The sequence below is a fragment of the Gelidibacter sp. genome, assembly GCF_053579655.1.
Map to the genome: position 1 here is coordinate 1 of NZ_JBMDWE010000029.1, position 53,722 is coordinate 53,722.

Here is a 53,722-nt window from a genome sequence, read left to right on the forward strand (position 1 = left end):
ATGATCCTGCGATTGATTTAGCGGTGGTGGCGTCGGTGTTGTCCTCCAATGAAGATGTAGCCATTCCTAAAGATTATTGTTTTGCCGCCGAGGTTGGTCTTTCTGGAGAAATCCGTCCTGTGCAACGGGTGGAACAACGTATTTTAGAAGCTGAAAAACTAGGCTTTTCAAACATTTTCGTATCCAAATACAATAAAATAGCACTCAAAAACACCATTATCAAAATCCAATTGATTTCTAAAATTGAGGATTTGGTCAGTTTTTTGGTTTAGCATGTTGTAGTTAATCGTTATCTTTAATATTAAAATTTAACAACTATGGATATTCAATTGGAAAAATATAAACTCTTGGAATGGTTAATCGGACTCAAAGATGAACGAATTATTTCTAAGATTATAGAAGTCAAAAATGAAAATGATGATTCCTGGTCTGATGAAATTTCAGAGGATGAAAAAATCTTTATAAAAGCGGGTTTGAAAGACTTAGAAAACGGTAATACATTTTCTCATGAGCAAGTCATGGAAGAAGTAAGTAGAACTTACGGTTTGTAGTTCTATGGAAATTGTTTGGACAAAATTTGCTAAGATAACATATTTCGAAACCATAGAAAATCTGAAATCGAAATGGACTTTTAAGGAAGTCAAAGAGTTTCATGATTTAACAAATGCTTTTTTGAATAAAATAAAGCGTAATCAAGTCGAATTTCCTACTATAAATGCTGAGTTGGAAATTAGAAAAGCAATTATTCATAAAAACGATTCACTTTACTTTAAAATGAATCCTCATAGCCAAAAAATCTTTTTAGTTTCTTCAATAATCGCATGAACCCAAAAACTTTAAAAAAAATTACTCAATAATCCATAAATGAAAACAAAAGTCCTTCAAATCATAGTTGTCCTAAGTCTATTCGTTTCCTGCGGTCCAAAACCTAGTAAATCCATCGCGATTATTACTAAAGAAACGAATACCTATATTTCCCTAGTGGATAAGAATTCCAATTTAAAAGAAGAAATGGTCGAAGGCGCCCTAACCGACGCCGAAGGTTTTAAAGATATCGGAAAATTCAAGTACAGTGTTTATTTTGATGAGAAAACCAACGAGCTCATTAAGATAAAAAATGTGGAAATGACCGATAAAACCATTTCAGAGACCTATTATTTCAAAGATGGTAATTTGGTGTTGATCGACACCAATTTAAGTGAAACGCCCAACAAAATGTATATTCAGAAAAGCAAAGTCATTTCTGAATCCAAGATGGATGATGCCACACAAAAAGTGCTATTGGAAAAAGCAAAACGTTTCCAAAAGGCCTTTCAAAAGGACCATTAGCTTTTAGCTTTGTCGGTGTTTTCCACCAACAAATCATCCGTCGGTATTTGAGTTTTTAACATAGCTCTCACAAGCCCTCATTTTACTTAATTTTGGCCTTCTAATTTACTAAAAATCATTAATTTCGCACTTCGATTAGAATTAAGGAAATAATGAGCAGTAAATTCACTGAATATAAAGGACTTGACTTACCGAAAGTTGCAGAAGAAATCCGCAATTATTGGAAGGAAAATGACATTTTTGATAAAAGCGTAACAACAAGAGAAGGCAGCACGCCGTTTGTGTTTTTTGAAGGGCCACCTTCTGCAAACGGATTACCAGGAGTGCACCACGTTTTAGCGCGTGCCATAAAAGATATTTTCCCACGTTACAAAACCATGAAAGGCTTTCAGGTAAAACGCAAAGCTGGTTGGGATACCCACGGGTTGCCAATTGAATTGGGTGTAGAAAAGGAACTTGGTATTACCAAAGAGGATATCGGGAAAACCATTTCAGTGGAAGATTATAACGCGGCCTGCCGAAAAGCAGTCATGCGCTACACTGATGCCTGGAATGAGCTGACTCAAAAAATGGGTTATTGGGTAGATATGGACGATCCATATATTACCTATGAGCCAAAATATATGGAGAGTGTTTGGTGGTTGTTAAAGGAAATCTATAACAAGAAGTTGCTTTATAAAGGTTATACCATTCAGCCCTATTCTCCAAAAGCCGGTACAGGATTAAGTTCTCATGAGCTTAACCAGCCTGGCACTTATCAGGATGTGACGGATACGACGGTGGTTGCGCAATTTAAAGCCAATGCAGATTCGCTTCCTGATTTTTTACAAAATGAAGGCGATATTTACTTTTTGGCTTGGACGACAACTCCATGGACTTTGCCGAGTAACACCGCGCTGACCGTTGGTCCAAAAATCGATTATGTATTGGTAGAAACCTATAATCAGTACACGTTTGAACCTCTCAATGTTATTCTAGCAAAACCCTTGGTTAACAATCAATTTGATGGAAAATTCAAAAGGGTTGAAACCAAACCAGAATTATTAGAATATACTGCTGGGGATAAGAAGATTCCTTATTTCATTGTCAAAGAATTCAAAGGCATCAATTTAGTTGGGATTACTTATGAGCAATTATTGCCGTATGCACTTCCAAACGACCATCCCGAAAACGCCTTTAGAGTTATTTCTGGCGATTTCGTAACCACTGAAGATGGAACCGGAATTGTCCATACAGCGCCAACTTTTGGAGCGGATGATGCCTTGGTAGCTAAACAAGCTGTTCCAGAAGTGCCACCGCTATTGGTCAAAGACGAAAACGGAAATTTGGTGCCATTGGTCAATTTGCAAGGACGTTTTAGAAAAGAGGTCAAAGATGATTTTTATGGTTTTGCAGGCGAATATGTAAAATCGGAATATTTAGCAGATGACGAGCTCGTTGCAGAATACGAAAAGCAAAAGGAGAGTTTGAAATCTGTGATTGCCAATCTTAAAGAATATTTAAGCGTTGACGAACGTTTGGCCCTCAAATTAAAGAATGAAAACAAGGCCTTTAAGGTCGAAAAATATAAGCACAGCTATCCAAATTGCTGGCGTACGGATAAACCTATCTTGTATTATCCTTTGGATTCATGGTTTATCAAAGTTACGGATGTCAAAGACAGAATGTTCGAATTGAATGAAACCATCAATTGGAAACCAAAATCAACAGGTACAGGACGTTTTGGAAATTGGTTGGCGAATGCGAACGATTGGAATTTATCGCGTTCCCGTTATTGGGGAATTCCATTGCCAATTTGGAGAACTGAAGATGGTAAGGAAGAAATCTGTATTGGATCTGTTGAGGAGTTAAAAGCGGAAATGCAGAAATCCGTAGCACAAGGATTTATGCCTGCTGATATTTTCGCAGCGTTTGAAATCGGTAACAATTCCGAAGAAAATTATGCTAAAATAGATTTACACAAGAATATTGTGGATGAGATTGTATTGGTATCTCCATCAGGAAAACCAATGGCACGTGAAACGGATTTGATCGACGTTTGGTTCGATTCTGGAGCGATGCCTTATGCACAATGGCATTATCCTTTTGAAAACAAGGAATTAATTGATGAGCACAAAGCTTTCCCGGCTGATTTCATCGCTGAAGGTGTGGATCAAACGCGTGGATGGTTTTATACCTTGCATGCTATTGCCACTATGGTTTTTGATTCGGTAGCTTATAAAAATGTCGTTTCAAATGGCTTAGTTCTCGATAAAAACGGACAGAAAATGTCCAAACGTTGGGGGAATGCTGTGGATCCGTTTACAACATTGGACACTTATGGCGCTGATGCAACGCGTTGGTATATGATTTCTAACGCTAATCCTTGGGATAACCTAAAGTTTGACTTGGAAGGCGTTGAAGAAGTGAAACGGAAGTTTTTCGGAACGCTTTACAATACCTATTCGTTCTTTACTTTATACACCAATTTAGATAACTTCAATTATTCTGAAGCTGAAATACCTTTGGAAAATCGTCCAGAAATCGACCGTTGGATTTTATCTGAATTGCATACCTTGATTCAAAAGGTAGATGAGTATTATGCCGATTATGAGCCAACCAAAGCGGCGCGTGCCATATCTGATTTCACCCAGGATCATTTAAGTAACTGGTATGTGCGTTTGAGTAGAAGACGTTTCTGGAAAGGCGATTATCAGCAAGATAAAATTTCGGCCTATCAAACCTTGTACACCTGTATGTTGACCATTGCCAAATTGGGCGCGCCAATTGCCCCTTTCTATATGGATAAACTCTATTTGGATTTGAATGCCGTTACCAAGAAGGAACCTTTTGAAAGTGTGCATTTATCTAATTTCCCTGTTTTTGACGAAAGCATTATTGATAAGGAATTGGAGCGCAAAATGGAAGCTGCTCAAACCATCTCATCTTTAGTGTTGTCGTTAAGAGCAAAAGAGAAAATTAAAGTGCGTCAGCCTCTACAAAAAATCATGATTCCTGTTTTTAGTGAAGAGCAAAAAAACGAGATCATGGCGGTGGCAGATTTAATAAAATCTGAGGTTAACGTCAAGCAAATAGAGGTATTGGAAGATGCTTCCGATATTTTGGTAAAACAAATAAAACCTAACTTTAAAGTGCTTGGACCACGCTTTGGTCAAGACATGAAAGCAGTGGCGCAGTTGATTGGTAACTTTGAAGCAAAAGATATCAAGCAAATTGAACAAAACGGCACTTTAGATGTGGAAGTTAATGGAAAAAGTATTACTTTGGAACTTTCAGATGTTGAGATTACCTCTCAAGACATTGAAGGCTGGCTCGTGGCAAGTTCAGGAGCGCTAACGGTAGCTTTGGACGTGACGATTACTGAAGAATTGAAAAGTGAAGGGATTGCAAGAGAATTGGTAAACCGCATTCAAAATTTAAGAAAGGATTCCGGTTATGAGCTTACTGATAGGATTGTGGTTCACTTCCAAAAAGATGAACAAATTATTAACGCAATAAACAAGAACTTAGATTACATAAAAACCGAGACCTTAACCGAAGAGTTGAAGATTTTAGAACACTTAAATGATGGTATAGAGATTGCATTCGACGATGTAAATACCAAGCTGTTTATTCAAAAATTTTAAAATTATGAACCAAGACACAAACATTCGATATCCAGACAAAGATTTAGCCGAGTTTAAAGAAATCATTCAGGAAAAAATTAGAAAAGCAATTCATGATTTAGACCTTATCAAAAGTGCTTATATGAATGACCTTAATAACGGTACTGATGATACATCTCCTACTTTTAAGGCTTTTGAAGAAGGCAGTGAAACGATGAGTAAAGAAGCGAACTCGCAATTGGCCATCCGTCAGGAAAAATTTATTCGAGATCTTAAAAACGCGTTGATACGCATTGAAAACAAAACTTTTGGGGTTTGTAGAGTGACCGGTAAATTGATTGGCAAAGAGCGCTTAAAACTCGTGCCTCATGCGACTTTGAGTATTGAAGCTAAAAACATGCAACAATAAAATAAATCGAAGATTCAGCGTAGCTGATCTCGTGAATATAATTTTATATTGCAATTACATAAAAAACACTTCAACTTTAGAAGTGTTTTTTTGTTTATCGCATGTCAAGATAGAAGCTAGGTTTTCTATCGTAATCTTATTTTTACTTAAAATTAGATTGTCATTATTAGATTGAATACGAATTTCAGTTATAATCGTCATTAAAAAAGATTCCCACTTTCGTGGGAAATGTTATGTCCCTAAAAAAAGCAATCCTAGTAATCATCATCATTTTGTTGATTGACCAAATCAGTAAATTTTATATTAAAACCCAGTTTTCTTTACACCACAGAATTGAAGTTTTTGATTGGTTTCACATCTTATTTGTAGAAAATGATGGCATGGCTTGGGGCACCAAACTCAGTGATTTCATAACGGGCATTTCCGATAGGACGGCAAAATTAGCACTCACTATTTTCCGTATTGTCGCCGTCATTGGTATTGGCTATTGGTTGGTAAATGCGGTCAAAAAGAAGGGGTCTAAAATTCTTATTGTGGCCATTGCACTGATCTTTTCTGGTGCTTTGGGAAATATTATAGACTCTGTATTTTATGGCATCATATTTACGGACAGCTATAGTCAAGTTGCAACGTTTTTACCTGAAATAGGCTATGATACTGTATTTCATGGGAGGGTGGTGGATATGTTACATTTCCCAATCTGGAAAGGTGTCTTGCCAAGTTGGATTCCGTTTTTTGGAGGGGATTATTTTACTTTTTTTGAACCCGTTTTTAATGTGGCCGACATGGCAATTAGTACCGGAATCGGGATGTTGATTGTCTTCAATAAAAAAGCTTTTCATGAGCATGAGGAAGAGACTATTGCCCAAGCTACTACTAAAGAAAACGAATAGCTTTTAGGTAATTTGCGCATTAATCTAAAGGGACATGCGATATTTCTCTTCAGTTCCAAAGAATATCAGGTGAATTTAAATTATGCAGTTTGTCTGAAAATATTTTCCAGCTCTTTGATATGTGTCGGTTTAATCAAGTAATCTTTTATGTTTGACAAGGATTTGGCGCGTTTGATATCGGCAGGATCAATCGAAGAACTTACAATATAAAGGGTAATGACCTTCTTGAATAGTTTTTCAATTTTTGTAAAGCGCTCAATAAATTCCCATCCATCCATTATCGGCATATTGAGATCAATAAAAATAATATCTGGAATTTTATCTTCGTTTAAATTTTGCAACAAGGTTTCAAAATAATCGATGCTTTCTCTGCCATCGTTAAACACCAGTAGGTTTTCGCACAATTTTCGGGTTAAAATAATTTTTTTGAGAAGTCTGACATAAAGATTATCGTCATCAATAATACAAGCGAGGGAGGTCGTATTTTTCATGTTTAAAATTGTATTTTGAATGTCGTTCCATGGTCCAAAATGCTTTCGACAAAGATTTCGCCATTCAAGGACTCTATTTGGTTTTTTGTGATGAACAAGCCAATACCAACAGCATCTTCATTGCGATGAAACGTTTTATACATTCCAAAAAGGTTTTTGCCATATTTTTCAAGGTCAATTCCCATGCCGTTATCACTGATCTCCAGAATGGTTTTACCGTCTTCCATATAAGTTCGTATCGCTATAATGGCGGTTCGGTCTTGTTGACTGTATTTTATAGCATTGGTGATCAAATTCAAAAATATACTTTCCAGATAAGCTGGGATGTAATTGATGCTTTTGACTTGCTTAAAATCTGAGTGAATCGTAACGTCTTTCTTAATAATGAGGCTGATAATCGATTTTAGCACCAGATCCAAAGCATCCTGAAAATTGACTTTGACCTTATTTTGATCGGTTCGCGTTTGAATGGTTACCACGTCGTTGAGATGTTCTATGGTTGAATTTAAACTCTCAGAAACGTCTTTGATACTCGCAAGGAGTTCCTCTTTTTCAGTTTCGTCAGTTGTTTCTTCAATTAATTCCATAATGAGTGAAAGATTGCTCGTATGCGATCTCAAATTATGAGATACGATATGGGCGAAATTGAAAAGTCGTTTATTCTGTGATGAAATGATTTCTGCGGTTTTTTGAAGGCTGAGTTCTTTGAGTTTGTTATCATCAATATCCTGAAAAACACCGCGTAGTCCGACAATTTCATTTTGGTCATTATAGACGGGTTTGCCAATGGCCTTTACCCAAAATTCACGCTGATGGGCGGTGAGCGTTTTTATTTCAGTAGTGAAAGATTTGCCATGTGCTGCACATTGCTGAAACAATTGGTGAGCAAGCTCTAAATGGTCCTTGGCAATATAACTCGCAGCATGTTTAAAGGATGGAATGTAATCTTCGGGATATTCGAAAATACGTCTGGTTTCTTGGTCCCAATAAGTACGCTTTTTTATAAAATCAACATACCAACTTCCAGTGGAGTTCATTTCAGCAGTTTCTCGGTAAAAAAAGTTATCATCTTTTACGTGAGCGTCAGGTTTTATCTTGACAGGAATAAACGAAATAATCTTTGAATTGGAATAGCCGTTTTTTTGCGACAATTTGAGCGCTGACTTGCATTTGAATTCCTTCAAGATCCCATTTTTGCATCTGAGTGTTAGGGACTGTTCAAAATCTTCGCCATCCTTTAATAACCGGAAATAGTTGTACCTGAAAATGTCCCGCTGTCCTGCTTCTAATACCGTATAGAGAAAATAGTTTAAATCGATATGCACATCCTGGGCAGAGCATCCAATGATATCAAGAAAGGAAGCGGACCAGCTTATTTGATTGTCATTTATTTTCCAATAGCCGACATTAGGGTCGAGGATGACGTCTGGGAATATTTGCTCTTTTTGCATGGTAAATGGGATAGGTGGGGAAATCCAAAGCTCAAAAGTAGTGCTTTTTCACAAATTAACGTATAAAGGTGCGTTTAATCGGTTTTTTTAAAAGCGATAATGCTTATTTGGAGTCACACAAAAATCCAATGCGATATCGCCTGAGTGAACCTCTTTAAATTCATCTTCAGCTTCAAAAAAAGAGAGTCCTATTTTCAAGGTTTCTGGTCGGCATTCGGATAAGAATTTATCATAAAAGCCTTTTCCGTAACCAATGCGATGTCCTTTTTGGTCGAAGGCTAAAAGCGGCACAAAAACCACATCAATTTTATCAGTAGTGACTTCAATCCCGTCAACAGGTTCTGGAATGTTCCAGCTATTTTTCTTGATGACGGTGGTGTCCAATAACAGATAGTGAATCATTTTTAAACTTTCAAAATCAGTTTTCGAAATGACGATGTTCTTATCTTTTCCAGATAAAATATTAAGGATATAGTCCGTATTGACCTCTTTATGTTCTGTAATACTTAAAAATATATGGTAAAAGGAAGCGTTCCAAATGGGGAGTTGCAGCAATTGATTAGAAATGTCCAAACTATAGGTTTCAATCGCCTCAGGGGAAAGTTCCTGTCGTTTTTGTTTATAGAGTCGTCTTAATTCTGATTTAGTCATATCGTAAAAATACTATTTTTTAGGTATTAATAATCATATCATAATCTTTTGTAAATTTGATGTAAAACCATTAGTTATGGAAATAATTAAGCTTAAAATCAGTAAGGAATTTTATGATGCTTTTTTGGAGATAATTCAAAAATGTAATCCTGAAGATGTACAAATTGTCGATGAGGGATATCATTCTACTAAAGTTTATCTTGACGAGCAGTTGAAGGATTTAGATTCCGAGTCGGCGGATTTTTTGTCTATTGATGAACTTGACATGCTGTTAGAAAAGGTTTTATCTAAACATGCAAGTTAAAATTCTAAAAAGTTTCTCTTTAAAACTTGCAAGACAAAATGCATATATTACTGCAGATAAACCCCAGGCGGCCAGAAAATTTAAGAACGATCTTCTTGCAAATCTTGAAATGCTGTCTTATATGCCTTATAAGAATAAGAAATCTATTTACTTTAATGACGCAAATATTAGAGATCTCATTTTTAAAGGTTATACAATTGTTTACAGGATTAAGCCTGAACAGAAAGTGGTAGAAGTATTCGGTTTAATTAAATATGAAGAAAAGATTTAAGCTCTAACCTGCTTCGTAATATGAAATAATGCATCGCCTTGATACACCAATGAGGCCTCATTCACATTAATGATATAGCCTTCAATGGTCGATTTTACTTCGTGAAAAATTTTACCATAAGGATCGGTGATTTGTCCCAAAACATCATCAATGTTGACCTTGGTATTTACAGTTACTGTGGATTTAAACATCCCTGATTGTCGAGCCCGTATCCACTTGCTGTCTTCAATAAATACCGTAGGTCTTTTGGGTGCTGAACAGGCAATCCGGTGGTGTAACATGCCATAATGCGCCAAAATTCGTTTGACACCTTCCACGCCAACTTTTGAAATGGTATTATCTACATAAAACGATTTTCCGCCTTCATAAAGTAAAATAGGTTTCCCTAATTGATAACAGGCATTTCTAAACGATTTTGCAATATGATTCGAATAAAGCACAAACGGAGCGCCAAAAATTCGTGCCAATTCATCCAACTCCGGATGGTCTTTAATAATCCTTATCTGCGCCGCATTAAACCGGCTGGCGCCTCCTGTATGGAAATCGATAATCAAGTCCACATCTGGGATAATCTCATGCATGAGCCTGTGCGCCACTCTGCTCGCCAAAGACCCATTGGACGATCCTGGAAACATCCGATTCAGGTCACGACCATCAGGGAAGGCGCGGGTACTGTTTAAAAATCCAAAAATATTCAAAATCGGCATGCAAATAATAGTGCCGCGTTTTGGACGGTTAATTTTTCTTGTGATAAGTTGCCGTACGATATCCACACCATTGATTTCATCGCCATGAATACCTGCCGTAAACAAAATAGTTGGCCCAGGGATTTTAGCACGTTCAATAATAATGGGGATCTCTATTTTTGTACCGGTGTGGAGCTTTGCAATATTAAAATTGATTTCCCGCGAGGCGCCTAATGGAATCTCTTCACCTAAAATAGTGATCGTGTTTTTATTGAATTGAGGCATAAATAGGGTTAAACGTTACGTTCAATATATCTGATGATGCTTTTTGCAATGTCTTTTTTAGTCGCAGCTTCAATGCCTTCAAGGCCTGGCGAAGAATTAACTTCTAAAATTAAAGGGCCACGTGACGATTGCAACATGTCCACACCACAAACACCTAAGCCTAATACTTTTGCAGCTTTTAAAGCAGCATTTTCCTCTTCATCTGTAAGTTGGATGATTTCTGCAGTACCGCCTCTGTGAAGGTTAGAACGAAATTCACCTTCTTTTCCTTGACGTTTCATGGCACCTACAATATTTCCATCCACAATAAACGCTCGGATATCTGCACCTTTGGCTTCCTTGATAAACTCTTGAATAATTACACGAGCTTGCAACCCGTGAAAAGCCTCAATGACCGATTCTGCGGCATTGTTGGTTTCTGCTAAAACAACCCCTAAACCTTGCGTGCCCTCTAAAAGTTTGATGACCAATGGCGCACCACCTACAGAAGCAATGACTTCAGAAGCGTCTTTTGTATAATTTGAAAAAACAGTTTTTGGCATTCCCAAACCAGCGCGCGAAAGGACTTGAAGACTTCTCAGTTTGTCTCGAGATCTTACCAAAGCCTGAGATTCCACCACTGAAAACACCTTCATCATTTCAAACTGACGTACTACTGCAGTTCCATAAAAGGTAACCGAAGCACCAATGCGCGGAATTATAGCATCGATGTTTTCTATAAGACGGCCTTTATATAAAATGGCAGGATTCTTTTTTTCAATAATAATGTCACATTTCAAAGGGTCGATCACTTCACAGTGATGCTTGCGTTGTCTGGCAGCTTCTACTAAGCGTTGGGTAGAATATAGATGAGGGTTTCGGGATAATATAATAATGTTCATTGAGCTCGTTTTGCTTTAAAGTTTGGGTGTATGAAAAATTAGTGTGATTGGGTAAAAGTGTTCGCCCAATGCTTATTTATTTTTGTTGTTATAAGATAAGTCTTTTTGAGTAACATCTACTATGAATTTTTTGGATATAAACTTTCGACCTATCAAAACGGGGAATCTCATATCTTCCCGTGTACTCAACGTCAGTGAAATATTATATTTTTTATCGAATAAAATAATTTGTGTCTTAATCTTGTATCGTTTTTCGACCAGTCCATTACTGCTTTTAACTTTTGCAAATGTATAGTCTTTAAATCTAAATTCCTTGCCATTATAACGTGGATGATCTTTATCGTAAAACAAACAGACCAACTCGTCATTCTCTACCAAAACTTTATGACAATGCATGGATGAGGTATAAGCGCCAGTATCTATTTTGATGTCAATATCAAAAAGGTCAAGCAATGGGAAATCAGCCTTATCAATTCTGCCGATAATTTTTTTGGGCATTTTTATAAATTCTAAATTGCTTCGCAAGGTAATAAAAAATCAGACTTTTATTGAAAGACTTAAATTGCTTTCCATTGAAAAGTTTTGAAGATATAGTATCTTTGATCTATGAGTAAGCCTAGCTTAGAAATTCAACTACAAACATTGCCTAATCAGCCTGGAGTTTATCAGTATTTTGATGCTGATGATAAGATTTTATATGTAGGTAAAGCAAAAGATCTAAAAAAACGCGTCAGCTCTTATTTTACTAAAAAACATGAGCATGGCAAAACCCGAGTTTTGGTCAGAAAGATCGTCACTATAAAGCATATTGTGGTTGAAACTGAAACCGATGCCTTGCTTTTGGAAAACAATCTGATAAAAACCTATCAACCACGTTACAATATCTTATTAAAGGATGACAAATCTTATCCATGGATTTGTATCAAGAACGAAAGATTCCCAAAAGTGTTTTCTACACGTCGTGTCATTAAAGACGGATCTGAATATTTTGGACCTTATACGAGTATGAAAACGGTACACACGCTTTTAGATTTGATTCGTGGGTTGTATCCCATGCGTACCTGTTCATTGGATTTGTCGCCAGAGAAAATTAATGCGGGAAAATACAGAGTATGTTTGGAATACCATTTGGGAAATTGCAAAGGTCCATGCGAAGGCTTGCAAAGCGAGGCTTCCTATGATTTACAAGTAGAAGCCATTCGGGCGATTTTAAAAGGAAATTTTAAAGCTTCCTTGCAACAATTTAGGGAGCAAATGAAAGTCCATGCGCAGGTTATGGAGTTTGAAGATGCACAACGCATCAAGGAGAAGATTGATATTCTTGAGAATTATCAGGCAAAATCTACTGTAGTCAATCCGAAAATCAGCAATGTCGATGTGTTTTCAATCATTTCTGATGAAGGTTATGGTTATGTCAATTTTTTGCAATTGTCTTACGGATCCATCATCCGCAGTCATACTTTGGAGATCAAAAAGAAATTGGATGAAACGGATGAAGAGCTCTTGTCTTTAGCGATTACGGAAATTCGACAGCGCTTTCATTCTCTGTCCAAAGAGATTTATGTCCCTTTCCATTTAGAGATGGGCGAAAACATTAAAGTTACGGTGCCTAAGCTTGGCGATAAAAAAAGCATTCTCGATCTGTCAGAACGCAATGCCAAATACTATCGTATGGAACGGTTCAAACAAGCAAAAATAGTGGATCCTGACCGGCATGCGAATAGGATCATGGCACAAATGAAAGTCGATTTGCGACTCAGTGAAGAACCGCGTCATATTGAATGTTTTGATAACTCGAACATTCAAGGTACGAATCCTGTTGCTGCTTGTGTGGTATTTAAAAACGGAAAACCGAGTAAAAAGGATTACCGTCATTTTAATATCAAAACCGTTGAAGGGCCAGATGATTTCGCTTCCATGGAAGAAGTCGTATACAGGCGCTATAAGCGGTTGTTGCAAGAAGAACAACCATTGCCACAGCTCATTATTATTGATGGAGGCAAAGGTCAATTGTCTTCCGCTTTAAAAAGTTTGGAAGCTTTGAATTTAAGAGGGAAAATTGCCATTATCAGTATTGCTGAACGTTTGGAAGAATTATTTTATCCAGATGATCCGATTCCGTTATATTTAGATAAAAAAAGCGAAACTCTAAAAGTCATTCAGCAACTGCGTAACGAAGCGCACCGTTTTGGACTTGAGCACCACCGCAACCGACGCAGCAAGAGTGCCTTGACCACTGAGCTGGATTTAATACGGGGCATTGGCGAGCAATCCATTGTCGAGTTGATGACCAAATTTAAAACGGTCAAACGGATCAGTAAAGCAAGTTTTGAAGAGTTGGAACCGGTTATTGGCGCATCGCGGGCCAATAAGATTCTCGATTTTTATAAAAAATAAAATAGCACGAACATTAAATAGTTGATCTAAGTCATCAAGGCTTGGAAGTTGAAAACACCACGATTTGAAGAATAAAATCTACATCACGCTTCTTTTTTTATGCGCTTTCTCTATGATGAAAGGCCAGGATAGTATGTCCCAAAAACAGCCTAAAAATCCTAAAGTAGGTTTGGTGTTAAGCGGTGGTGGCGCGAAGGGTTTTGCGCATATTGGTGTTTTAAAAGTAATCGATAGCTTGGACATTAAGATCGACTATATTGCAGGCACCAGCATGGGCGCCATTATTGGATCGCTGTATGCTTCGGGATATTCTGGAAAGCAATTGGATTCTATTTTTAGGGCAGTTAATTTTGAGGATGTCATTAATGACAACTTGCCAAGATCGGCTAAAACCTTCTACGAACGTGACAATTCAGAAAAGTATGCAGTAACATTGCCCTTTAATAAGTTTAAGATTAATCTGCCTTCAGCATTGTCTCGAGGACAGAACGTGTTTAATTTACTATCCATATTAACGTTGCACGTTGCTGATATCACTGATTTTGATAAGTTGCCCATTCCTTTTTTTTGTGTGGCCACTGATGTGGAAACCGGTAAGGCTGTCATTCTGGATCATGGTGATTTGGCCCAAGCTGTGACTGCAAGTGGTGCTTTTCCATCTCTGTTTCAACCTGTGATTATTGATGATCGGGTCCTTATTGATGGTGGTGTTATCAACAATTATCCCATTGATGAACTCAAGGCAAAAGGTATGGATGTGATTATTGGGGTAGATGTCCAACATGGGCTAGCAAAACGAGAAGATTTAAATTCAGCTCCCTCTATTTTACTTCAAATCAATAACTATCGGACCATTAGTGATATGGTCAAAAAAGTTGAAGAAACGGATATTTATATAAAGCCGGATATTAAGGATTATACGGTAGTATCGTTTAGTGAAGGCAAAAAAATAATTGAAAGTGGTGTTGTCGCAGCTCAAGAAAAGTTGGACGCTTTAAATCATCTTCCTAAATACAAAACAGCACGATCGTCCAACTTAAATCCTCAGTCTAAGGATAGTATCTCTATAAATGAGATTGTAGTTCATGGCAATAAAAGGTATTCGCGTGCCTATATTCTAGGGAAGCTTAAACTGATTGAAAACGAAACCGTAAGCTATCATGATTTTAATAGAGGTGCCAATAATTTGATCGCCACCAATAATTTTACCACATTTTATTATGAGTTTCGAAAGACCAATACCCCGCATGTTTTTGATTTAGTGGCTACGGTGAGTGAAAGTGAAATCACGAGCTTTTTAAAACTTGGTTTGCATTATGATGATCTTTATAAAAGTGCAGCTTTGATAAACTTTACCAAAAAACGAGCACTTTTGGATGATGATGTTGCTTCTCTGGATTTGATTTTGGGCGACCAAGTGCGTTATAACTTTGAGTATTATATAGACAAAGGGTTTTATTGGAGTATTGGTTTAAGGTCACGCTTTAACCAATTCAATAGAAATATTAATGCGCGCTTGTTTTTGGATGATTTTGAGCAATCTATAGAAGGTTTAAATAAAATTGACATCGAGCTTCAAGATCAGACCAACCAGTTTTATTTTCAAACCTTATTTAGAAAGGATTTTTCATTGAGTTTGGGTACCGAACATAAACGCTTGAATATTAAATCAGAAACAGTGCTTGCCAATGTACCCGATGAGAAACGTATTTTTGAGAATACCGATTATTTAAGTGTTTTCGGTACCTTACGTTTGGACACCTATGATAGTAAATACTATCCGAAAAAAGGTGTTTATTTTAGTGGGGATTTTCATTTGTACTTGCATGCTTCTCGTTTTAATAAAGATTTCAAGGAGTTTTCCATAGCTAAAGCAGATATTGGCTATGCATTTGGAATAACTGATAAGTTATCAGTAGATATTTTTGCCCAAGGCGGATTTAAAATAGGCGATAACAGCACCCAAACGCTTGACTTTGCGCTTGGAGGTTATGGTAACAACTTTATAAATAATTTCATTTCGTTTTATGGGTATGATTATGTGGCCCTCACGGGCGATAGTTTTGTGAAAACCACTTTGAGTTTGGATTACGAATTATTTAAAAAACACCACATTACCGCAGCTGCCAATTTTGCTAATATTGGTTATGGGATGTTTGAAACCGGAAGTTGGTTCTCTGCACCTAATTATTCCGGATACGCTTTAGGTTACGGTCTCGAAACCTTTTTAGGCCCTCTTGAAGTGAAATACACGTATTCTCCCGAACGAAAAAAAAGTATTTGGTTTTTTAATTTAGGGTTCTGGTTTTAAAGCATTCCTGCCTTTCGACTAAACTCAAGATAAAATTCGGCAGGAAACCTTAAGGTTCAGCGTAACTAATCTCGTGATTAAAAGAATATACTTGTAAGTTATTACACGGAGTTGCACAGAGCTTTCACTGAGTTAATCAGAAAAATAATGATCTTGATGAGTTTCAACTCAAAAGTTCTCAACATAACAACATTTGTCCGTCCGAAGCTTTGGCGTAGAGGAAACATCTTAGCGCCTTTGCGACTCTGCGAGAATAAAATATGAACTATTTTGAATTTGATTGAACGCTGATGACGCTGATTTCAACAGATTATCACTAATTTTTTTCAACACAGATTTCACAGATTATCACGGATTCTTTTAGCTTATTTCACAGAGTTGCACAGAGGAATAATGACATTGAAAAAGCCTCAACTTAGCACCTCACAACTTTACAACGAGCAACAGTTCTGTCAAAATATTTTCCCTATATTTGTTTCATGACCACACATTTCTGGATCGATTTACTTTCCCATCTTAAATTCCTTATCAAAAGGAATCCAGAATAAATATGTCTTTTTGTGTCGTTCTCAATGAAACGAGAATAGTATTTATTTCCGTACCTTTATAATGATAGTTTTTAACGCAAAATGATGATTTTTGGTCAATAATATACTCATAACTCAGCTTGGCCGTCCGCAGCATTTGCGAAGGCGGGAACTCTGAACTCATAACTTGAAATATGCCATTTTATCATAAACTCGGGAAGATCCCTCCTAAAAGACATACCCAATTCCGTAAACCGGACGGCAGCTTATATGCTGAACAATTGTTCGGGACCGTAGGTTTTGATGGGATGTACACCAATTCGTATCACGAACAGCGTCCAACGCAAGTCAAAGAAATTAGGAAGCAATATAATGTTGCGCCAAAAATTGCCAAGGCAAACCACATTCAATCCTATCGCTTCCGCGGATTTGAGGTCAAGCCAGAAAATGATTATCTCGAAAGCCGAAAAACAGTGCTTACCAATAGTGATTGCAGCATCATTTTGGCCGCTCCCAAACAGTCCACCAAAGATTATTTCTATAAAAACACCGATGCTGACGAATTGATTTTCGTCCATAAAGGCACGGGTAAATTAAGAACGCATCTCGGCAATCTCGATTTTAAATATGGCGATTATCTGTTGGTGCCAAGAGGCATCATTTATAAAATGGATTTTGATACGGAAGACAACCGATTGTTCATCGTCGAGTCCCGCCGACCAATTTACACCCCAAAACGATACCGAAACTGGTTTGGACAATTGTTGGAGCATTCGCCATTTTGCGAACGTGATATCCGTCGACCAGAAGAATTGGAGACCTATAATGAATTTGGAGATTTCCTGATTAAAGTAAAAAAACAGGACGATATTTTTGACATGGTCTATGCCTCGCATCCTTTTGATGTGGTAGGCTATGATGGGTACAATTATCCATATGCTTTTTCCATTCACGATTTTGAACCGATCACAGGACGCATTCATCAACCGCCACCGGTCCATCAAACTTTTGAAACCGATGCATTTGTGGTATGCAGTTTTGTGCCGCGTTTGTATGATTACCATCCGTTGAGCATTCCTGCACCTTACAATCACAGTAATATTGATAGTGATGAGGTGCTCTATTATGTGGATGGCGATTTTATGAGCCGAAATGATGTTGCGGTAGGTCATATTTCATTACATCCAGCCGGAATTCCACATGGACCGCACCCAGGAGCAACGGAGCGAAGCATCGGAAAAACAAAAACCGATGAATTGGCCGTAATGGTGGACACTTTTAAACCATTAAAAATTACAGAAGAGGCGTTAAAGATTGCCGATGAGGATTATTTCAGGTCATGGCTTTAAAAAAAGATTATAGAGCATAGACTATAGAAAATAGAGAAGTACGGAACATCGAAATAATAACAGGAAAATATAAATTAAAAAGATCTAATAGAATATAACATGGACCATCTTAAAAGTCTATTCTCTATATTCTATTTTCTTTCATCTAAAATTTAAAAAATGAGTAAACCTATAACCTCCGACGATTACGGACTAGAAAAAATATTTGAGGGCGCTGAAGATTTTTTGCCGCTTCTTGGAACAGATTACGTAGAGTTTTACGTCGGTAACGCCAAGCAAGCCGCTCATTTTTATAAAACCGCTTTCGGATTTCAGTCTTATGCCTATAAAGGTTTGGAGACCGGATCAAGAGATGCCGTCAGCTATGTGCTCAAGCAGGATAAAATCCGATTGGTATTAACTTCGCCTCTAAACAGTAAATCGCTCATTAATGACCATATGGTCAAACACGGCGATGGCGTTAAGGTTATTGCGCTTTGGGTGGACGATGCTCGAAAATCCTACGAAGAAACCATCAAGCGTGGTGCCAAATCCTATATGGAGCCAAAAGTGGAGACCGATGATCAGGGCGAAGTGATCCGAGCCGGAATTTATACCTATGGCGAAACCGTTCACATGTTTGTAGAACGCAAAAACTATAATGGCACATTTCTGCCAGGATTTAAAGTTTGGAAATCCGATTATAACCCGGAGCCTACAGGATTGAAATTCATTGATCATATGGTTGGCAATGTGGGATGGCATGAAATGAATATTTGGGTCAAATGGTATGAAGACGTCATGGGCTTTGTCAACTTTTTATCTTTTGATGATAAGCAAATCCATACTGAATACTCGGCGTTAATGAGTAAGGTGATGTGCAATGGCAACGGTCGCATCAAATTCCCGATCAATGAACCTGCCGAAGGGAAAAAGCGTTCGCAAATTGAAGAGTATCTTGATTTTTATGAGGGGCCTGGCGTGCAGCATATTGCCGTCGCAACTGACGATATCATCACGACGGTTACACAATTAAAATCGAGAGGTGTAGAATTCTTATCGACACCTCCGGAAGAATATTATAAGGCCGTTCCTGGACGTTTGGAAACTTATAGTCATAAATTACGAGAAGATATCGAAAAACTAAGAAGTCTCGGTATTATGATTGATGCCGATGAGGAAGGTTACCTATTGCAAATCTTTACAAAACCTGTAGAGGATCGACCGACTTTGTTCTTCGAAATCATCCAACGTATGGGTGCCAAAGGTTTCGGGGCAGGAAACTTTAAAGCGCTATTCGAATCTATTGAAAGAGAACAGGAGCTGAGAGGTACTTTATAACCTGAACCCTAACAAATATTTAACTTTTAAAACTCCGCATTAATTTGATGGAGTTTTTTTGTTTTAATACTTTTGGAACACTAATTGCAAATCTTGGGGATATATACGAAAACTGAGTATAAGTAGTTATACTTGCAATTATTTAACTTTATGAAAAAAATAAAATTAATCATAGCGCTATTCTTCGTTGTCCTCAGCGTTTCTGCCCAAAATAAGCACGCTTTTCAAGAAGGCGAGTGGTTTAAGTTTAAAATGAGTTACAGCGGGTTTCTGAAAGCCGGAAATGCGACCTTAGAAGTGAAAAGCCATAAATTAAACGGAAAGGAGGTCTTTCATGTGGTCGGAAAGGGTTGGACCACAGGGGCTATCAAGTGGTTTTTTAAGGTCAAGGACCGTTATGAAAGTTATTTTGATAAATCCACAGGGATGCCATACAAATTTATCAGACAGATTGATGAGGGCGGCCATACCAAGGATATTGAAATAGAATTTGATCACGCTAACTCAAAAGCGCTGGTCAATAACAAGAAATTGAAAACAAAGGAGACCTATACTATTGCAGAGAATGTACAGGATATGGTTTCGGCGTTTTATTATTTGAGAAACAATTATAAAACTGAAACCATAAAGGAAGGGGATGAAGTAAGTCTGAATATGTTTTTTGATGAGGAGAATTTTAATTTTAAACTCAAATTCTTAGGAAGAGAAGATCTAAAAACCGAATTTGGCATTATAAAAACCCTTAAGTTTAGACCGTATGTCATGGCTGGCCGTGTGTTTAAGGAGCAAGAAAGTTTGACCTTGTGGGTCAGCGCTGACGACAATAAAATTCCGTTGCGTATTCAGGCCGATTTAAGGGTGGGTTCATTAAGGGCAGATTTAGAGGCCTTTAAAGGTTTGAGGCATTCATTTCAGTTACAATTTTAGAACTTATGTCCAATAAAGAAGATTTCGATCCTGTATTAAAGGAACTTCAGCAAAAATATGCTGCAATACATCAGGATACCCAAACGCATTTAAAAGGCTTGCTCTACAGTAAACCTTTGACCTATTGGGACTATATACAGACGGATGTCTTATTGAGTTTACAGGTGCAACGCACGACACTGCCTGACGAAATGGTATTTATTGGATATCATCAAATCAATGAATTGTTGTTTAAGATGATTCTTTGGGAGATAGAGCAAGTTTCAAAAAGTAAGGCGTTGACTACCGAATTTTTTGCATCTAAATTGATGCGGGTCAGCAGGTATTTTGATATGCTAACCACCTCATTCAATATCATGAGAGAAGGTATGGACGTGGAGCAATATATGAAGTTCAGAAACTCCTTAACACCTGCAAGTGGCTTCCAAAGTGCGCAATACCGATTGATTGAATTTGCGTCAACTGAATTAATTAATTTAATTGATTACCGTTTTCGTAAGGATATCGATCGCAATACGCCTTATACACATGCGTTCGAACATTTGTATTGGCAAGCGGCTGGGAAAGATTACCAGACTGGTAATAAATCGACAACCTTGATTAATTTTGAAAATCGCTATAAAGATGAGTTTTTAAGATTCATGGAGTCTCATAATACCAAAAATTTATGGACGCGATTCAAAGAGTTGCCAAAAGCGGATCAGGAGAATGAAGAATTAGTAAAAGCCATGAGGCACTATGATTATACCGTAAATATTACTTGGGTGTTTGCGCACTATAATGCTGCAAAACACTATATAGAAGGTGGTTCGGGAGGTGGAGAAGGTACTGGAGGCAGCGATTGGAAAAAATACATGCATCCAAAATACCAAAGACGTATATTTTTTCCTCAACTTTGGACGGAAAGTGAATTGGAGAATTGGGGAATGGAATTATAAAATTTGAAGTAGTTAAATGTATCAAAAAAGTATAGTAGTAGCAATTTTATTAGGAATGGCAATGTGGTCGTGTAAAGATGACCAAAACGATAACTTAGATCCTTTCGAAGCTTATATAGAACCTGTTGAACTTAGAGAATTTGGATTTAACCTTAATGATTACATCGTAAAACGCGACACCATAAGATCTGGCGACAGTTTTGGTTCCATATTGCAACGTAATAACGTGGGGTATTCTAAAATCTATCAAATTGCTGAGCGCGCCAAGGATTCTTATGATATCCGAAAACTTCAAGCAGGAAAGCCATATACCTTGCTTTTTGCAAAGGACAGTGTACAAACGCCACAGTGCTTTATATATCAAGAGAATAATATCGACTATGTCGTCATTCATTTTGCGGACTCAATAGTTGCTTACAAAGAGAAAAAACCAGTCAAGATTGTCACTAAAGAAGCTTCGGGCGAAATCTACAATAGTTTGTCCGTAACCATGGCTGAACAGGGATTGCCTCAACAATTGATCGCGGATATGTCGGATATTTATGCCTGGACGATTAACTTTTGGAAGCTTCAAAAAGGCGATAAATTCAAAATCATTTATAAACAGCGTTTTATTGAAGACTCTATCTATGCTGGTTTGGATGGTATTGATGCCGCCTACTTTCAACATAAAGGCGAAGATTTTTATGCGTTTAAATTTGCCACAGACACCCTAAGTAATAAAGCCGATTTTTTTGATGAAAAGGCCAAAAGCTTAAAGCGTGCGTTTTTAAAAGCCCCGGTTAACTTCGGTCGCGTGTCTTCACGTTACAACTTAAACCGCAGAATCGCTTATTATGGCTATGCGTTAAGGCCTCATAAAGGCACTGATTTTGCCGCGCCAATTGGTACAGAAATTTTAGCAACCTCTAATGGAACGGTTGTCGAATCGACTCAAAGTGGTGGCAACGGAAAATATGTCAAGATCAAGCACAATGACACCTATAGTACACAGTATTTGCACATGAGTAGGCAGGCGGTTAAAAAAGGACAGTATGTCAAGCAGGGCGATGTTATTGGCTATGTGGGAATGACTGGGAATACGAGTGGACCACACGTGTGTTATCGCTTTTGGAAAAATGGTCAACAAGTCGATCCTTTCAAGGAGAAAATGCCAACATCAGAGTCTATACCAAAGCATCTTAACAATCAATATCTTCAGTTTATTAAACCGTTAAGAGCGCAATTGGATAAGATTCCAATCCAATATCACAACGAAACGACCATAGAACAAGGGTATTCAATCACACAAAACTAACACATGGCATTACCAAAAATCAACCCAACCCACACTAAGGCGTGGGTAAAGCTGCATGAGCATTTTACAAAAATCAAAGATGTACACATGACGCAGTGGTTTTCCGAAAACAAAAACCGGGCTGATGAAATGACCATCAAGTGGCGGGATTTTTATGTGGATTATTCTAAAAATAGAATGGATGCCAAAATGCTAGATTTGTTGTTGGAACTCGCTGAGGAAACACAATTAAAATCGGCGATAAACAAACAATTTCAAGGTGATATCATCAATGAAACTGAGGGTAGGGAAGTACTGCACACCGCATTGAGAAGTCCGAAATTGTCAGGAGTGCTCGTGGAAGGTGAAGATGTCATGCCTGAAATCCATGAAGTGAAATTAAAAATCAAGGATTTTACGAACGCTATTGTTGATGGAAAAAGAACTGGATTTACCAATAAGGCATTTACAGACGTCGTAAACATTGGTATTGGTGGTTCTGATTTGGGTCCAGCGATGGTGGTAGATGCACTTCAATTCTACAAAAACCGATTGACCACGCATTTTGTGAGCAACGTTGATGGTGATCATGTCAATGAAGTTTTAAAGAAATTAAATCCTAAAACCACACTTTTTGTGATTGTTTCGAAAACCTTTACCACTCAAGAAACCTTATCCAATGCCAATACCATAAAAGATTGGTTTTTGAAATCAGCTGCTGAAACTGATATTGCCAAACATTTTGTAGCGGTTTCTACCAATATTGAAAACGTAAAAAGTTTTGGTATTGATGAAGACAATATTTTCCCGATGTGGAATTGGGTTGGTGGACGTTTTTCCTTATGGAGTGCGGTCGGCATCTCCATCAGTTTGGCTGTTGGTTACGATAATTTTGATAAGTTATTGTCTGGAGCCCATGACATGGACGAGCATTTTAAATCGGAAGATTTTAAAACCAATATCCCTGTAGTTTTAGCCTTAATAGGTATTTGGTACACTAACTTTTTTGAATCGGAAAGTGAAGCGGTTATTGGTTATTCACAATATTTGAATCAGTTTGCGACTTATTTGCAACAAGCCAATATGGAAAGTAATGGCAAAAGTGTGGATAGAAATGGCGATAAAGTGACTTACCAAACGGGGAATATTGTTTGGGGAGAACCGGGCACCAATTCGCAACATGCCTTTTTTCAATTGATCCATCAAGGTACAAAACTTATTCCTGCTGATTTTATCGGCTTTGCAAGATCACTTCATGGCAATAAGGATCATCAAGATAAATTGATGTCCAATTTTATCGCGCAAACCGAGGCACTTTTAAACGGAAAATCAAAAGATGAGGTCGTCAGCGAATTCAAAAGCCAAGGCACTTCCGAAGAAATAATTAAGCAACTCACTACATTTAAAGTGTTTGATGGCAACAAACCGACCAATACACTCTTAATTGATCAATTGACGCCAGAGAGTTTGGGTAAATTGATTGCGCTTTATGAACATAAGATCTTCGTTCAAGGGGTGATTTGGAATGTTTATAGTTACGATCAGTATGGAGTTGAGCTCGGCAAACAGCTTGCTTCTAAGATTCTGAAGGAGTTTTCAACACCTGGGAATAATGCGAATCATGACAGTTCTACGCTCAACTTATTGGAATACTACAAGTCTTTAAGTTAAATATTGTTAAAAACTTATAGACAACTTATTTCCTTAGAGAGTCTTTTAATGTTAAAATCTCTTAAATTCGTACTGTTAAATTTTCTTAACGTTTAGTTAATATTAAGTCATAATAATGGTTTAATTTTGCACCGAATTTAAAATCTAAATTTTAAACATTAAAGATGAAAAAAATTACTCAATTCTTAATGATGTCTGTAGTATTGCTTTGTACTACAGTCATGACGGCTCAGGTAACTTCTTCCAGCATGAGTGGGCGAGTTACGGATGCTGAAGGTCCGGTTATGGGCGCAACAGTTGTTGCCACACACGTTCCTTCAGGTACTACTTACGGCACGATCACTAATGACGAAGGCCGGTACAACTTGCCAGGCATGCGTGTTGGTGGACCTTACAGTGTATCAATTTCCTATGTGGGATATGGTACCAACACAACGAGTGACATTACGCTTAAGTTAGGTGCTGGTTATCTTCATGATGTGGTTTTAAGTGAAGAAAGCGTTTCTTTAAGTCAGGTGGTTATTTCTGCTAAAAGAACCAAGTTTTCAACTGAGAAAACAGGTGCTGTAACCAATATTTCTAATGAACAGTTAACAGCTCTGCCAAGTATTAACAGAAGTATTGCTGACATTGCAAAACTTTCGCCTTACTCAAACGGAATGAGTATTGCAGGTGGCGACGGTCGTTCTACTAACTTTACAGTAGATGGTGCCAATTTCAACAATAACTTTGGATTGAGCTCTAGCTTACCAGCAGGCGGAAGTCCAATATCATTGGATGCCATTGAAGAGGTTCAAGTAGTGATCGCTCCTTTTGATGTACGTCAATCAAACTTTATTGGTGGTGGTATCAATGCCATTACTAAATCAGGCACTAATAAATTCAAAGGTTCTGCTTACACCTATTTCAACAACCAAGATATGCGTGGTAACCGCATTGGTGATGTTCAATTTGGCGATAGAGACGATCAGTCAAAAACAATCTATGGTTTGACATTAGGAGGACCAATTTTAAAAAATAAATTATTCTTTTTTGTTAACGCAGAAATGGAAAAACGTCCAGGTCAGGTTGTGAATTGGAGACCTTCAGAAGATGGTGTTGCAAATCTTGATCAGTCGCTTTCACGTACCAGTATTGCTGATATGGAAAGAGTAAGACAGCATTTACTTACTAACTATGGTTATGATCCAGGATCTTACAGTAATTATCCTGCTGATGAAACCAACAAGAAATTGCTTGTTCGTTTGGATTGGAATATCAATGAAACCAACAAATTAAGCGTACGTTATAACTATGCTAAAAACCAGGGATGGAATGCAACAAATGGAAATTCAGCTGATGCTGGCTACCGTTTTAATGGCTTCAATCGTATTTCACAAGATGCTATGGCATTCTCAAATTCCACTTATTCTCAAGACAATATTGTAAATTCATTATCATTGGATTTGAACAGTAGAATTTCTGATAAGCTTTCTAATCAATTGCTTGTGACTTCTTCAAAAATACAGGATGCACGAGGAACGAATTCTTCTCCATTCCCTTTTATTGATATTATGAATGGGCGTACGCCAGAAGGGAATCAAATTCTTGAACCTTATATGTCTGCGGGTACTGAGCTTTTTACTCATAATAACGCTGTTAACAACAACACATTTACTATTACTGATAACCTAACCTACTACTTAGATAGTCATAAGGTTACTGGAGGCTTAAGTTTTGAACACCAGTTGGCCAACAACTCTTATATGAGAAATGGTACTGGATATTATCGTTATGCGAGCTTAGAGGATTTTCTTAATCAAGCCGCTCCAACAGATTTTGCCTTAACTTATGGTTATGATGGCGAAAGAAATCCAACTGCTGAAGTTGCTTTTAATCAAGTAGGAGTTTATCTTCAAGACGATTGGGACGTTAATCCTAATTTCAAATTATCTTATGGAATTCGCGCAGACTATTTGAAGTATGAAAACAACTTATTAAGAAACAACGCTATCTATGATTTAGATTTTGGCGGTAGAAAAATTGATACAGGTAAATGGCCAGATGCCAATGTGCAAGTATCTCCAAGAGTAGGATTCACCTGGGACATTAAAGGTGATCAATCGATGAAGCTACGTGGAGGAACTGGTGTTTTCTCAGGAAGATTACCATTGGTGTTCTTTACGAATATGCCAACCAACTCAGGAATGGTACAAGGAAGTTATGCAGCGACAACAACTTATAACTCTAATGGTTCAATTAAGAGCGTAAATGGTGCTTTGGCAGGTTTAGCCGGTCCAATGATTACTGATGTGGATGAAATGATCAGAAGATTGAATCTTCCTAATACAATTACTCCTGCGGACGGTGTTTTACCTCGTGATATCAACGGTGTAGATCCTAACTTCAAAATGCCACAAGTATGGAAATCATCAATTGCTTTTGATTATGATGTTCCTGTGTCTTTCCCAATGTCAGTTACGGTTGAAGGAATTTACACAAAAAACATCAATGGTGTCATGCTAAAAAATTACAACTTGAAAGATCCAGATGCTTCATGGCAACGTTTTTCAGGTCCTGATGATAGATATATTTACCCGGCGAGTGCTGATCTTACTTATACCTCTAGAAACGCGTATATGTTATCAAATACAAGCAAAGGATGGGGTGCAATCGGTAATATTACAGTTAATGCCGAGCCAGTTGACGATTTAAGATTAATGCTTGCTTATACCTATACGGAATCAAAAGAAATTACGGGGATGCCAGGCAGTAATGCTAGTTCAGCCTATGGTGGGCTTGTTGGAGTTAACGGACCTCATTTGCCAGAACTTCAACGCTCACATTATGTTGTACCAAGTAAAGTGATTGGATCTGCAGGATATAAATTGCCTTGGTCAAATGACTTCGCAAAATCTGCTACTTTAATCAATGTATTCTATTCAGGATTTTCTCCTAGCGGATATAGCTATACTTACGCGAATGATATGAACGGCGATGGAATTTCAACAGATTTGATCTACATCCCAAGTCAAAGAGGCGATATCAAATTTAAAACACAAGCTGATGAAGATGCTTTTTTCAACTTCATGGAGCAAGATAAATATCTAAAAAATAATAAAGGGAAATATGCTGAAGCCAATGCGGTTCGTAGCCCATGGGTTCATACGTTTGACTTGAGATTAACCCGTGAGTATTATATCAATGTTGGAGAAACTCGCAATACGTTACAGTTTAGCTTAGATTTCTTAAATGTTGGAAACCTTATAAATTCTGAATGGGGAGTTGCTAAAAACAACGCGATCTCAAACAATGGTAAGATTTTAAGATATGAAGGCAAAGATGCAAACAATGTCCCTTCTTACTCTTTTGCTAAAGTTAAAAATGAATACCCTGTAAGTACATTTGACTATAACTATTTCTATGGTCAAACTTGGAAACTTCAAGTAGGTGCTAGATATTCATTCTAACCAAATTATATTACTTACCATTCATTAATAGAATGAGTAAAACATAAAACGTCCATCAAATTGATGGACGTTTTTTTTGGTTTAGATTTTAAGATGTTGTCAGGTTCTTAAGGGTTCAAGGGCTCTTATTGCGGAGTAGGTTATTAAGTTATTTTGTAGAGGAAGGATTTAGGCTCTCTAAACCCTTCATGTTCCTTAACTTCCTAAGGATTTGATCTTTGGTGATGATTTTATTTTGAACCATTAAGGAATGAAGATAATTAAGTTGCTTTTGTACTGAGATTAGTTTGTAATCAAGGAAGATTATTAAGTGAATTTTGTTCTCGTTCATGCTGTTTTGAAGGAAGAGTTTATTGGGTGTTAAGCGCTTTATAAACGCCGAATATCAGATGTAGGTTACATTGACTTTCAATCATAGTGAAAAGCGCTTAGAAACGACTAATTTCTCTTTTAAGAAGGTGCGTCTATTCAGTGCACTAAGGACGTTTAGTATGGTTTATGTTTTTTCAATTGAATGTTAGGTCTTACATGGAGTTTGATTTCGGCTTAAAACATTTTGTTAACTCACCATTTGCGTTAGGGATTGCAGAGGAAATCCTTTTTGTGAGGCACGAACAAAAAGATTGTAAAGGAAAGCCCGACCCGTAGGGAAACGCCCAAAAGACTTGTATATATTTGCAGTTAGAGTCATTTCGGGTGTTTTCAGTCTGCATGTTGATAACCGGAATAAATATGTGATTGTTGGTGTTTCTGCAGCAATCTTTACTAGTTATACAACGCCACTTTTAGAGTAATAGTCTGATATCGTGACTTCTATATGGCGCATAAACTATTCAGCCCCATCGGGGCGAAATCTTAATAGCACCAAATCTAACCGATTGCCAAAGTCCCAGCGGGACGGCATATTAATATTTAGTTTATTTCTTATACATCCACTTCAATCTCAACTTCAACTTCGACTTCAACTTCGATTTCAATGTATCAAATGCAATTACTAAAACAAAAAAAACCACTACGTCTTTTAGTAAGAAGTAGTGGTTTTTAACTTTATTGGAGGTTCCTGCCTGTATTTCGACAAGTTCAATAAAGCACGCAGGAATTAATGATTATCCTAAAGACACACGTTTAAAGTCTGTTACTTTAACATCGCCATAAGAAGCAACATATTTAGCAACATTCATTTTTTCATCTTTGATAAACGTTTGGTCTAACAAACATTTTTCTTGGTCTAAGGTCGTGTTGTCAGAAATGAAACGCTCCATTTTACCTGGAAGGATTCTATCCCAAATTTGCTCTGGTTTCCCTTCAGCTTTCAATTCAGCTTTAGCATCTTCTTCAGCTTTTGCCAATACTTCTGGCGTTAACTGTGCCATAGAAATGTAGCTAGGTACGTTTTTAGGAGTTTTGTCCATACGTGCACGTTCTTCGTTGTCTTTTACAATAACAGCGATTCTGGCCTCAGTTTCTGCAGCTACAAATGCAGCATCAAAATCTTTGTAAGACAATGTTGAAGCTCCCATTGAAGCGATTTGCATTGCCACATCTTTAGCTAATTCGTCAGCTTTGTCAACTTTAGCAGAAAAACCTACGATAGCAGCAATTTTGTTAATGTGAACGTAAGAACCGATATAAGGCGCTTCCAATCTTTCAAAAGCGTTCAAATCAATTTTTTCGCCAATCACACCTGTTTGCTCAATCAATTTCTCAGCAACCGTCATTCCACCAATATCAGAAGCTAATAATTCTTCTTTAGTAGTACAGTTGATAGCGATGTCAGCAATTTGGTTAGCCAATGCTACAAACGCTTCGTTTTTACCAACAAAGTCTGTTTCACATCCTACAACAATAGCGATAGCAACAGTATGATCGGCATTTACTTTAGCAACAGCAGCACCTTCCGATGACTCTCTGTCTGCTCTTTGATCTGCAACTTTTTGGCCTTTTTTACGCAATACGTCAATAGCTTTGTCAAAATCGCCTTCAGCCTCAACTAAAGCTTTTTTACAGTCCATCATTCCTGCGCCTGTACTTTGTCTAAGTTTGTTAACTTCTGCAGCTGTTATTTTTGTCATAATTTCTAAGTGTATTTATTACAAAAAGTCGTTCAATTGATTTCTGAAAAGAAAAGAACGAAACGACTTTAAGGTATTATATAATTGTTATTTATTCTTCTTCGTCAGCAGCTACTACTTTTTTAGCGGCTTTCTTTTCTTTTTTCTCTACGTTGTCTTCTTGGCCGTCTTTATCAGTTTTGTCTGACTTACGTTCAGATAAACCATCGGCGATAGCAGAAGTGATAAGCGTTAAAACTTTATCAATAGATTTTGAAGCGTCATCATTCGCAGGAATAACGTATTGTACTTGACGTGGATCAGAATTCGTGTCCACCATTGCAAAGATTGGAATGTTTAATTTCTGTGCTTCTCTAATAGCAATGTTTTCACGTTTAATGTCCACTACAAATAAAGCACCTGGCAAACGCGTCATGTCAGAAATAGAACCTAAGTTTTTCTCCAACTTGGCTCTCAAACGGTCAACTTGTAAACGTTCTTTTTTAGACAATGTCAAGAAGGTACCATCTTTTTTCATTCTATCAATCATTGCCATTTTCTTAACAGCTTTTCTGATAGTTACAAAGTTGGTCAACATTCCGCCTGGCCATCTTTCAGTGATGTACGGCATAGTTACAGCACCTGCTTTTTCAGCAACGATGTCTTTCGCTTGTTTTTTTGTAGCTACAAATAAAATTTTCTTTCCTGAAGCTGCGATTTTGCGAAGTGCTTCTGCAGACTCCTCAATTTTGGCAGCTGTTTTGTAAAGATTGATGATATGGATACCGTTACGCTCCATATAAATGTAAGGCGCCATGTTTGGATCCCATTTTCTTGTCAAGTGACCAAAGTGTACACCTGCTTCAAGTAATTCTTTTACTTCTATTTTTTCCATTTTGTAATAGTTTACGTTCTGTTAAATTAGCAATGATAAAGTGGTTTCAGCCGTGGCCGATCGCCTTTACCATTTAGATGCTAAACTATCCTAACACAAGGGTGTTTTGGACAACATTAACTGGGTTAAATTTTGTGTTTTAAAAAAAACTTGATTGGAAATATCATTGCTCATATTTCCAATCGAGTTGGTAATAAAAAGATTAACGTTTAGAGAACTGGAATTTCTTACGTGCTTTCTTCTGACCGAATTTCTTACGTTCAACCATTCTTGGGTCTCTTGTCAACAATCCTTCTGGTTTCAAAATGCCTCTGTTTTCTGCATCCAACTCACACATAGCGCGAGATAATGCCAAACGAATTGCTTCTGCCTGACCAGTAATACCACCTCCATATACATTTACTGTAATATCAAAGTTGCCATCATTGTTAGTCATGACCAAAGGTTGATTTACTTTGTACTGCAATGCAGCAGTAGGAAAGTAGATCGCCATGTCTTTTTTATTAATTGTGATGTTCCCTGTACCTGAGGCAACATACGCACGAGCAACAGCCGTTTTTCTACGGCCAATTTTGTGAATTACTTCCATTAATTGAATTCGTTTAAGTTAATTGTTTTAGGTTTTTGAGCCGCATGTGTGTGCTCAGAACCTACAACAGCGTTTAGGTTGCGGAATAAATCTGCACCTAATTTGTTTTTAGGCAGCATTCCTTTTACTGCTTTTTCCACTACTCTAGCCGGATCTTTTCCGAATAGTTCAGTAGCGGTTAGACTTCTTTGACCACCTGGGTAACCTGTGTGACGAATGTAGGTTTTATCGTTCCACTTGTTTCCTGTTAAGTTGATTTTTTCAGAGTTGATAACAATGACGTTATCTCCGCAATCAACGTGTGGTGTGAAGTTAGGCTTATGTTTGCCTCTTAAAAGTTTTGCAACCTTAGAAGCTAAACGACCTAGTGTTTGCCCTTCAGCGTCAACCAAAACCCACTGCTTATCAACAGTAGTTTTGTTAGCTGAAATCGTTTTGTAGCTTAATGTATTCACACTAATTGATTTTTATTTGTCGCGCTGTTCACGTGACGAGTTAAACATTCCTCTCTTAAAAAGAGTTTGCAAATTTACGATAATCTATGTGATTACCAAATAGTATGATGCGAATTTTGTTCATAAAATTAGTGGCAGTTACTTTCTTTTTAATTTCCATAAAATTATAACCGTTATTTTTTAAGATATGTCGTAATTATTTGTCATAAGCCATTCGAAATGATGCGTTTGATAGGTGCGGTTCAGAATAGCGCAATGGTGGTGTTGGTGTTTGGGTTTTGGAACTCGGTTTAGGTTTTTGTTGGTGACTTATTAACATTTATAATTAGGGAAGAAGATGTTTATGGCGCTTAAACTTAGAGGGGATTAATTTTTTTAGGATTATTTGGGCTGGCAGTGTCATATTATATATTTTTTAGGATTATTTGGGCGTTCCCCTTCGGGTCGGGCTTTTCGTTGCAATCTTTTTGCTCGTGCCTCACAAAAAGGATTTTCACTGCAATCCCTAACGCGGGCGGCGGCGTTTTAATATGTTTTTTAGGATTATTTGGATGTTTCCTTCGGATCTGACTGGATTAGAATTTTTTCTATGATTATTTGGGCGTTCCCCTTCGGGTCGGGCTTTTCGTTGCAATCTTTTTGCTCGTGCCTCACAAAAAAAATTTTCACTTCAACTTAGCGAAGCGTTATCACGAATTCCAAATAATAACAATAGAATTCGGTTCGTAATCCCTAACGCGGTGTCGGCGTTTTAATATGTTTTTTAGGATTATTCGGGCGCCTGCCTGACGGACAGGCAAGTTTCCTTTCGGGTCGGGCTTTTCGATGCAATATTTTTTCTCTCAAAAGGATTCTCACTGCAACTTAGCGAAGCGGTATCACGAATTCCAAACAATTACAATAGAATAGGATTCGTAATCCTTAACGCGGATGGCGTCGTTTTAAAATGTTTTATATTATTATTATTATTATTATTATTATTATTATTATTTGGGCGTTCCCCTTCGGGTCGGGCTTTTCGTTGCAATCTTTTTGTTCGTGCCTCGCAAAAAGGATATACACTACAACTTAGGGAAGCAGAATCACAAAATCTAAGATACAACAGTAAAATCGAATTCGTATCCCTGCCGCGGACTGTGACGTTGTGTTAAAATGTTTCGAAAATACTTTTCCACTATAAATAGTCAAGTCGGTTTATTCCAAAAAAAAACCGTCCTGATCAGACGGTTTTCTATTACAATAATTTTTATTTATGACGCAATAAAAATGCCGCCAATGGCGAGCACTTCATCCATGGTTAAGGGTTCGTCAAACGCTTCGGTAACCGCATCGTCGCCGCCATAGCTGGCAAACATTCCTGCCAAATTAACCCCGCCTTGAACGGTATTGGATTCAGGTGTTGCGCCACCATAAATACTTGCAAACTGCGGTGGCAATGTGTTTTGGGATTTTGTGATCCATCCTTTTTCACCGCGCATACGTCGCACTTGAGAGGCGTGCCGTGCTTCCACTGAATGGATTTGTAGCGCATACTGAAGTAGCGCATTGTCATTGGCCAAAGCACCGGCTTGTCCTTTATAGGCTCTGACGCCGGTATCTTCAAAACCTTGTGCTAAGGCCATGAAAGTGGGGTAGTCATTAAATGGATCCAAATTTAGTCCTCCAGGAGCTCCTGTAAAATCGAAAGTCGGCTCCGCTATGGCATCAACTCCCAAAGCCGCTTTCAAAAAGTCTACGTGTGCATCCTCATGTTTTGATATGGTAGCAAATACCATCTGGTCAGCCGCTGGGATTAATCCTGAGGCGGCCAGACCTTGTCTATAAAAACTGCGCTCCAAATATTCCAGCGTCAAGGCAAAATTTAGGACGTCGGTATTGCTGGCAGAGCCAGCTACACCAAACATCGCAGCATTGGCTGTTTTTGTTTTTGAACCGGTAGCAGCCAATCCGAAGGGAATGGACGCCAAGGCAACGCTAGACCCTAGTTTTTTAAAATGGTTAAAAGAATCTCTTCTCGTACCTGCTTTTTTTAAGAGGTCTTGGTCTGAGAGCATATCTAAAATGGTTATAAAATTCATAGTCGTATATTTTTAAGTTAAATCACGGATTAAGAGGTCGGTAAGTTATTAGCCGTAAATTTCGTTACGACAAATTTCGTTGCGCCCACTTCTGCCAAAACCTCGCCCGGCTCTGCTGCTTTGTCAAACGCTTTCGCGGTACCATTTAATCCTATAAGGATGTCATCTCCAGCGAAATCTTCTGATAAAGGGTTTAACAAGTCTCTAATAGCTGAGGCGTGACGTGCTTCCACCGAAACAATTTTTCCGGCCAAGAGTAAATAGGTCAGACCAGCAGCATCACTGACGTTTATCAATTTTCCGGCGCCATTATAGGCTTTTACTCCGGTGTCCTCCAAAACTTTCGATGTTCCCAAAACCGAAGCTCTACTGCTAAAGTCCACGCTTGCGAAATCAAATTCCAATGTTGGTAAAATATCCTTTGGTGCTACGGCAGTAATTGCGGTTTTGAAAAAATCTCTATGGATGATCTCATGATTGTAAATATCTTCCAGAATTTGCTTTTCCGTGGCTGGTGCGCCGGCCCAATAAGAACCCGCCAATACCTTCGTGTAGAACGCTGCTTCGAGTTGCTCTAAAGCATACGCGTAATTCAAGATTCCTAAGTTTCCCGATCCAAGATCAAAAATCCCAGGTTGTGGTCCTACATTACTGTCGTCATCATTGTTACAAGCCATCATTAACCCAGAGCCCATAACAACCATACCACTCAATTTCAAAAATTGACGGCGTTTGTTAAAGCCTCCTAGCTCATCTAGCTCTTTTAAAAGTTCGTTTTTCATATGTATAGTATTTAAGTTAAATAAAGATTCTCCTTGAAATGTATTTAGAAGGACTTACAGAAGAAAAATGAAGCGGAGTTTTAAAAAATGCGGGTTTTTATTTAAAACTTAAGTTCTAAACTAAGTAATAAAAATACAGACCTAAAATTAATCAGCTGATTCTGAAAAGGTTATCTTATATACGATTTGTTTTAGCTCGTATGAATACTTTTGTTTTAATGCGTTTGTCGAAAGTTTGTAGTAATATTCAACAGATGTTTTTGAAAAGAAAAGTATGTAGGGAAGGTGATAAAATGGGATTTTACTGTTTTTATAGGTCTTCCACTGGGAGTTTTTTCTATAAATACTAGTTCATCATGTTCTCGAAAGTACATTCATATTTTAAAGAGATAGGCTTTTGTGAAGTTATTTTTGATTTGGGCGTTTCCCTTCGGGTCGAGTTTTAACCTGATATGCTTATTTAAGATTTTGAAAATTATTTGGGCTGTCGTTGTTCTTGTGAATTATTGGGAGCGGTCGGACTTTTCTTTAAAATAGTTTATGTTTTTAGGACTTTTTGGAGGTTTCCCTTCGGGTCGGGCTTTTCGTTGCAATCTTTTTGTTCGTGCCTCAAAAAAAGGATTTTCACTGCAACTTAGCGAAGCGGTATCACGAATTCTTATTTGTAAAAGTAAAATTGAACTCATAATTCCTAACGCGGAAGTTAGTTTTGAAATGTTTTTAGGAGTTTTTGGGCGTTTCCCTTTGGGTCGGGCTTTTCGTTGCAATCTTTTTTCTCGTGCCTCAAAAAAAGGATTTTCACTACAATCCCTAACGCGGAAGCTATAAAACAACAAAAAAATGTTTTACTACAATAGTTAGATTATTATTTCAAACTATTTTTATTTAATGAATACTTTCGAAGCCACGTACCGAATATTTATCTTTGGTTTTACGAAGATTTGGGATTAACTTAGTTGTGTAGGGTTTTCAATTTTTCAATCTCTTTTATTGTATCCGAAAAAAATATTTTCACATCCTTGCCTAACTCAAAAAAACAATATGAAATGATAGAGACAATAATGACGAGAGACGATTTCATGTCTTTCTTTAGAAATGATGAACAATTAAATACATTGTCAAACGATGATAGAGTTGAAATATTTGCTCAAATACTTTCAGGTGGTTCCGATTTAACTAAGGAGTTTCTTGAAGACATCCTTGCCGATTATTCAGTTACACATATAGAAATAATTGATCAATAATGGCAAAAAATAATTGGACTAGAGAAGAAACAATTGTCGCTTTCAATGTGTATTGTAAAATACCGTTTAAGAATAGTAGTAAAACACATCCAACTATTATTAAGTATGCAAATATTTTAGGACGTTCGCCATCAGCCTTAAACATGAAAATTGGTAATTTAGGAAGATTGGATCCTGAACTAAGGAAAAAGGGAATTACAGGTTTGGTTAATGGAAGTAAATTGGAAGAAATTATTTGGGATGAATTTCATGGGAATTGGGATGATTTAGCTTTTGAGAGCGAAAAACTTATTGCTGAATTTCAAGGAAATAATATTGAAAATAAATTTGAATCAGAAAGTTTACCTGAGGGAAAAGATAAATTGAGATTGGTTAAAACAAGAGTTAACCAATCTTTCTTTAGGAGTTCAGTTCTTTCGGCTTATGATTTAACCTGTTGTATTACAGGTATTAAAATACCAGAATTATTAATAGCAAGTCATATAATTCCTTGGAGCGAAAATAGAGAGAGAACAAATCCTCAAAATGGACTTTGTCTTAATAATTTACATGATAAAGCTTTTGATAAAGGATTAATCAGTGTTGATCCGAATTATAATATATCAGTGTCTAAGTATCTTTTAGAATATGAGAAAGAAAAAGATGACATATATTTTTCTCATTTCAATAAAAAGAAAATAAATCTTCCAGATAAATTCTTTCCGAGAATAGAATTCATAGAGCATCACTTTTCAAACTACACTAAAAATGAGTATAATTAACAATCTTTATATTATGAATTCTGGCTCCAAATCTCCACAAATTGGAGCTATTAAAGTATCTGAAGATGATTCAATTCATGGTATAAGTTCAAATCAAGAATTTATGATTAAATCATTTTTAAATAGCAAACCCATTAAATTTAATGAGAACACGAATATAGTCTACAAAATTACCGATATAAATAATGCTCCCATAACCGACCAGCATTTTAATGAAATAAATTCAATAACGTCTCGGCATAAATATATTGATCGGGTCACTAAGCTTATGAAACTCGGTTATAATATTGAGTTTTATGCTTATGATGACACCACTTTTAAATTAAACCTACAAGTAATAGATAGTGATTTACCAGAAATAATAGCTCATATAGTCAAAGATAAATACGTCAGTAGAATATCTAAATTAAATGAAGTCATTAAAAAAATAACGGAAGAAAACCCGATGAATTATGATCAAAGTCAGGGGCATAAATTTTATGAATATAGATTAGTGAGTTTTTTTGGTTGAGGCTGCATTAGGTATGACCTCAAAATCAGTATGATCTGGTAAATATGATATTGTGGGTGGAATAATTATAGTAAAACAAAATGCAGAAGTACTTTGCTACCATCTGATTGATTTCAATAAGTTTAAACAGTATTTAAAGAACTCTTCCAGGCTGGACAATCCATCTGGTTCTAAAATGGGCTACGGTAAAGTTTATCATGAAGGAGCTGATTCATTGATAAAATTAAACTTTCAGATAAAAGCATAGTTTTTTTCAAATATTGAAATTAATTTATTGAGCCACTATCTCCTCAACAATCGCAATATCTGCCTCCGCCCAATCCAAAGTGTATAATTCATCCTTATCCAATAAAACATGATCAGCATGCTCTTTTAGTTTCAATTCTCCTGAAACATACTCACCAATAAATGGTATCAAATTAATTTTAAGTTGGGGTATTGATGAATTACGGCCGTGAGTTTTCGTTTTAAATTAATATGGATGTTGAGCTCTTCGAAGATTTCTCGTTTTATACACTCTTCTTCACTTTCTCCAGGTTCAATTTTTCCACCAGCAAATTCCCATTTCAAAGGAAGGCTCATGGTTTCACTTCTTTGAACTGCTAATACTTTATTTCCAAAGTGAATAATTGCACAAGTAACGGGTATTGTTTTCAATGGTCTTTGACTTTTTAATGTGAAATGAGCATTTCCGCAAAAGATACTAATTTTTTATTAGCAGACGAGATTAATTCCAAAGGCTCTATTCCAACGAGTTTCCTGAACATAGTTATTAATTGTTTTAATCGCTTAAATTCTGTTTTTTTTTTCTGATGCAGATTTATCTTTTTGACAATTGAGTTTTCAACTGTATAGAACTTTGTTTCTATTTATGAAATTTTACTTAAAAAGACTATCTGCGTTAGGGATTACGAATCCAATTTTATTTTATTAATAGGAATTCGTGATACCGCTTCGCTAAATTGTAGTGAAAAGCCCACAACGACCTCGATTTTTATCGGGAGAGCGAGGACTTGCAACGGATAGCCCGACCTAAAGGGGAACGCCCAAAAACTAAAAATTAATTTTTTAAAATTTTTGACACGAATTCCACGAATTTTCACAAACTCACTCGTTGCCAGAAAATGCCGGCGTAAATTCTTTACTATAAATTTCACGAATGTAACATACTTCCAGTCTGTTTTAAAACCCCCGCCAGAATGCATTTCGGGCTGGTATGACCCTTTATAGTTCATAGTGATTTAATTAACAAGACCTCCTGCGTTAGGGATAGCAGTGAAAAGCCCACAGCGACCCGATTTTTATCGGGGGAGCGAGGACTTGCAACGGATAGCCCGACCCAAAGGGTAACGCCCAAAAACTAAAACTTATACTATTCTAATGCGCCTCCAGCCAATCCTCTCCAACCCCTAAATCCACAATTAACGGCACAGTTAACGTATAAGCACTTTCCATCTCCGTCTTGACCATTTTTTTGATGTCTTCCAATTCTGGTTTATACACATCAAAAACCAACTCATCATGTACCTGAAGCAACATTTTGGTTTTGAATTGGCCTTCGTCCAACTTTTTGTGAATGTTGATCATGGCGATTTTAATAATATCGGCAGCACTTCCTTGGATCGGGGCGTTCACGGCATTACGTTCTGCCGCGCCTCTGACCACTGCGTTCCCAGAGTTAATGTCTTTTAAATAGCGGCGGCGACCTGAAACGGTTTGTACATAACCATGATGTCGAGCAAATTCGATTTGCTCGCTAATATAACGACGCAGTTTTGGATAGGTCGCGTAATAGGTGTCAATCAAATCTTTGGCCTCACCTCTTGATAAATCCGTTTGATTGCTCAATCCGAAAGCGGAAACACCATAAATAATTCCAAAATTGACCGTTTTAGCATTGCTACGCTGCTCGCGTGTCACTTCTTCAAGGGGCACATTAAAAACTTTTGAAGCGGTAGAAGCGTGAATATCCTCACCATGTTTAAAGGCGTTGATCATGTTTTCTTCTTCGCTCAAAGCCGCTATAATGCGCAATTCAATTTGAGAGTAATCCGCCGCCAATAAAATGAAGTTCTCATTTCTTGGGATAAACGCTTTTCGCACTTGACGTCCACGTTCGGTGCGAATTGGAATATTTTGGAGGTTCGGATTGTTGCTGCTCAAACGTCCAGTAGCGGCAACGGTTTGCATATAATCGGTATGGACACGACCTGTAGAAGGTTCCACCTGAGTTGGCAGGGCATCGACATAGGTGCTTTTGAGTTTTGCGAGTCCGCGATATTCTAAAATATGCTGAATAATGTCGTGATCTTTGGCTAGAAGTGATAAAATATCTTCACCCGTGGCATATTGTCCAGTTTTCGTTTTTTTAGGCTTATCGACCAATTTAAGCTTGTCAAATAAAATTTCTCCCAACTGTTTTGGAGAGGCAATATTAAATTCTTCGCCAGCTTCCTTAAAAATATTGGCTTCTAAGGTTTTGATGTCATTATCTAATTTTTCAGATAGGGAATTCAGGAATTGCTCATCTAAATTGATGCCTTCCAATTCCATATCGGCAAGTACGCCCAACAACGGAATTTCAATGTCATCAAATAACTTTTGGATATTGGCTTCGCCTAATTCCTTTTCAAAATGCTCTTTGAGCTGTAAGGTGATATCGGCATCTTCAACTGCATATTCGGTTTGTTTTTCCAATGGAATATCCCGCATGTTGAGTTGGCTTTTGCCTTTTTTGCCAAGGAGTGCATCAATTGGAATTGGTGTGTAATTCAGATAGGTTTCTGCCAAAATATCCATATTATGACGCATATCTGGATTGATGAGGTAATGTGCCAACATGGTGTCAAACAATTTGCCTTTAACCTGGATGTTGTATTTATGAAGTACTTTGATGTCATATTTTAAGTTCTGGCCTACTTTTTCAATAGCCTCACTTTCAAAAAACGGACGTAACTGCTCAATCAGTTCTTGTGCTTCTTTTTTATCTTCAGGAAATGGCAGATAAAATCCTTTTCCGACTTCCCAAGAAAAAGCAATTCCCACCAATTCAGCAGTGATTGGATCTAGACCTGTAGTTTCCGTGTCAAAGCAAACACTGGTTTGTTTCATTAAATTTTGAAGGAACAATTTCGTGGCCATCCCACTCGCGACACTTTGGTAAAAATGTGAGGTCGTTTCTGAAGTGGTACGGATATGCGCATCGGTAGTTGGTGCCGTAGAATCTTCATTCACATCGCCACCAAATAAGGAAAACTGTCCCAATCCTGCAGATTTTACTTCTGTAGGCGTTGTTTTGGCTTCTGTACTTGTGGAGGCGTTCGAGGCGCTGAGCGCATCTGGTGCAAAGGTTTTAATGAAATTATCCGTTAGACGTCTAAATTCCAATTCCTGAAATATGTTGGTGACGGCTTCAATGTCAGGATGTGACATTTCAAAGTCGGTTTCACAAAACTTAACGGGCACATCGAGCATAATGGTGGCCAAAGTCTTTGATAGCATGCCCAGTTCTTTATTGGCTTCAATATTCTCTTTCATCTTTCCTTTGAGCTCATGGGTATTGGCCAAAAGGTTTTCCATGCTGCCGTATTCCTTCATGAATTTTTTAGCTGTTTTTTCGCCAACACCTGGCAATCCTGGGATGTTGTCTGATGAATCGCCCATCATTCCCAAGAAATCGATGACTTGGAGCGGATGATCGACTTCGAATTTTTTCTTTACTTCTTCAACACCCCAAGTTTCATAACCACCGCCAAATGATTTTGGTCGGTACATGAAGGTGTTTTCAGTAACCAATTGTGCAAAATCCTTGTCTGGCGTGACCATATAGGTTTTGTAGCCTTGTGCTTCGGCTTGTCTGGATAGGGTTCCAATCACATCGTCCGCTTCATAGCCATCTTTGACCATGATCGGGATGTGCATGGCGCGGAGGATGTTTTGAATATGTGGAATCGCAGTTTTGATACCTTCAGGGGTTTCGTCGCGGTTGGCTTTGTAGGCTTCAAACATTTCCACCCGATCCACACTGCCGCCTTTGTCAAAGCACACTGCCAAATGATCTGGGCGTTCGCGCTTTATGACATCCAACAAAGAGTTCATAAACCCCATAATTGCAGAAGTGTCTTCTCCTTTGGAATTAATTTGTGGATTTTTTATAAAAGCATAATACCCTCTAAAAATTAGGGCGTAGGCATCGACTAAAAAAAGGCGTTTTTGTTCGGACATTGTTAGTTTTTTTGAAGTCGATAAAATTACAAAAGATAATTTGATTTGGGCACGGGGATACGGTTAATATGAAATTGGATGGGTGTTACGCGGAGTTGCACAGAGTCACACTGAGGGACACAGAGATTTTTTATCTGTGTGTCTCTATGTAATTATTTCTCGCAGAGCCGCGGAGATGCAAAGGTGATTACACTTGAAATTTTAGATTATTAAGTTGAGGTAATTCGTTATCATTGGTCTCCGTGAATCTCAGTGTAATTTCAGCGCAACTCCGTGTAAATATTCCTCGCAGAGTCGCGGAGACGCAAAGCTGTTTGTGCTTAAATTGTGGGTTGTTAAGTTATTATCATTTGTCTCCGTGAATGTCCGTGCAATTTCAGCGTATCTCCGTGTAAATATTCCTCGCAGAGACGCAAAGGCGCAAAGCTGTTTGCGCTTAAATTGTGGGTTGTTAATTTGTTACCATTTGTCTCCGTGTAATAATTTCTCCGTGAATCTCCGTGCAATTTCAGCGCAACTCCGTGTAATTTCTCTCTGTGTAATAACAAAGCAAATCCAAAAGCATGCCTCAGAAACCATCCAAAATAAAACAATCTGTCCTTTAATTAATTTCCAATATCCGTCCATGCATTCGTTGTATATTCGCCAAAAAAATCCCTGTGAAACTACATATCAAATACATGGTTAGCAACCGCTGCAAAATAGCAGTAAAAAAAGTGTTGCGTAAGCTTGGGTTACACTTTGTAATAGTTGATTTAGGCGAGGTTGAACTCATGGAGAATATCTCGGCGGCACAGCGAAATCAATTAAGAATAGACCTGCTTGAATCTGGGTTTGAATTAATGGACGATAAGCGTGCCATCTTGATCGAGAGAATAAAAAATGTTATTATCGAAATGGTGCATCATTCCGATGAAATCATTAAAATGAACTTTTCAAATTATTTAAGTGAGAAATTAGACCAGGACTACATGTATATGTCAAACCTATTTTCTGAAGTGCAGGGAGCGACCATTGAGCAATTTGTTATTGCCCACAAAACTGAAAGGATTAAGGAATTAATAATTTATGGGGAATTGAACATTACTGAGATCGCTTGGAAAATGAACTATAGTAGTGTTGCCCATTTATCAAATCAGTTTAAAAAAGTTACAGGACTTTCTCCTACCCATTTTAAAAAATTGAAAGAAAAGAAACGCAGTTCCTTAGAAGACATTTGAATTAAAAAGACAGTTAATGAATAATATAATTATTGAAGATTTCAATTATGCACGGAGTTTAATTGAAGCCAGCTTGGATCCGTTGGTTACAATAAATGCGGAAGGGAAAATCATGGACGTTAATGAAGCATTGATTAAAGTCACCGGTATCGGAAGGCAAAACTTGATCGGCACTGACTTTTCTTATTATTTTACAGATGCTAAAAAAGCAAAGGAAGGGTATCTTCAAGTCTTCAGAAATGGTTTTGTAAATGATTATCCATTGACGATAATGCATAAAAACGGCAATTTAACTGACGTTTCTTTTAATGCGTCTGAGTATAGGGACGATGCAGGAGAAGTCGTCGGAATTGTTATTGTCGCTCGTGATGTGACTGAGCAAAAAAGAATTGCCAAGGATTTGACGGAAGCAATGCTCTTTGCAGAAATGGCAACATTGATTGCAGAGGAAGCAAAAATGAAAGCTGACAAAGATAGGTTGATTGCGGAGGATGCCGTGAAAGCTAAACAGCAATTCCTGTCGAACATGAGCCATGAAATACGAACTCCAATGAATGCCATCATCGGGTTTGCGAAAGTGCTCCTTAAATCAGAACTCACAGAAAAACAAGAAGAATATCTCAACGCCATCAAAGTAAGTGGTGATGCCTTAATCGTGTTAATTAACGATATTCTGGACTTGGCAAAAGTGGATGCAGGAAAAATGACTTTTGAACAAATTCCTTTTAGAATGTCATCATCCATCGCGGCAATGCTCCATTTATACGGATCAAAAATCCAAGAAAGAAATTTGGAGCTGGTCAAAGTGTATGATGACAGAATTCCAGCAGTATTGATTGGCGATTCCTTGCGTTTGCACCAAATTATATCGAACTTAGTCAGTAATGCCGTTAAGTTTACAACAAAAGGAAAGATTACCATCAGCGTCAAATTACTGGATGAAAATGACCAAAGAGTAACGCTCGAATTTGCAGTGAGCGACACTGGAATTGGGATCCCAAATTCAAGAATAGATGCTATATTCGAAAACTTTCAACAGGCATCCAGCAACACATCACGTATTTATGGCGGTACAGGTTTGGGACTTGCTATTGTTAAACAATTAGTGGAAGCTCAGGATGGAAGCATCAAAGTAATTAGTGAAATCGATAAAGGTTCTACCTTTAGTTTTATGTTGAGTTTTTACAAAACAGACGCAGATCCCGAAATGGAAAAGAAATTGACGGAATATGGTAAGGAAATGACCGATAAAAGAATCTTGGTGGTTGAAGATATTCCCCTTAATCAATTACTGATGAAAACTCTGTTGGATGATTTTGGATTCGAATGTGATATTGCTGGTAATGGACTAATTGCCATCGAAAAAATGAAGGCAACAGTTTACGACCTTATTTTAATGGATTTACAAATGCCAGAAATGAATGGGTTCGAAGCCACTGATTATATCCGTAATGTTATGGATTCCAATATTCCCATCATTGCTTTAACAGCCGATGTCACCACTGTTGATTTGGCCAAATGCAAAGCAGTTGGAATGAATGATTACATCGCAAAACCCGTTGACGAAAGAGTATTATACAGTAAAATGATAGAGCTCATCAAGAAAAGCACCATTAAGGTCGCAGCCAAAAGGAGTGTGGTTGAGGAAGTGATAAAGATAAGATACACGGACCTGAGTTATTTAAGTACGCGTACTAAAGCGAACAAATTACTGATGGAAGAAATGATTTCATTGTATTTGGAGCAAACACCGCCTCTTATAAATGCCATGAAAGAGGCCTTGTCAAATAAGGATTGGCAAACATTACAAGATGCTGTCCATAAAATGATCCCTTCATTTTCAATCATGGGCATAAGTGCTGACTTCGAAAACATCGCAAAAAGGATTCACGAGTATGCCAGTTCTCAACAAGAAGCTGAGGATATGGCAGAATTGGTATCGCAAATTGATAAAGTTTGTACGCAAGCCTGTGAGGAATTAATGGAAGAACTTTCCGCATTTAAAAAAATATACAATGAAGACTGATAAAATCAAACTATTTCTGGTGGATGATGATGCGTTATATCTAAAATCATTGGAAATTGATTTTTTGGAAAGCGCAGATTTTGATATTCACACCTTTCCTACTGGAGAACTCTGTATCGCCAATTTATCAAAAAATCCAGATGTTATTGTTTTAGACTATCATTTGGACGGCATTGACAAAGATGCTATCAATGGTCTGGAAACCTTGGATAAAATAAAAGAATTCAATCCTAATATGCCAGTTCTAATGCTTTCTTCCCAAGATAAGATTGAGGTGGCCGTAGAATGTATGCATCACAAGGCAGCCGATTATATTGTAAAAAGTGAAACTGCTTTTTTACGTCTAAAAAAGACAATTACCGAAGTTTTGCTGTTTAACAAGATGGAAAAAGAATTGAAGTGGTATATGGATCGGATGTAATCTAATCATTTGGTTATGGTAAATAGAGCGATATGCATCTTCGGAAGTGCATCGCTCTTTTTTACATCCAAACAAATTGGTTCTATTAATTGAATGTAAAAAGAGATGTCCCTTGAATTAGGTTCCAAACCATGATAATTTGGACAGTCTTGTCTTTTCTCCAATAATAGAAATCAGATAATCTAACAAAACTTAATGCCCATTTCACTTAAGGGTCAACATAATACAAGGTAAGCCTATTCTTGGATATTTGATTCGCCTTTCTGACAAATAAAGCCTCACATTCATGTGTCAGCCACTGCAAAGATGGATGTTGTCAATCAGTCAACATGGAAATTATGCAACTAATTGAATAATTACGTAACACTTCAAGGTCATTAAAAAATCACCTTTGCAGTGTAATGCGTAATCACTATTGATATATGGACCTAACTGAAAACAATAAATCTTGGAGTGCTAAGAAAAGTAAGCTCAATTTAAAACTTGCTGAACTGACCGATCATAATTTATTATTTGTAAAGGGAAAGAATGACGTAATGATTGCAAGACTGCAAATAATCCTTGGCAAAACAGCAGACGAAATGGATGAAATCTTAAAGAATCTATAAGTTGTGATTTTACAAGGTCAAGAAAAACTAAATTATTATTAACAAATTCTTCAATATGCCATTGACAATCTTGTCATGCATGATTAAAAAGCTGTATAAACAGCACTCTCAATTAACTCTAATTCCAATGAAAAATGAAAATTAAATACTCTATTCTATCCTTTGCCATTCTATTTATTGTAATGGTATCTGGATGCTCCAGTGACGATTTTGAAGCTGAAGTAGGCCTCTGTCCAGAAGTTACAACAACAAATCCCGAAAATGGCGCTATCGATGTGCCATTAGATCAAACCATTACGGTTTTATTCAACAAGGATATGAATCCGGCAACTTTTAATGGCGCCAGTTTCTTTATAAATGGAGCGGGTACGGATCGTATTGCGGGCGAGGTTTCAATAAGTGGTGCTCTAGCAACATTTAAGCCAACAGCCCCTTTAAAAATGAACACCACTTATACAGGTACCGTTACCACATCTGTTAAGGATACAAAAGGTAATGCGTTGCAAGAAGACCATATTTTTACTTTTAGTACTGGACAAACTGTTCTCCCGATGGTTGCTTCCACGGATCCTGTTAATCTAGCTACTAACGTATTCCTTAACAAAACGATTACTGCAAGTTTTAATATGTTAATGGATCCCACAACTATTAATACCAGTACGTTCACTCTAACACAAGGCACAACTGCGGTTGTTGGCGCTGTTACATATTCAAGTCAAACCGTCTCTTTTGATCCTACTAATGACCTTACGAGTAATACTGAATATACTGCAACAATAACTACAGGAACCAAGAATACAGAAGGAACTGCTATAGAAGGTAATTATACTTGGAAATTTACCACCGGGACTAGTGTAGCCCCAAAAGTAGTTTCTACAGATCCTATTAATAATGCGACAGGAGTGCCACTTAATAAAGTGATCACTGCAAACTTTAGTGCGCCTATGGATCCCTTAACATTTAATACTGGGGTTTTCACATTAACCCAAGGAGCTACAGTTGTTGCTGGCACGGTATCATATTCAGGACAAACAGCTTCTTTTATGCCTACTAGCGCACTGTTGAGCGATACTGAATACACAGCAAAAATTACAACGGAAGCCAAAAACGTTCAAGGAATTGCTTTGGTTAGTGAATATACTTGGAAGTTTGTTACAGGAAATTCAGTTGGGCCGACGGTTGTTTCTAACGATCCCGAAGACAATGCAACAGGCGTTGAGCTAAATAAAATTATTTCAGCAGACTTTAGTGTAGCTATGGATCCAACCACAATAAATAGCAACTCATTTACATTGAAAAGTGGTGCAACGGTTATTGCAGGAAATCTAACTTATACTGGTGTAAGGCTAAGCTTCGAACCTACAAGTCCTTTAGTGGAAAACACAACTTATGCTGCCACCATCACAACGGAGGCTAAAAGCACCACCGGTGTTTCATTAAGCAGTAATTACGAATGGACCTTTAAAACTTTGACGGCAAATACCGCAGCAATAGATCTTGGATCTGTTGGAAGATTTGGAATTTTTGCAGCCGTGGGTGTGAGTAACAATGCTGGATTTAGTGAAATCAAAGACTTGGATGTGGGGATTTCTCCAGGCTTAAGATCCTCTGTAACCGGATTTCCACCGGCAGTAATAATAAATGGAGCCATTTACGCTTCCGATGATGCTACACCAGTGCCAGCAATGCTAATTCAGGCTAAAGCTGATTTAACAGCTGCCTATTTAGCTGCTGCAGGAGCAACTGTTCCAGCGCCTGCCACAGTATCAGGAGATCAAGGAGGTCTAACGTTAGCGCCTGGTATCTATAAATCAACATCTACGCTTTTAATTCAAAATGGCGATTTAACACTTGATGCACAAGGAGATCCTAATGCAACTTGGATCTTCCAAGTAGCTTCCAGTTTTACTACAATAGGTGGTGCTGGTGGAAATATAATCCTAGCAGGTGGAGCCAAAGCTAAAAATATCTTTTGGCAAGTTGGTAGCTCAGCTACTGTTGGTGACTATACCATTTTTAAAGGAAATATTTTAGCCTTAACCTCTGTCACAATGAATTCACACGCAGTGGCAGAAGGAAGAATGTTATGTATCAATGGATCTATTGTAATGACTGATACAAATGTTATTGCTAAACCAGCTAACTAATTATAAAGCTTAATAAAACTAAATTTCAAAACATGAATAATAAAATTAATCTAAACAAGGGGTCGCTATTTGCGCGATCCCTTTATATAAAGGGCCTTATTTTAAGTGCTTTAATTATCGTCGGAATTCAAGGAGCAGTTCAGGCACAAGAGGACCAATATTCTGCACCTTCGTGGTATTTTGGAGTGGCAGGTGGGGCTAACTTTAATTTCTTTGACGGTTCAATCAATCAGTTGTCTTCATCTTTAACACCTCCGGCGGTTTTCAATAAAGGAAATGGTATCGGACTGTTTATTGCTCCTAGTATTGAATATTACAAGCCTAATACGAGATTCGGATTTATTTTACAGGCAGGGTATGACAGCAGAAAAGGAGACTTCGATCAAGTTCTTACCGATTGTAACTGTCCAGCTGATTTGTCAGCGGATCTCAGCTATATTACTGTAGAACCTAGTTTGCGTTTTGCGCCATTCAAGTCTAATTTATATCTCTATGCGGGACCTCGGGTTGCTTTTGTCCAAAACAAATCCTATACTTATCAATTAGGAGTTAATCCAAGTTTCCCTAATCAAGTTAAGCCTGAAGCTGAAGAAGGCGATTTTAATGAAGTGAAAGGAACAATAATTTCCGGCCAAATTGGAGCAGGATATGATATTCCACTCTCTTCTAAAGGTAATAAGACACAATTTGTGATGTCACCTTTTGTAGCTTTTCATCCATATTTTGGACAAACACCACGCTCCATTGAAACTTGGAATGTAACTACAATAAGAGCAGGTGTTGTATTAAAATTAGGGGTTGGAAGTAAAATTTTGCCACTTGAAGAGGAAGTTGTTGAACCAATCGTGCCTAAAGTGGTGTTTACCGTGGATTCTCCCAAAAATGTACCCGGAAGGCTAAGCATTGCCGAGAGCTTCCCATTGCTTAACTATATTTATTTTGACCAAGGATCTACAGCGATCTCAAACCGCTATGTATTGTTGGATAAAAGTCAAGTAAAAGATTTTAAAGAAGATCAGGTTGAAGTGCTAGCACCAAGTTCAAAAATATCAAGTCGTTCAGAACGCGTAATGACCGTTTATTATAATATTTTAAATATTCTTGGTGACCGTATGGAGGAAAACCCAAGCACCACCATCACTTTGGTTGGATCTTCAGAAAATGGATCTCCAGATGGAAAACTTATGGCAGAGTCTGTTAAAAAATATTTAGTAGACGTATTTGAAATTAATGGCAACAGAATTGCTATTGAAGGAAGGAATAAACCGAAAACCGCAGGAGAACAAGGAGCTTCACAAGAGTTAATTATTCTTCGTGAAAGTGGAGATAGAAGAGTTTCTGTTGAAAGTAGCTCTCCTGAATTGTTGATGGAATTTCAGAATGGTCCTAACGCCGCTTTGAAACCTGTAAAGATTGTAGGAGTACAAGATGCGCCAATCTCCAGTTATGTCACTTTTAAAGTTGACGGAGCAGATGAAGCATTTAGCACCTGGAGCATTGAAGTTACAGATGAAAATGGAATTGTACAAAATTTCGGACCTTATACTGAAGATGAAGTTAAAATTTCTGGAAATAATATTTTAGGAACAAAACCTGAAGGAGATTACAAAGTGAAAATGATTGGTACTAACAAAGTAGGTGAGATTGTAACTCAAGAATCTAATGTGCATATTGTAGCTTGGACTCCTTCCAAGATTGAAGAAGGCATCAGATTTAGTATCGTATATGAGTTTGACTCTGCAGAAGCGATTGCTATGTATAATACATATCTTGCTGAAATTGTTGCGCCTAAAATTCCTGCCAACGCAAAAGTGATTATCCACGGGCATACTGATATTATTGGTGAAGATGCTTATAATAAAAACTTATCTGTACAGAGAGCTAATAATGTTCAAACCACTTTAAAAAACAGTTTGAGAAAACTAGGTACTACAGGAGTTAAATTTGAAGTAGATGGCATGGGTGAAAATGAAAATGCAGCGCCTTTTGGAAATAAACTTCCAGAAGAAAGAGCTTATAACAGAACTGTGATTATTGATATTATTCCTAACAACAAATAAGGAGTTCATTTAATCGCATAAAGCATAAATATAGTCAGTATCAAAGGATAGGGTTTCAAACCCTGTCCTTTTTTCGTTGAGGTTATTCCCATCTCGAAATACCAGACTCATGAAGCCTTGGTTTTTGTCGAGGTTAACCGATTACAATAAATAAAAAAAAAGAGGCATTTCAATTAAGAAGTGCCTCGGTTTTTTAATATGAAATTCGGTTTCTTTATAAACCTTATTTTAACAAGATATTATTTCCTTAACCTTGATTTGCAAGCTTTTTCTGTAGGCTTTGATGCTGATCAGGTCGTTACTTTTTTTATAGCTTAAGCTGGTCACTTCAGTTTTGGTAAGCGCCATGGAAGTGCTTTGATCTTGAGCGTCACTTTGAGTAAGACTATTCAATGTAATTGGTACATTCTGTTTTTCAGTATCATTAGAAGTATTTTGACCAAAAGTTAAAACGGGTAAAGTGATTAGAACGATAAGGATTAAAATTTTCTTCATGACAATAATTGAATGTTGATTTATTATTACATAAAGAAACAACACAACTTCAGTTCAATAGAATAAATTAGATATAGAACATCGATAAACGGTTAATATGAATTACGACTCAAAAAACACCGATGAAATACATGAATATTGCTTGCGACCCAATAAACACGCTTACGGCTAATGACGAAATATCCGGACAATGAGTTCATTGAGACCTTCGGTCGATAAACTGGAAATGGGTATGGGGTTGGAAATTCGTGATATTAGATTGTTGTCAAGATGTGGAAAGGAAGGAAGTGTTGCTCATAAGAACGGGTAAAAGAAGTTCTTATCTAAAAATGTAAATCCATCAATATTAGATACAGATCTTAGGAAGGTCCATAAAGCGTAGGGAACGCTAAATTTTCCGAAGTTCAAGGTCCAAGGTAAATAGTTTTAGCCTTGAACCTGTCCTTCCGTTCAGGAGGGTACACGAATGGTTTTTAGTTTTAAAGCCCCTGCGGATGTAACACTGCGACTGAAGACTGTCTACTGAGTACTGCCTACTGAGGACTGCCAACTGCAGACTGAACATTAATCTCATCCACAAAGATCCAGCTCTTTCCATAGGACTTGTAACCCGAATGCCAAGTTGGAAGTCGGCCTAGTTTCTTTGCCACAAGCTTAACGAATTTTGCGTTTTTATCTTTTAAGTCGAAAGTAATGGTTGTTGTTCGTGCTTCTTCCGATCGTTTTGTTGCGTTTGTGTTTTGTCTTCCGACTAATTGAAAGCTTTTATTGTCAGTCGAAATATAGCAGAACACTTCTGTTGGATAAAATATGAAAGCGCGTTGGTCCTGCAAAAAGTTGACACTAACCGCGTGGATGGGTTGCTCTTCGCCCAAATCAACGATGGCTTCAACATCTTTATCTTCATAGCCTTGCCAAGAGCCTGACCTAAAGTCTTTTGAACCTTTAATGCCGTCAATTAAAGCATTGGGTCCGCCGGCGCTGTATTGGTTGGCGTATGTAGTTTTGAGAATGATGCTTATGTTAGGATCTATCTTGTAAAACTCAGTGGCAATCATAGCGCTTTTTACATCATCTTTTTCTGAATACACCTTTAAGAACGAGGGTTCAGAAATGATAAATGGTTTTTCGTATTTGGTATAAATCGAATCATTTAAAGTGTAGAAAATATCGGTTTCTTTTTGGGCATTTTCTAAAACCACTTCCGTTTCGCCTCTAAATGCGATGTCGCCTTTGGCTATAAATGGAACGGGAACTATTTTAAATTTGTCAATCGATGTGACGGGGACTTCATCGTCATCGGTAGCCCAATCAGATGGGGAGTTGGTCATGAAAAACTCCAAAATACCCCCCGATAGAATGTCTTTTGAAGAAATATAGCTTTGTTTCAATTTCGATCCGTTGAGTCTCACATAATCAATGTATTTGTTTTCATTAGAAAGGTCAAATGCTTTGATAGTAAAGTTTTTTCCGTTTTCAAGATTGATGGTCGCCTTATCAAATAAGGGCGTTCCGATGATGTATTGATCGGCACCTGGTGTTACTGGATAAAAACCCATGGCCGAAAACACATACCACGCACTCATTTGTCCGCAATCCTCATTTCCTGCAATGCCGTCGGGCGCATTTTTATAGAGTTCGGTCAGGATTTGATGGACTTTCTCTTGTGTTTTATAGGGTTTGTTGACAAAGTTATAGAGATAGGCCATATGATGACTCGGTTCATTGCCGTGTGCATATTGACCAATAAGTCCTGTGATGTCTTGCATAGCACGTCCAGAAGTGTTGTTCTTAGCTGTAAACAAGGTGTCCAATTGTGCTTCCAGAATTTCTTTTCCGCCCATCAAGTCAATTAATCCTGACATGTCTTGTGGCACATAAAAACTATATTGCCAAGCGTTTGCTTCGGTGTAATTAAAATTGACCTCATAGGGATCAAAAGGAGCGAACCAGGTGTTTCTGGTACGACCTCTCATAAATTTGGTTTCGGGATCAAAAACGTTCTTGTAATTTTGAGCGCGTTTGATATAGGTTTCGTAGTCGTCTTCCTTATTCAAAGCATAGGCCATTTTAGCAATGGTCCAATCGTCATATGCATATTCCAAGGTTTTTGAAACCGATTCGCTTTCTTCCTCAACGGGTATAAAGCCGAGTTCTTTATACGACTTTAAGCCCAAGTGATTTTGGTTGGCCGAATGTTTCATGGCTTTAAGGGCTTTTTCGGCATCAAAACCTTTAATCCCTTTCAGGTAAGCATCAGCAATCACGGGAACGGCATGGTAACCAATCATGGTGCCGGTGTAGTTGGCACTTAAATCCCACATGGGTAGGATACCGCCTTCATCATATTTTGAGATCAACGTATTGACAAAATCGCTCGTGCGTTTGCGTTCAATAAGCGTATAAAGTGGATGCGCCGCGCGATACGTGTCCCAAAGCGAAAAGACCGTGTAATATTTAAAATCTTTATTGGTATGAATTTTCATGTCCATGCCTCGGTAGCGTCCATCAACATCCTGATAAAGATTTGGTGTGATCATGGTATGGTATAAAGCCGTATAGAAAATGGTTTTACGGTCCTGATCGTCACTTTCAATCACGATTTTCTCCAACTGTTTTTCCCAAACACTTTGCGCAATATCTTTGACCTCTGCAAAGGTTTTATCGCCAATTTCTGTTTCTAAATTTCGTTTGGCGCCCGCTTCATCCACTGCGCTAATGCCAATTTTCACATACACAGGTTCGTTTTTTGGGTTGTCAAATTGGAACACTGCTTTTTTATTCGTTAATCGCTGCTTTGAAGCAATTAAATCGACCGATAACGGATGTGAGAATTTGATATAATAAAACAACTTCTGATTGCTCGCCCACGATTTCGAATGGCGATAGCCTGTGATTTCAGTCCTTGAAGTTTGTTTGATTTTTGATGCTAATAACTCATCGCGATGTTCTAAGTCCAACACGATGATTTGGTTTTTAGCTGTTGGAAATTGGTATTTATGAATCCCGCTGCGTTCAGAAACCGTCAATTCAACATTAATATCGGTGTCTTCCAAATGGACTTGGTAATATCCAGGTTCAGCCTTTTCATTATCATGTGAGAATTTTGAGCGGTAACCTTTTTTGCCGTTACTTCCATTATTGAATACCACTTCATTGGTAGGCATGAGTAAAATGTCACAATAATCACTTACGCCAGTACCGCTGAGGTGGGTATGGGTAAAACCGTAGATATATTCATCACTATAGTGATAGCCGGAAGCGCCGTCCCAGCCCTCAAGACGGGTATCAGGACTTAATTGCATCATTCCAAAAGGCATCGTCGCCCCAGGATAGGTGTGACCATGGCCACCTGTGCCAATAAAAGGATTGACTAGTGATATCAACGCTTTATCTTTTATGGCAGGGGTTGTTTTGGGACGATCAGAGCATCCTGTCAACAGAAGGAGTGCCGTTATTACTGAAAGAAATGACTTCATCAAAGATGGGATTGGTATTGTAGCCGAAATATACTAAATCTTAAGGGACGGTTAAATTTTATGGCAACATTTTAATAAGAGTTTAAATCATTTATCTTTGAGTAAAACTGCACTTATGATGCGATGGCTCCTATTTACGATTTTTTTTATCCTGATAACGATATATGGATTTCAAGCGGTACGGACAATTACTAAAAACATTTGGATCCATTACGCATTTATTGCACTTGCAGTTGTCATTGCAGGCAATTTGAT

44 protein-coding genes and 1 pseudogene are annotated in these 53,722 nt (G+C 37.6%); 27 read left to right on the forward strand and 18 right to left on the reverse strand.

Annotated features, from left to right (window positions below; genetic code table 11):
- From ACOH2D_RS13805 to ACOH2D_RS13830, 6 genes are all read left to right on the forward strand, one after another.
- On the forward strand, positions 1–272 hold a 272-nt coding region (locus ACOH2D_RS13805; RefSeq protein ID WP_449535564.1), incomplete at its 5' end, for a magnesium chelatase domain-containing protein.
- Between the two features lie 45 nt (positions 273–317).
- Entirely contained in the window at positions 318–551 is a 234-nt protein-coding gene (locus tag ACOH2D_RS13810; RefSeq protein WP_449535565.1) for a hypothetical protein, read from the forward strand.
- 313 nt (positions 552–864) lie between these two features.
- Positions 865–1,329 (forward strand): hypothetical protein, encoded by a 465-nt coding sequence (locus tag ACOH2D_RS13815; protein ID WP_449535566.1) that lies wholly within the window; start codon positions 865–867, stop codon positions 1,327–1,329.
- 152 nt (positions 1,330–1,481) lie between these two features.
- On the forward strand, positions 1,482–4,955 hold the full coding sequence (gene ileS / locus ACOH2D_RS13820; RefSeq protein ID WP_449535567.1) for an isoleucine--tRNA ligase: 3,474 nt from the start codon (positions 1,482–1,484) through the stop codon (positions 4,953–4,955).
- Positions 4,956–4,959: 4 nt separating this feature from the next.
- Positions 4,960–5,343 (forward strand): TraR/DksA family transcriptional regulator, encoded by a 384-nt coding sequence (locus ACOH2D_RS13825; RefSeq protein WP_348034708.1) that lies wholly within the window; start codon positions 4,960–4,962, stop codon positions 5,341–5,343.
- 233 nt (positions 5,344–5,576) lie between these two features.
- Entirely contained in the window at positions 5,577–6,236 is a 660-nt protein-coding gene (locus tag ACOH2D_RS13830; protein ID WP_348034716.1) for a lipoprotein signal peptidase, read from the forward strand.
- Positions 6,237–6,316: 80 nt separating this feature from the next.
- On the opposite strand, the gene ACOH2D_RS13835 is transcribed toward ACOH2D_RS13830, so the two are convergent.
- From ACOH2D_RS13835 to ACOH2D_RS13845, 3 genes are all read right to left on the reverse strand, one after another.
- Positions 6,317–6,727: a response regulator gene (locus tag ACOH2D_RS13835; RefSeq protein WP_348034709.1), complete on the reverse strand. Its 411-nt coding sequence runs from the start codon at positions 6,725–6,727 to the stop codon at positions 6,317–6,319.
- Between the two features lie 2 nt (positions 6,728–6,729).
- Entirely contained in the window at positions 6,730–8,178 is a 1,449-nt protein-coding gene (locus ACOH2D_RS13840) for a PAS domain-containing sensor histidine kinase (protein WP_449535568.1), read from the reverse strand.
- Positions 8,179–8,265: 87 nt separating this feature from the next.
- The gene (locus tag ACOH2D_RS13845) at positions 8,266–8,829 is read right to left on the reverse strand and encodes a 5-formyltetrahydrofolate cyclo-ligase (protein WP_449535569.1); all 564 of its coding nucleotides are present in this window, start codon (positions 8,827–8,829) and stop codon (positions 8,266–8,268) included.
- A gap of 76 nt (positions 8,830–8,905) precedes the next feature.
- Between ACOH2D_RS13845 and ACOH2D_RS13850 the strand changes: the two genes are divergently transcribed.
- Positions 8,906–9,133 (forward strand): hypothetical protein, encoded by a 228-nt coding sequence (locus ACOH2D_RS13850; RefSeq protein WP_449535570.1) that lies wholly within the window; start codon positions 8,906–8,908, stop codon positions 9,131–9,133.
- Positions 9,123–9,404: a type II toxin-antitoxin system RelE/ParE family toxin gene (locus ACOH2D_RS13855; RefSeq protein ID WP_449535571.1), complete on the forward strand. Its 282-nt coding sequence runs from the start codon at positions 9,123–9,125 to the stop codon at positions 9,402–9,404. Before ACOH2D_RS13850 ends, ACOH2D_RS13855 begins: the two co-directional genes overlap by 11 nt.
- On the opposite strand, the gene ACOH2D_RS13860 is transcribed toward ACOH2D_RS13855, so the two are convergent.
- The 3 genes from ACOH2D_RS13860 to ACOH2D_RS13870 form a co-directional block, all read right to left on the reverse strand.
- Positions 9,401–10,375 (reverse strand): succinylglutamate desuccinylase/aspartoacylase family protein, encoded by a 975-nt coding sequence (locus ACOH2D_RS13860; protein WP_449535572.1) that lies wholly within the window; start codon positions 10,373–10,375, stop codon positions 9,401–9,403. The two genes, ACOH2D_RS13855 and ACOH2D_RS13860, sit on opposite strands and share 4 nt — an antisense overlap.
- A gap of 8 nt (positions 10,376–10,383) precedes the next feature.
- A complete protein-coding gene (gene rimK, locus ACOH2D_RS13865) occupies positions 10,384–11,256 on the reverse strand; it encodes a 30S ribosomal protein S6--L-glutamate ligase (protein ID WP_348034715.1) in 873 nt (290 codons plus the stop codon).
- Positions 11,257–11,328: 72 nt separating this feature from the next.
- Positions 11,329–11,754 (reverse strand): ATP-dependent zinc protease family protein, encoded by a 426-nt coding sequence (locus ACOH2D_RS13870; protein WP_449535573.1) that lies wholly within the window; start codon positions 11,752–11,754, stop codon positions 11,329–11,331.
- Between the two features lie 108 nt (positions 11,755–11,862).
- On the opposite strand from ACOH2D_RS13870, the gene uvrC reads away from it, so the two are divergent.
- From uvrC to ACOH2D_RS13915, 9 genes are all read left to right on the forward strand, one after another.
- Positions 11,863–13,653 (forward strand): excinuclease ABC subunit UvrC, encoded by a 1,791-nt coding sequence (gene uvrC / locus ACOH2D_RS13875; RefSeq protein WP_449535574.1) that lies wholly within the window; start codon positions 11,863–11,865, stop codon positions 13,651–13,653.
- 112 nt (positions 13,654–13,765) lie between these two features.
- Positions 13,766–15,964 carry a patatin-like phospholipase family protein gene (locus tag ACOH2D_RS13880; RefSeq protein ID WP_449535593.1) on the forward strand — a complete coding sequence of 733 codons (2,199 nt, stop codon included), beginning with the start codon at positions 13,766–13,768 and terminating at the stop codon, positions 15,962–15,964.
- A 721-nt stretch (positions 15,965–16,685) separates the two neighbouring features.
- Positions 16,686–17,840 carry a homogentisate 1,2-dioxygenase gene (locus ACOH2D_RS13885; RefSeq protein ID WP_348035951.1) on the forward strand — a complete coding sequence of 385 codons (1,155 nt, stop codon included), beginning with the start codon at positions 16,686–16,688 and terminating at the stop codon, positions 17,838–17,840.
- A gap of 159 nt (positions 17,841–17,999) precedes the next feature.
- Positions 18,000–19,160, forward strand: a complete 1,161-nt coding sequence (gene hppD / locus ACOH2D_RS13890; protein WP_348035952.1) for a 4-hydroxyphenylpyruvate dioxygenase — start codon at positions 18,000–18,002, stop codon at positions 19,158–19,160.
- A 150-nt stretch (positions 19,161–19,310) separates the two neighbouring features.
- Complete coding sequence (locus tag ACOH2D_RS13895) at positions 19,311–20,087, forward strand: DUF3108 domain-containing protein (RefSeq protein ID WP_449535575.1); 777 nt, start codon at positions 19,311–19,313, stop codon at positions 20,085–20,087.
- Between the two features lie 5 nt (positions 20,088–20,092).
- Positions 20,093–21,025, forward strand: a complete 933-nt coding sequence (locus ACOH2D_RS13900; protein ID WP_348035954.1) for a tryptophan 2,3-dioxygenase family protein — start codon at positions 20,093–20,095, stop codon at positions 21,023–21,025.
- A gap of 16 nt (positions 21,026–21,041) precedes the next feature.
- The gene (locus tag ACOH2D_RS13905; RefSeq protein WP_449535576.1) at positions 21,042–22,322 is read left to right on the forward strand and encodes a M23 family metallopeptidase; all 1,281 of its coding nucleotides are present in this window, start codon (positions 21,042–21,044) and stop codon (positions 22,320–22,322) included.
- A gap of 3 nt (positions 22,323–22,325) precedes the next feature.
- Positions 22,326–23,972 (forward strand): glucose-6-phosphate isomerase, encoded by a 1,647-nt coding sequence (gene pgi / locus ACOH2D_RS13910; protein WP_449535577.1) that lies wholly within the window; start codon positions 22,326–22,328, stop codon positions 23,970–23,972.
- A 164-nt stretch (positions 23,973–24,136) separates the two neighbouring features.
- Complete coding sequence (locus ACOH2D_RS13915; protein WP_449535578.1) at positions 24,137–27,421, forward strand: TonB-dependent receptor; 3,285 nt, start codon at positions 24,137–24,139, stop codon at positions 27,419–27,421.
- Positions 27,422–28,527: 1,106 nt separating this feature from the next.
- On the opposite strand, the gene tsf is transcribed toward ACOH2D_RS13915, so the two are convergent.
- The 6 genes from tsf to ACOH2D_RS13945 all read right to left on the reverse strand — a co-directional run bounded on the left by tsf (position 28,528) and on the right by ACOH2D_RS13945 (position 34,271).
- Entirely contained in the window at positions 28,528–29,493 is a 966-nt protein-coding gene (tsf, locus tag ACOH2D_RS13920) for a translation elongation factor Ts (RefSeq protein ID WP_348035958.1), read from the reverse strand.
- 91 nt (positions 29,494–29,584) lie between these two features.
- On the reverse strand, positions 29,585–30,367 hold the full coding sequence (rpsB, locus tag ACOH2D_RS13925) for a 30S ribosomal protein S2 (RefSeq protein ID WP_348035959.1): 783 nt from the start codon (positions 30,365–30,367) through the stop codon (positions 29,585–29,587).
- 202 nt (positions 30,368–30,569) lie between these two features.
- Positions 30,570–30,956, reverse strand: coding sequence for a 30S ribosomal protein S9 (gene rpsI, locus ACOH2D_RS13930; protein ID WP_348035960.1), 387 nt, complete (start codon positions 30,954–30,956; stop codon positions 30,570–30,572).
- The gene (gene rplM, locus ACOH2D_RS13935) at positions 30,956–31,411 is read right to left on the reverse strand and encodes a 50S ribosomal protein L13 (RefSeq protein ID WP_449535579.1); all 456 of its coding nucleotides are present in this window, start codon (positions 31,409–31,411) and stop codon (positions 30,956–30,958) included. The genes rpsI and rplM overlap by 1 nt, the downstream gene beginning before the upstream one ends.
- Before the next feature lie 1,250 nt (positions 31,412–32,661).
- Entirely contained in the window at positions 32,662–33,489 is an 828-nt protein-coding gene (locus tag ACOH2D_RS13940) for a ferritin-like domain-containing protein (protein WP_449535580.1), read from the reverse strand.
- 29 nt (positions 33,490–33,518) lie between these two features.
- The gene (locus ACOH2D_RS13945) at positions 33,519–34,271 is read right to left on the reverse strand and encodes a ferritin-like domain-containing protein (protein WP_449535581.1); all 753 of its coding nucleotides are present in this window, start codon (positions 34,269–34,271) and stop codon (positions 33,519–33,521) included.
- Positions 34,272–35,317: 1,046 nt separating this feature from the next.
- Between ACOH2D_RS13945 and ACOH2D_RS13950 the strand changes: the two genes are divergently transcribed.
- The 4 genes and pseudogenes from ACOH2D_RS13950 to ACOH2D_RS13965 all read left to right on the forward strand — a co-directional run.
- Positions 35,318–35,515: a hypothetical protein gene (locus ACOH2D_RS13950; protein WP_449535582.1), complete on the forward strand. Its 198-nt coding sequence runs from the start codon at positions 35,318–35,320 to the stop codon at positions 35,513–35,515.
- Positions 35,515–36,276, forward strand: coding sequence for an HNH endonuclease (locus ACOH2D_RS13955; protein WP_449535583.1), 762 nt, complete (start codon positions 35,515–35,517; stop codon positions 36,274–36,276). Before ACOH2D_RS13950 ends, ACOH2D_RS13955 begins: the two co-directional genes overlap by 1 nt.
- Positions 36,263–36,787 carry an HpaII family restriction endonuclease gene (locus ACOH2D_RS13960; protein ID WP_449535584.1) on the forward strand — a complete coding sequence of 175 codons (525 nt, stop codon included), beginning with the start codon at positions 36,263–36,265 and terminating at the stop codon, positions 36,785–36,787. The genes ACOH2D_RS13955 and ACOH2D_RS13960 overlap by 14 nt, the downstream gene beginning before the upstream one ends.
- A 46-nt stretch (positions 36,788–36,833) precedes the next feature.
- A pseudogene (locus ACOH2D_RS13965) lies at positions 36,834–37,034 on the forward strand (HpaII family restriction endonuclease); the annotation flags it as partial.
- A gap of 24 nt (positions 37,035–37,058) precedes the next feature.
- Here ACOH2D_RS13965 and ACOH2D_RS13970 read toward each other — a convergent pair.
- The 4 genes from ACOH2D_RS13970 to polA all read right to left on the reverse strand — a co-directional run bounded on the left by ACOH2D_RS13970 (position 37,059) and on the right by polA (position 41,011).
- On the reverse strand, positions 37,059–37,205 hold the full coding sequence (locus tag ACOH2D_RS13970) for an NUDIX hydrolase (protein WP_449535585.1): 147 nt from the start codon (positions 37,203–37,205) through the stop codon (positions 37,059–37,061).
- A complete protein-coding gene (locus ACOH2D_RS13975) occupies positions 37,202–37,444 on the reverse strand; it encodes an NUDIX domain-containing protein (RefSeq protein WP_449535586.1) in 243 nt (80 codons plus the stop codon). The genes ACOH2D_RS13970 and ACOH2D_RS13975 overlap by 4 nt, the downstream gene beginning before the upstream one ends.
- Before the next feature lie 251 nt (positions 37,445–37,695).
- Positions 37,696–38,022, reverse strand: coding sequence for a hypothetical protein (locus tag ACOH2D_RS13980; RefSeq protein WP_449535587.1), 327 nt, complete (start codon positions 38,020–38,022; stop codon positions 37,696–37,698).
- A gap of 142 nt (positions 38,023–38,164) precedes the next feature.
- Positions 38,165–41,011, reverse strand: a complete 2,847-nt coding sequence (gene polA, locus ACOH2D_RS13985; protein ID WP_449535588.1) for a DNA polymerase I — start codon at positions 41,009–41,011, stop codon at positions 38,165–38,167.
- 680 nt (positions 41,012–41,691) lie between these two features.
- On the opposite strand from polA, the gene ACOH2D_RS13990 reads away from it, so the two are divergent.
- From ACOH2D_RS13990 to ACOH2D_RS14015, 6 genes are all read left to right on the forward strand, one after another.
- On the forward strand, positions 41,692–42,231 hold the full coding sequence (locus ACOH2D_RS13990; RefSeq protein WP_449535594.1) for a helix-turn-helix domain-containing protein: 540 nt from the start codon (positions 41,692–41,694) through the stop codon (positions 42,229–42,231).
- A gap of 16 nt (positions 42,232–42,247) precedes the next feature.
- A complete protein-coding gene (locus tag ACOH2D_RS13995; RefSeq protein ID WP_449535589.1) occupies positions 42,248–44,257 on the forward strand; it encodes a PAS domain-containing hybrid sensor histidine kinase/response regulator in 2,010 nt (669 codons plus the stop codon).
- The gene (locus ACOH2D_RS14000) at positions 44,247–44,678 is read left to right on the forward strand and encodes a response regulator (protein ID WP_348037485.1); all 432 of its coding nucleotides are present in this window, start codon (positions 44,247–44,249) and stop codon (positions 44,676–44,678) included. The genes ACOH2D_RS13995 and ACOH2D_RS14000 overlap by 11 nt, the downstream gene beginning before the upstream one ends.
- Positions 44,679–45,100: 422 nt before the next feature.
- Positions 45,101–45,286, forward strand: a complete 186-nt coding sequence (locus tag ACOH2D_RS14005; protein ID WP_348037484.1) for a general stress protein CsbD — start codon at positions 45,101–45,103, stop codon at positions 45,284–45,286.
- 134 nt (positions 45,287–45,420) lie between these two features.
- Positions 45,421–47,433 carry an Ig-like domain-containing protein gene (locus tag ACOH2D_RS14010; RefSeq protein WP_449535590.1) on the forward strand — a complete coding sequence of 671 codons (2,013 nt, stop codon included), beginning with the start codon at positions 45,421–45,423 and terminating at the stop codon, positions 47,431–47,433.
- A gap of 32 nt (positions 47,434–47,465) precedes the next feature.
- Complete coding sequence (locus ACOH2D_RS14015; RefSeq protein WP_449535591.1) at positions 47,466–49,493, forward strand: OmpA family protein; 2,028 nt, start codon at positions 47,466–47,468, stop codon at positions 49,491–49,493.
- Positions 49,494–49,721: 228 nt separating this feature from the next.
- On the opposite strand, the gene ACOH2D_RS14020 is transcribed toward ACOH2D_RS14015, so the two are convergent.
- The gene (locus tag ACOH2D_RS14020; protein ID WP_348037479.1) at positions 49,722–49,988 is read right to left on the reverse strand and encodes a hypothetical protein; all 267 of its coding nucleotides are present in this window, start codon (positions 49,986–49,988) and stop codon (positions 49,722–49,724) included.
- Between the two features lie 533 nt (positions 49,989–50,521).
- Positions 50,522–53,467 (reverse strand): GH92 family glycosyl hydrolase, encoded by a 2,946-nt coding sequence (locus ACOH2D_RS14025; RefSeq protein ID WP_449535592.1) that lies wholly within the window; start codon positions 53,465–53,467, stop codon positions 50,522–50,524.
- Positions 53,468–53,722: the final 255 nt, after the last annotated feature.

Coding starts and splice junctions, on each gene's coding strand:
- ACOH2D_RS13995 (WP_449535589.1), top strand. CDS start 42,248: ATGAATAATATAATTATTGAAGATTTCAATTATGCACGGAGTTTAATT.
- rimK (WP_348034715.1), bottom strand. CDS start 11,256: ATGAACATTATTATATTATCCCGAAACCCTCATCTATATTCTACCCAA.
- ACOH2D_RS14020 (WP_348037479.1), bottom strand. CDS start 49,988: ATGAAGAAAATTTTAATCCTTATCGTTCTAATCACTTTACCCGTTTTA.
- ACOH2D_RS13870 (WP_449535573.1), bottom strand. CDS start 11,754: ATGCCCAAAAAAATTATCGGCAGAATTGATAAGGCTGATTTCCCATTG.
- rpsB (WP_348035959.1), bottom strand. CDS start 30,367: ATGGAAAAAATAGAAGTAAAAGAATTACTTGAAGCAGGTGTACACTTT.
- ACOH2D_RS13860 (WP_449535572.1), bottom strand. CDS start 10,375: ATGCCTCAATTCAATAAAAACACGATCACTATTTTAGGTGAAGAGATT.
- uvrC (WP_449535574.1), top strand. CDS start 11,863: ATGAGTAAGCCTAGCTTAGAAATTCAACTACAAACATTGCCTAATCAG.
- ACOH2D_RS14015 (WP_449535591.1), top strand. CDS start 47,466: ATGAATAATAAAATTAATCTAAACAAGGGGTCGCTATTTGCGCGATCC.
- ACOH2D_RS13885 (WP_348035951.1), top strand. CDS start 16,686: ATGCCATTTTATCATAAACTCGGGAAGATCCCTCCTAAAAGACATACC.
- ACOH2D_RS13850 (WP_449535570.1), top strand. CDS start 8,906: ATGGAAATAATTAAGCTTAAAATCAGTAAGGAATTTTATGATGCTTTT.
- ACOH2D_RS14025 (WP_449535592.1), bottom strand. CDS start 53,467: ATGAAGTCATTTCTTTCAGTAATAACGGCACTCCTTCTGTTGACAGGA.
- ACOH2D_RS13895 (WP_449535575.1), top strand. CDS start 19,311: ATGAAAAAAATAAAATTAATCATAGCGCTATTCTTCGTTGTCCTCAGC.
- ileS (WP_449535567.1), top strand. CDS start 1,482: ATGAGCAGTAAATTCACTGAATATAAAGGACTTGACTTACCGAAAGTT.
- ACOH2D_RS13880 (WP_449535593.1), top strand. CDS start 13,766: ATGATGAAAGGCCAGGATAGTATGTCCCAAAAACAGCCTAAAAATCCT.
- ACOH2D_RS14010 (WP_449535590.1), top strand. CDS start 45,421: ATGAAAATTAAATACTCTATTCTATCCTTTGCCATTCTATTTATTGTA.
- ACOH2D_RS13945 (WP_449535581.1), bottom strand. CDS start 34,271: ATGAAAAACGAACTTTTAAAAGAGCTAGATGAGCTAGGAGGCTTTAAC.
- ACOH2D_RS13900 (WP_348035954.1), top strand. CDS start 20,093: ATGTCCAATAAAGAAGATTTCGATCCTGTATTAAAGGAACTTCAGCAA.
- ACOH2D_RS13845 (WP_449535569.1), bottom strand. CDS start 8,829: ATGACTAAATCAGAATTAAGACGACTCTATAAACAAAAACGACAGGAA.
- ACOH2D_RS13940 (WP_449535580.1), bottom strand. CDS start 33,489: ATGAATTTTATAACCATTTTAGATATGCTCTCAGACCAAGACCTCTTA.
- tsf (WP_348035958.1), bottom strand. CDS start 29,493: ATGACAAAAATAACAGCTGCAGAAGTTAACAAACTTAGACAAAGTACA.
- ACOH2D_RS13960 (WP_449535584.1), top strand. CDS start 36,263: ATGAGTATAATTAACAATCTTTATATTATGAATTCTGGCTCCAAATCT.
- ACOH2D_RS13950 (WP_449535582.1), top strand. CDS start 35,318: ATGATAGAGACAATAATGACGAGAGACGATTTCATGTCTTTCTTTAGA.
- pgi (WP_449535577.1), top strand. CDS start 22,326: ATGGCATTACCAAAAATCAACCCAACCCACACTAAGGCGTGGGTAAAG.
- rpsI (WP_348035960.1), bottom strand. CDS start 30,956: ATGGAAGTAATTCACAAAATTGGCCGTAGAAAAACGGCTGTTGCTCGT.
- ACOH2D_RS14000 (WP_348037485.1), top strand. CDS start 44,247: ATGAAGACTGATAAAATCAAACTATTTCTGGTGGATGATGATGCGTTA.
- ACOH2D_RS13915 (WP_449535578.1), top strand. CDS start 24,137: ATGAAAAAAATTACTCAATTCTTAATGATGTCTGTAGTATTGCTTTGT.
- ACOH2D_RS13840 (WP_449535568.1), bottom strand. CDS start 8,178: ATGCAAAAAGAGCAAATATTCCCAGACGTCATCCTCGACCCTAATGTC.
- ACOH2D_RS13825 (WP_348034708.1), top strand. CDS start 4,960: ATGAACCAAGACACAAACATTCGATATCCAGACAAAGATTTAGCCGAG.
- ACOH2D_RS13815 (WP_449535566.1), top strand. CDS start 865: ATGAAAACAAAAGTCCTTCAAATCATAGTTGTCCTAAGTCTATTCGTT.
- ACOH2D_RS13855 (WP_449535571.1), top strand. CDS start 9,123: ATGCAAGTTAAAATTCTAAAAAGTTTCTCTTTAAAACTTGCAAGACAA.
- ACOH2D_RS13955 (WP_449535583.1), top strand. CDS start 35,515: ATGGCAAAAAATAATTGGACTAGAGAAGAAACAATTGTCGCTTTCAAT.
- ACOH2D_RS13905 (WP_449535576.1), top strand. CDS start 21,042: ATGTATCAAAAAAGTATAGTAGTAGCAATTTTATTAGGAATGGCAATG.
- polA (WP_449535588.1), bottom strand. CDS start 41,011: ATGTCCGAACAAAAACGCCTTTTTTTAGTCGATGCCTACGCCCTAATT.
- ACOH2D_RS13835 (WP_348034709.1), bottom strand. CDS start 6,727: ATGAAAAATACGACCTCCCTCGCTTGTATTATTGATGACGATAATCTT.
- ACOH2D_RS13980 (WP_449535587.1), bottom strand. CDS start 38,022: ATGAACTATAAAGGGTCATACCAGCCCGAAATGCATTCTGGCGGGGGT.
- ACOH2D_RS13830 (WP_348034716.1), top strand. CDS start 5,577: ATGTCCCTAAAAAAAGCAATCCTAGTAATCATCATCATTTTGTTGATT.
- ACOH2D_RS13810 (WP_449535565.1), top strand. CDS start 318: ATGGATATTCAATTGGAAAAATATAAACTCTTGGAATGGTTAATCGGA.
- ACOH2D_RS14005 (WP_348037484.1), top strand. CDS start 45,101: ATGGACCTAACTGAAAACAATAAATCTTGGAGTGCTAAGAAAAGTAAG.
- ACOH2D_RS13990 (WP_449535594.1), top strand. CDS start 41,692: ATGGTTAGCAACCGCTGCAAAATAGCAGTAAAAAAAGTGTTGCGTAAG.
- hppD (WP_348035952.1), top strand. CDS start 18,000: ATGAGTAAACCTATAACCTCCGACGATTACGGACTAGAAAAAATATTT.